Annotated in this window: 52 protein-coding genes and 2 pseudogenes (1 of these 54 cut by a window edge); 25 read left to right on the top strand and 29 right to left on the bottom strand. The window is 61.4% G+C overall.

Annotation, left to right across the window (positions count from 1 at the left end; translation table 11 throughout):
• On the bottom strand, positions 1-850 hold the 5' portion of the coding sequence (locus FHS03_RS23985; RefSeq protein ID WP_221208246.1) for an acetamidase/formamidase family protein. The gene continues 635 nt to the left of window position 1, outside the view; the window shows 850 of its 1,485 coding nt (coding positions 1-850); it begins with the start codon at positions 848-850; its stop codon lies beyond the left edge, outside the window.
• A 209-nt stretch (positions 851-1,059) separates the two neighbouring features.
• Between FHS03_RS23985 and FHS03_RS23980 the strand changes: the two genes are divergently transcribed.
• Both FHS03_RS23980 and FHS03_RS23975 read left to right on the top strand, forming a co-directional pair.
• Positions 1,060-2,511, top strand: a complete 1,452-nt coding sequence (locus FHS03_RS23980) for an ArnT family glycosyltransferase (RefSeq protein ID WP_183443425.1) — start codon at positions 1,060-1,062, stop codon at positions 2,509-2,511.
• The gene (locus FHS03_RS23975; RefSeq protein WP_183443424.1) at positions 2,508-3,524 is read left to right on the top strand and encodes a glycosyltransferase family 2 protein; all 1,017 of its coding nucleotides are present in this window, start codon (positions 2,508-2,510) and stop codon (positions 3,522-3,524) included. Before FHS03_RS23980 ends, FHS03_RS23975 begins: the two co-directional genes overlap by 4 nt.
• Positions 3,525-4,364: 840 nt before the next feature.
• Here FHS03_RS23975 and FHS03_RS23970 read toward each other — a convergent pair.
• Positions 4,365-5,408 carry a PRTRC system protein D gene (locus FHS03_RS23970; RefSeq protein WP_183443423.1) on the bottom strand — a complete coding sequence of 348 codons (1,044 nt, stop codon included), beginning with the start codon at positions 5,406-5,408 and terminating at the stop codon, positions 4,365-4,367.
• A 1,271-nt stretch (positions 5,409-6,679) separates the two neighbouring features.
• Here FHS03_RS23970 and FHS03_RS23965 point away from each other — a divergent pair.
• From FHS03_RS23965 to FHS03_RS23950, 4 genes are all read left to right on the top strand, one after another.
• Positions 6,680-7,777: an integrase domain-containing protein gene (locus FHS03_RS23965; RefSeq protein WP_183443422.1), complete on the top strand. Its 1,098-nt coding sequence runs from the start codon at positions 6,680-6,682 to the stop codon at positions 7,775-7,777.
• Complete coding sequence (locus FHS03_RS23960; protein WP_183443421.1) at positions 7,774-8,472, top strand: restriction endonuclease; 699 nt, start codon at positions 7,774-7,776, stop codon at positions 8,470-8,472. Before FHS03_RS23965 ends, FHS03_RS23960 begins: the two co-directional genes overlap by 4 nt.
• Positions 8,453-8,779 carry a hypothetical protein gene (locus FHS03_RS23955; protein WP_183443420.1) on the top strand — a complete coding sequence of 109 codons (327 nt, stop codon included), beginning with the start codon at positions 8,453-8,455 and terminating at the stop codon, positions 8,777-8,779. The genes FHS03_RS23960 and FHS03_RS23955 overlap by 20 nt, the downstream gene beginning before the upstream one ends.
• Before the next feature lie 220 nt (positions 8,780-8,999).
• A complete protein-coding gene (locus FHS03_RS23950) occupies positions 9,000-9,278 on the top strand; it encodes a hypothetical protein (protein WP_183443419.1) in 279 nt (92 codons plus the stop codon).
• Positions 9,279-9,365: 87 nt separating this feature from the next.
• Here FHS03_RS23950 and FHS03_RS23945 read toward each other — a convergent pair whose 3' ends face one another.
• The 3 genes from FHS03_RS23945 to FHS03_RS23935 form a co-directional block, all read right to left on the bottom strand.
• Complete coding sequence (locus tag FHS03_RS23945) at positions 9,366-9,995, bottom strand: GyrI-like domain-containing protein (protein ID WP_183443418.1); 630 nt, start codon at positions 9,993-9,995, stop codon at positions 9,366-9,368.
• Positions 9,977-10,522 (bottom strand): PadR family transcriptional regulator, encoded by a 546-nt coding sequence (locus FHS03_RS23940; protein ID WP_229426380.1) that lies wholly within the window; start codon positions 10,520-10,522, stop codon positions 9,977-9,979. Before FHS03_RS23940 ends, FHS03_RS23945 begins: the two co-directional genes overlap by 19 nt.
• 278 nt (positions 10,523-10,800) lie before the next feature.
• Positions 10,801-11,085, bottom strand: coding sequence for an H-NS histone family protein (locus tag FHS03_RS23935; protein ID WP_183443417.1), 285 nt, complete (start codon positions 11,083-11,085; stop codon positions 10,801-10,803).
• A 469-nt stretch (positions 11,086-11,554) separates the two neighbouring features.
• Here FHS03_RS23935 and FHS03_RS23930 point away from each other — a divergent pair, with 469 nt between their 5' ends.
• The 3 genes from FHS03_RS23930 (at position 11,555) to FHS03_RS23920 (ending at position 13,501) form a co-directional block, all read left to right on the top strand.
• On the top strand, positions 11,555-11,827 hold the full coding sequence (locus FHS03_RS23930) for a hypothetical protein (RefSeq protein ID WP_183443416.1): 273 nt from the start codon (positions 11,555-11,557) through the stop codon (positions 11,825-11,827).
• Positions 11,828-12,686: 859 nt separating this feature from the next.
• Positions 12,687-12,941, top strand: coding sequence for a hypothetical protein (locus FHS03_RS23925; protein WP_183443415.1), 255 nt, complete (start codon positions 12,687-12,689; stop codon positions 12,939-12,941).
• A gap of 98 nt (positions 12,942-13,039) precedes the next feature.
• A complete protein-coding gene (locus FHS03_RS23920; RefSeq protein WP_183443414.1) occupies positions 13,040-13,501 on the top strand; it encodes a hypothetical protein in 462 nt (153 codons plus the stop codon).
• Here FHS03_RS23920 and FHS03_RS23915 read toward each other — a convergent pair.
• On the bottom strand, positions 13,498-13,725 hold the full coding sequence (locus FHS03_RS23915) for a hypothetical protein (protein ID WP_183443413.1): 228 nt from the start codon (positions 13,723-13,725) through the stop codon (positions 13,498-13,500). The genes FHS03_RS23920 and FHS03_RS23915 overlap by 4 nt on opposite strands.
• Positions 13,726-13,932: 207 nt before the next feature.
• Between FHS03_RS23915 and FHS03_RS23910 the strand changes: the two genes are divergently transcribed.
• Entirely contained in the window at positions 13,933-14,238 is a 306-nt protein-coding gene (locus tag FHS03_RS23910) for a hypothetical protein (RefSeq protein ID WP_183443412.1), read from the top strand.
• On the top strand, positions 14,238-14,501 hold the full coding sequence (locus FHS03_RS23905) for a hypothetical protein (RefSeq protein WP_183443411.1): 264 nt from the start codon (positions 14,238-14,240) through the stop codon (positions 14,499-14,501). The genes FHS03_RS23910 and FHS03_RS23905 overlap by 1 nt, the downstream gene beginning before the upstream one ends.
• 325 nt (positions 14,502-14,826) lie before the next feature.
• On the opposite strand, the gene FHS03_RS23900 is transcribed toward FHS03_RS23905, so the two are convergent.
• On the bottom strand, positions 14,827-15,063 hold the full coding sequence (locus FHS03_RS23900) for a hypothetical protein (RefSeq protein WP_183443410.1): 237 nt from the start codon (positions 15,061-15,063) through the stop codon (positions 14,827-14,829).
• A gap of 543 nt (positions 15,064-15,606) precedes the next feature.
• On the opposite strand from FHS03_RS23900, the gene FHS03_RS23895 reads away from it, so the two are divergent.
• The 4 genes from FHS03_RS23895 to FHS03_RS23880 are packed head-to-tail and all read left to right on the top strand — an operon-like array spanning position 15,607 to position 23,417.
• The gene (locus FHS03_RS23895) at positions 15,607-16,764 is read left to right on the top strand and encodes an ABC transporter substrate-binding protein (protein WP_183443409.1); all 1,158 of its coding nucleotides are present in this window, start codon (positions 15,607-15,609) and stop codon (positions 16,762-16,764) included.
• A gap of 60 nt (positions 16,765-16,824) precedes the next feature.
• Positions 16,825-20,460 (top strand): response regulator, encoded by a 3,636-nt coding sequence (locus FHS03_RS23890; protein ID WP_183443408.1) that lies wholly within the window; start codon positions 16,825-16,827, stop codon positions 20,458-20,460.
• On the top strand, positions 20,457-23,006 hold the full coding sequence (locus tag FHS03_RS23885; protein ID WP_183443407.1) for an EAL domain-containing protein: 2,550 nt from the start codon (positions 20,457-20,459) through the stop codon (positions 23,004-23,006). Before FHS03_RS23890 ends, FHS03_RS23885 begins: the two co-directional genes overlap by 4 nt.
• A 39-nt stretch (positions 23,007-23,045) precedes the next feature.
• Complete coding sequence (locus tag FHS03_RS23880; RefSeq protein ID WP_183443406.1) at positions 23,046-23,417, top strand: oxidoreductase; 372 nt, start codon at positions 23,046-23,048, stop codon at positions 23,415-23,417.
• A gap of 287 nt (positions 23,418-23,704) precedes the next feature.
• Here the strand turns inward: FHS03_RS23880 and FHS03_RS23875 are convergent, their stop codons facing one another.
• Positions 23,705-24,268, bottom strand: a complete 564-nt coding sequence (locus FHS03_RS23875) for a hypothetical protein (protein ID WP_183443405.1) — start codon at positions 24,266-24,268, stop codon at positions 23,705-23,707.
• On the opposite strand from FHS03_RS23875, the gene FHS03_RS23870 reads away from it, so the two are divergent.
• A complete protein-coding gene (locus FHS03_RS23870; protein ID WP_183443404.1) occupies positions 24,269-24,754 on the top strand; it encodes a DUF4265 domain-containing protein in 486 nt (161 codons plus the stop codon). It begins immediately after the preceding gene.
• Between the two features lie 79 nt (positions 24,755-24,833).
• On the opposite strand, the gene FHS03_RS23865 is transcribed toward FHS03_RS23870, so the two are convergent.
• The 5 genes from FHS03_RS23865 to FHS03_RS23845 all read right to left on the bottom strand — a co-directional run bounded on the left by FHS03_RS23865 (position 24,834) and on the right by FHS03_RS23845 (position 28,300).
• On the bottom strand, positions 24,834-25,595 hold the full coding sequence (locus FHS03_RS23865; RefSeq protein ID WP_371871767.1) for a PRTRC system ThiF family protein: 762 nt from the start codon (positions 25,593-25,595) through the stop codon (positions 24,834-24,836).
• A 4-nt stretch (positions 25,596-25,599) separates the two neighbouring features.
• Positions 25,600-26,361, bottom strand: a complete 762-nt coding sequence (locus FHS03_RS23860) for a PRTRC system protein B (protein ID WP_183443402.1) — start codon at positions 26,359-26,361, stop codon at positions 25,600-25,602.
• A 23-nt stretch (positions 26,362-26,384) separates the two neighbouring features.
• Positions 26,385-27,485, bottom strand: coding sequence for a PRTRC system protein F (locus tag FHS03_RS23855; protein WP_183443401.1), 1,101 nt, complete (start codon positions 27,483-27,485; stop codon positions 26,385-26,387).
• 120 nt (positions 27,486-27,605) lie between these two features.
• Entirely contained in the window at positions 27,606-27,812 is a 207-nt protein-coding gene (locus FHS03_RS23850) for a PRTRC system protein C (RefSeq protein ID WP_183443400.1), read from the bottom strand.
• A 14-nt stretch (positions 27,813-27,826) separates the two neighbouring features.
• Complete coding sequence (locus tag FHS03_RS23845; protein ID WP_183443399.1) at positions 27,827-28,300, bottom strand: PRTRC system protein E; 474 nt, start codon at positions 28,298-28,300, stop codon at positions 27,827-27,829.
• A 327-nt stretch (positions 28,301-28,627) separates the two neighbouring features.
• Here FHS03_RS23845 and FHS03_RS23840 point away from each other — a divergent pair, with 327 nt between their 5' ends.
• On the top strand, positions 28,628-28,936 hold the full coding sequence (locus FHS03_RS23840) for a hypothetical protein (RefSeq protein ID WP_183443398.1): 309 nt from the start codon (positions 28,628-28,630) through the stop codon (positions 28,934-28,936).
• 220 nt (positions 28,937-29,156) lie between these two features.
• On the opposite strand, the gene FHS03_RS23835 is transcribed toward FHS03_RS23840, so the two are convergent.
• Both FHS03_RS23835 and FHS03_RS23830 read right to left on the bottom strand, forming a co-directional pair.
• The gene (locus FHS03_RS23835) at positions 29,157-29,588 is read right to left on the bottom strand and encodes an EamA family transporter (RefSeq protein WP_183443397.1); all 432 of its coding nucleotides are present in this window, start codon (positions 29,586-29,588) and stop codon (positions 29,157-29,159) included.
• A gap of 224 nt (positions 29,589-29,812) precedes the next feature.
• Positions 29,813-30,226 (bottom strand): MerR family transcriptional regulator, encoded by a 414-nt coding sequence (locus FHS03_RS23830; RefSeq protein ID WP_183443396.1) that lies wholly within the window; start codon positions 30,224-30,226, stop codon positions 29,813-29,815.
• Between the two features lie 129 nt (positions 30,227-30,355).
• Between FHS03_RS23830 and FHS03_RS23825 the strand changes: the two genes are divergently transcribed.
• Positions 30,356-31,147, top strand: a complete 792-nt coding sequence (locus FHS03_RS23825) for an SDR family NAD(P)-dependent oxidoreductase (protein ID WP_183443395.1) — start codon at positions 30,356-30,358, stop codon at positions 31,145-31,147.
• A 176-nt stretch (positions 31,148-31,323) separates the two neighbouring features.
• On the opposite strand, the gene FHS03_RS28295 is transcribed toward FHS03_RS23825, so the two are convergent.
• From FHS03_RS28295 to FHS03_RS23780, 9 genes are all read right to left on the bottom strand, one after another.
• Complete coding sequence (locus FHS03_RS28295) at positions 31,324-31,671, bottom strand: hypothetical protein (RefSeq protein ID WP_229426378.1); 348 nt, start codon at positions 31,669-31,671, stop codon at positions 31,324-31,326.
• Positions 31,672-31,685: 14 nt separating this feature from the next.
• Positions 31,686-34,133, bottom strand: a complete 2,448-nt coding sequence (locus FHS03_RS23815; RefSeq protein ID WP_183443394.1) for a DNA repair protein — start codon at positions 34,131-34,133, stop codon at positions 31,686-31,688.
• Between the two features lie 75 nt (positions 34,134-34,208).
• Positions 34,209-35,498, bottom strand: a complete 1,290-nt coding sequence (locus tag FHS03_RS23810) for a metallophosphoesterase family protein (protein ID WP_183443393.1) — start codon at positions 35,496-35,498, stop codon at positions 34,209-34,211.
• A 20-nt stretch (positions 35,499-35,518) separates the two neighbouring features.
• Entirely contained in the window at positions 35,519-36,853 is a 1,335-nt protein-coding gene (locus FHS03_RS23805) for a recombination directionality factor (RefSeq protein WP_183443392.1), read from the bottom strand.
• 136 nt (positions 36,854-36,989) lie between these two features.
• Positions 36,990-37,853, bottom strand: coding sequence for a hypothetical protein (locus FHS03_RS23800; RefSeq protein ID WP_183443391.1), 864 nt, complete (start codon positions 37,851-37,853; stop codon positions 36,990-36,992).
• Between the two features lie 334 nt (positions 37,854-38,187).
• The gene (locus FHS03_RS23795) at positions 38,188-38,580 is read right to left on the bottom strand and encodes a hypothetical protein (protein ID WP_183443390.1); all 393 of its coding nucleotides are present in this window, start codon (positions 38,578-38,580) and stop codon (positions 38,188-38,190) included.
• Positions 38,581-38,660: 80 nt separating this feature from the next.
• On the bottom strand, positions 38,661-43,322 hold the full coding sequence (locus tag FHS03_RS23790) for a beta strand repeat-containing protein (protein WP_183443389.1): 4,662 nt from the start codon (positions 43,320-43,322) through the stop codon (positions 38,661-38,663).
• Positions 43,323-43,679: 357 nt separating this feature from the next.
• Positions 43,680-44,297: a LuxR C-terminal-related transcriptional regulator gene (locus tag FHS03_RS23785; protein WP_183443388.1), complete on the bottom strand. Its 618-nt coding sequence runs from the start codon at positions 44,295-44,297 to the stop codon at positions 43,680-43,682.
• A 483-nt stretch (positions 44,298-44,780) separates the two neighbouring features.
• On the bottom strand, positions 44,781-45,026 hold the full coding sequence (locus FHS03_RS23780; protein WP_183443387.1) for a hypothetical protein: 246 nt from the start codon (positions 45,024-45,026) through the stop codon (positions 44,781-44,783).
• 46 nt (positions 45,027-45,072) lie between these two features.
• On the opposite strand from FHS03_RS23780, the gene FHS03_RS23775 reads away from it, so the two are divergent.
• On the top strand, positions 45,073-46,950 hold the full coding sequence (locus FHS03_RS23775) for an MG2 domain-containing protein (protein ID WP_183443386.1): 1,878 nt from the start codon (positions 45,073-45,075) through the stop codon (positions 46,948-46,950).
• Between the two features lie 151 nt (positions 46,951-47,101).
• On the opposite strand, the gene FHS03_RS23770 is transcribed toward FHS03_RS23775, so the two are convergent.
• Positions 47,102-48,352, bottom strand: a complete 1,251-nt coding sequence (locus FHS03_RS23770) for a hypothetical protein (protein WP_183443385.1) — start codon at positions 48,350-48,352, stop codon at positions 47,102-47,104.
• 509 nt (positions 48,353-48,861) lie between these two features.
• Here FHS03_RS23770 and FHS03_RS28685 point away from each other — a divergent pair.
• Both FHS03_RS28685 and FHS03_RS23760 read left to right on the top strand, forming a co-directional pair.
• On the top strand, positions 48,862-49,041 hold the full coding sequence (locus FHS03_RS28685; RefSeq protein ID WP_371871769.1) for a hypothetical protein: 180 nt from the start codon (positions 48,862-48,864) through the stop codon (positions 49,039-49,041).
• Between the two features lie 55 nt (positions 49,042-49,096).
• Positions 49,097-49,351 carry a transcriptional regulator gene (locus FHS03_RS23760; RefSeq protein WP_371871768.1) on the top strand — a complete coding sequence of 85 codons (255 nt, stop codon included), beginning with the start codon at positions 49,097-49,099 and terminating at the stop codon, positions 49,349-49,351.
• Positions 49,352-49,383: 32 nt separating this feature from the next.
• On the opposite strand, the pseudogene FHS03_RS23755 reads toward FHS03_RS23760, so the two are convergent.
• Both FHS03_RS23755 and FHS03_RS23750 read right to left on the bottom strand, forming a co-directional pair.
• A pseudogene (locus FHS03_RS23755) lies at positions 49,384-49,512 on the bottom strand (helix-turn-helix domain-containing protein); the annotation flags it as partial.
• A 31-nt stretch (positions 49,513-49,543) separates the two neighbouring features.
• Positions 49,544-49,852, bottom strand: coding sequence for a helix-turn-helix domain-containing protein (locus FHS03_RS23750; protein WP_183443384.1), 309 nt, complete (start codon positions 49,850-49,852; stop codon positions 49,544-49,546).
• 172 nt (positions 49,853-50,024) lie between these two features.
• Between FHS03_RS23750 and FHS03_RS23745 the strand changes: the two genes are divergently transcribed.
• Positions 50,025-50,870: a PhzF family phenazine biosynthesis protein gene (locus FHS03_RS23745; RefSeq protein ID WP_183443383.1), complete on the top strand. Its 846-nt coding sequence runs from the start codon at positions 50,025-50,027 to the stop codon at positions 50,868-50,870.
• 28 nt (positions 50,871-50,898) lie between these two features.
• On the opposite strand, the pseudogene FHS03_RS28285 reads toward FHS03_RS23745, so the two are convergent.
• Positions 50,899-51,427 (bottom strand): annotated as a pseudogene (locus tag FHS03_RS28285) (TolC family protein); the annotation flags it as partial.
• A gap of 726 nt (positions 51,428-52,153) precedes the next feature.
• On the opposite strand from FHS03_RS28285, the gene hxsB reads away from it, so the two are divergent.
• Genes hxsB through hxsA form a run of 3 tightly spaced genes read left to right on the top strand, consistent with a single transcriptional unit; the run spans position 52,154 to position 55,466 of the window.
• Positions 52,154-53,629, top strand: coding sequence for a His-Xaa-Ser system radical SAM maturase HxsB (gene hxsB / locus FHS03_RS23740; protein WP_371871766.1), 1,476 nt, complete (start codon positions 52,154-52,156; stop codon positions 53,627-53,629).
• Complete coding sequence (gene hxsC / locus FHS03_RS23735; RefSeq protein ID WP_183443382.1) at positions 53,617-54,744, top strand: His-Xaa-Ser system radical SAM maturase HxsC; 1,128 nt, start codon at positions 53,617-53,619, stop codon at positions 54,742-54,744. Before hxsB ends, hxsC begins: the two co-directional genes overlap by 13 nt.
• Positions 54,741-55,466: a His-Xaa-Ser repeat protein HxsA gene (hxsA, locus tag FHS03_RS23730; RefSeq protein ID WP_183443381.1), complete on the top strand. Its 726-nt coding sequence runs from the start codon at positions 54,741-54,743 to the stop codon at positions 55,464-55,466. The genes hxsC and hxsA overlap by 4 nt, the downstream gene beginning before the upstream one ends.
• Positions 55,467-55,584: 118 nt before the next feature.
• Here the strand turns inward: hxsA and FHS03_RS23725 are convergent, their stop codons facing one another.
• Positions 55,585-56,118 carry an AraC family transcriptional regulator gene (locus FHS03_RS23725; protein WP_371871765.1) on the bottom strand — a complete coding sequence of 178 codons (534 nt, stop codon included), beginning with the start codon at positions 56,116-56,118 and terminating at the stop codon, positions 55,585-55,587.
• Positions 56,119-56,224 lie beyond the last annotated feature (106 nt).

Here is a 56,224-nt window from a genome sequence, read left to right as displayed (position 1 = left end):
AGGCGCCCGCCTTGTCCGCCATACTGGTGGCGCGCGCTCGCCCAACGATATCGTCCAGGCTGTCGGCATAGTCTCGGTTCAGGCGTAGACGGCGCAGATGCACCACTAGGGTATCGCCGGGTTCGGCGCCCACAACGAAGAACGGCCCGGTCTGCGGATTGCCATATAGAGCGCGCGTGACGCCTTGTTCGTCCACGCCGCCGGAGTCGATCGTGCTCGTGCGCACGCTGTCGCCCGGCCAGATCGTGAGCACGGGATCGCGTTCGGCGCTAAACACATTGCTGTAATTGGTGGGAAGGAAAACATGCCGTTGCGGTGCGGTCGATACGCGTTGCGGCAGGCGGCGTGCGCTGAAGGCATGTTGCGCGCGCCGGTGTGGGACATTGGTGTCGGGATGATCGGAGCTGCCGCGCAGCACGGCGCCATCGAGGGTGCCACGGTAGACGTAGCGATTACTACTGCTGTCGGTGACGGTGAAAGCAATCTGATCCCCGTCGCGCCGGCCTACCAATGGATCGCCTCCCAGCGTGCCCGCCAGGTCCATGCCATTTTGTTCGAGGTGCATGCTCTGGTAAGTGGGATTCCCCCAGCGCTCAATTTTGACGACCCAGGCATCCGTCGCAGTGGCGTTGGCCAGACTGGTGATGAAAAAACACAGCAGAGTGATCGGAAAGCGCATGGTGTGGCGGGCGGAAAGGTGGGCGCCCAGTATAACGTGGCTGGGCGGCAGCGCATCGGGCGGCACAACGTGGCGGAAGATTGCATCGGGTTGGTTGCACTCGGTCCGATGATAGCGGCGTGGGCAATGCCTTTCAGGCCGGCGTCGCGCGCAACTGCCGGCCGCTGTCATGCCTGGTGTCGTACTGACAGGTTATGTGACTTTCCCATGGCAAGCGAACTTGCGCATTACAGACTTTCATGGCATTGTCTTTATTGCATTATTTGTAGGCGTCGCTTCCGTCTGGCGCCTCTAGCGGCTCGCCGCCATGTATGCCAGGTATCACACTGCAGGGATGGCTTTGTTTGATGTTCCCCTTGACTAGCCAGGAGACCCCTATTTTGACGGATCCGTTTATTGGCAATATTCCACTGGAACAACGCAATGACGCTGCGCCGCCCGTCAGGCGGCAAGGCTCAGTCCCCGGTATTTGGCGCACCTGGTTCGTACTGGCGGTGCTGCTGCTTCTGCTGTGCCGGATCGGCCTGATGTGGTGGGGGCCGCTCGCGGATACGACGGAAGCGCGGTATGGCGAGCTGGCGCGCCAGACGGCCACCAACGGCTACTGGCTGATGCCGCACATGAACGCGGCAACCCCATTTTTTGCCAAGCCACCGCTATCGACCTGGGCCAGCGCCGCAACCGCCATACTGTTCGGTATCAATGAGTTTGCCCTGCGCTTGCCGGCGTTGCTGGCGGCATTGCTGACGCTATGGACGGCTCATTGCTTTGCCCGCGCGCTGGGATTGCGCGAGCCGGGGTTGGTGGTGCCGGTGCTGGCCTCCATGCCGCTGTTCTTCGTGGCGGCCGGAGCTGTGATGACTGACGCCATCCAAATGGCCATCGTCTGGGGTGGGCAGTACGCGGCTTGGCGGGCATTCACGGCTGAGGAAAAAGCGTCGCGGCGGCGCTGGGCGCGCATTTTCTGGGCGCTGGTGGGCCTGGGAGGGCTGGCGAAAGGGTTGGCCACCTGGGCCTTGCTGGGCTTGCCGATTATTGCTTTTGCTCTGCTGCAGCGCGAGGCGCGCCAGGTTGCGCGCTGCCTGCTGGATGCCCCCGGCATACTGTTGGCGACGGCCATCTGCTTGCCCTGGTATGTGGCGGCGGAGTTGGCCTATCCAGGGTTCCTGCAATACTTCATCGTAGGCGAGCATTTCGCGCGGTTCCTGGTGCCCGGTTGGCAGGGGGACCGCTATGGCCTTGCCCACCGCCAGCCGTTGGGGGCGATCTGGTTGTTCTGGATCGGCGCCATCCTACCGTGGCTCCCTGTTTTTATGTTGCGCCTGCTTTCGGTATGGTCAACGCGACGCCTGGGATCATCCCCGGCGGAGCGCTTCTTGTGGTGCGCGACCCTGGTGCCGCTGCTGTTCTTTACCGGCAGCCGCAATATCATTTGGACGTACGCGTTGACCGCGGTGCCGCCATTTGCCGTCCTCGTGGCGCAATGGCTTGAGCAGCGTCCTGCGGTGCGGTGGCCGCGCATTGGCAAGGCACTGATGGCCTATGCCCTGTTGGTGGTGCTCCTGTCGCCGCTGCTGCTCCAACAGCAAAATGCCAACTCCGACCGCGCCCTGGTGCTAGCACATGCCTCGCTGTCAACGCCCGGCAGCGTGCTGGCGTACGCCACGCAGCCCACGTTTTCCTCTGCCTTCTATACTGCCGGTGCGTTCACTCAGCAGGCCACAGGCGAGCCGATGATCGTGATGGACAATGATGCCATCGCCCGCGAGGCGCTGGCCCCCGAGCGTATCCTATTTCGCGGGCGTAGTCGTTCGCTGGTGGCTATGCCATGAGGGCGCGTCATCCATCCCCCGCAGTGCCGCCGCCCGCGACACCTCGTACTTTGTCGGTGGTCTTGCCAGTGTTTAATGAGGCGGCATCGCTGCGCCTGCTGTTACCGGCATTGGCGCTGGTACTGTCTGAGGTCGGTATGAAATGGGAGGTCGTTATTGTCGATGACGGCGGGAGCGACAACCTGAAGGAGGTCGTGGCGGAGTTCGAGAGTATTGTGCCGGTGAACCTGCAGTTGCTGACGCTGTCGCGCAACTTCGGCAAGGAAGCGGCACTGACCGCCGGACTGACGGCGGCGCGCGGTGATGCCGTGGCGATCATGGACGGCGACGGCCGACATCCTGCGAGCCTGATTCCCAGGATGGTGGCGCGTTGGCAGGCGGGGTGCCCGGTGGTGATAGCCGTGCAAACAGGCCAGGCGCGAGAACCGCGTCCCTTGGCATGGACCAAGCGCGCCTTCTATCGTTTCCTGCAGAAGGGAGAGCGTTTCGCCATCCCACCCGATGCGGGTGATTTTCGGCTGTTGGATCGGTGCGTGGTCGATGCTTTGCTCCAGTTGCCTGAACGTGCCCGTTTCATGAAAGGTTTGTACGCCTGGCTGGGGTTTCGTAGCGAGACGATCGCGTTCGAGGCGCCTACACGTATCGCCGGCGACACCCATTTCCGTCTTCCTCAACTCCTGGAACTCGCTTCCCTGGGCATCACGTCCTTCTCCATGAAGCCTTTGCGCATGGTCTCCTTGCTGGGGGTGTTGATTTCCACGGGCGCCTTGCTCTATGGGTTGTTCATTCTGATGGACACGCTCATTGTTGGCAATGCTGTGTCTGGCTGGGCGACGCTGGCATCCGGCATGATGCTGTTGGCCGGGATTCAATTGATGTGCTTGGGAGTGATCGCGGAATATTTAGGCCGGGTTTTTGAGGAAACCAAGCGGCGCCCACTATATATTGTGGAGCGGTGCTTGGATCACAGCACCTTGCGCACGCAGACCGCGCGTGTGGCGCGCCGCCGGTAGCCTGTGAGCACCCAAGCATCGTTATCGAACGGGAGCGGGGGGCTTTCTAGCGCTGACTTGCATGGCCTGTATTTGTCGCCGTGGAACATAGCCTTGTTCTAGTTCCTGCTTATTGTTGCGGTATTGGATCACCGTATAACGATAGGTGAAAAATAATCCACAGCGAACCTGAACCTGCCCAACGACGACGACTGGAGTGCTGTCTGGAAGAGATTGACGGCCTGGACTTTTATTGCAAAACAAACCGCTACGTGGAGACCCATAAACACGCGCACCTGGGTCGAGCGTTGCCGTTTGGCCCAGCGCGTCGAGGCTCCAAATCGCAATCATGACCAGGGCTATATATTTGGACATCAGCAGGTCAGGTGGTGAGAAATGTGAGAGATAACTTGAGAAATGGAAGTTGTCTTTATTGAATTTTCATTTCCATCATAGTACAGCCTGCGGTTAAAGAGAAGTGAGCGTTGGCGTGAGGGCACATCGGTGTTGGATTCGGCTGTTATTCAGCCAACAGCCACGCAGCATATTCCCCCGTTGTATTGATCCTGACAGTCAAATGACACTGGGTGCGTCGGAACATACGGAATAAGGATTCAACCGACCACCGACGGCCCAAATAGTTCAACGGACGCGACCGATACGGCTGCGGTTTCCGCTGAGACTGCGCTGGCAGGTGCCGCAGGTAAAGTCGATATGGCAGGGGGCGCCTGCGCCAATAGTCCCGCATGGGCCAATGTCCGCAGGCGATTGACCCTGCGCCCCCCTTTGGGAAATCCGGCCAACTCATCGTACAGTGGTGGATTGTCGGCCCGCGCCAGCTCGAAGTTGATGCGCAGTGGCTTATTCATGATCGCCGCCCTGGACTCCGGATGACTTTGCCGCGCACAGGGTTTTAGCCAGCTCGCTGCCTGCATATTGGAAGCCCTTAACGTTGGCAAAGATGGGATCCTTCAATTCATGGATGGCATGGTGCGGAAAGGCCGATTTCAGCGCCGCCTTATAGAAAAAGGCGCCACCACCGACCAGGATGATGTTTTTGATGTCGCCGGCGTCGCCCACGTAGTGCAGCATTTCGGCCACGGCTTGCTCCGGAATCTTCCTGGCTAATGGCAGGTGGCGGGCGAGGTCATACTCCTTTTGGAACACCACCGGCTTTTTGCCGGTGCGCAGCGCCAGGTCGATTAGCTCGTATTCGCAGTAATGTGAATCGGTGGCGCGGCTGATGCCTTCGACGATGGTGTGCAGCACGTCGTGCATGCCGCGCGGGACGGAGTGGCTGCGCTTGTCGATCTGCTGCATGCCTTGCGTGACCAGCCAGTCAAAGGTGCGGCGGCCAGGATCGACAATCAGGCTGCGCTCCTTGCGCAACTGGGCCACCCGGTGTTGCATCAGGCCGTAGTACATCAGGGCACCGGCCGGTTGCGCGATGGCCTTGGCGCGCCGCACTGTGACTTTGCGGCCCTTACCGAGCGCGTGTTCGCCGGTGAGGCGCCGCTCCAGCGCGGCGACCTGGCGCTTGAGCTTGTAGGTGGCCACCGGCAGGCCGATCACGAGCAGGTCGATCCGCTCGAGTTGCATGGCGTGCAGGGCGCCCAGCAGCAGCGCCAGATACTCCGGGGCATCGCTATAGCGGTCGTGCTGCAGGACATGCGCGTTGAAGACGTCAGCCGCCAACTGGACGTCCGGCCCCACTTCGTAGATTAAACCGTCGACGGGAATGCCGACCGTGCGGCGCTTCATGCCCCAGCCTTCGTACTCACCGATCGCTTCGGTGGGGTGGGCCTGAGAAGGAAACATCTCGCACAGTAGCTCCCCATTTTTCATGCCGGCGATGAATTTGGTGTTGCCGCGGCCGACGTCCACGGCCCGCACGATGGGTTCCATCCCGATCTCCTTCGTCGAAATACCGATAACGGTAGGCTTGGCTGACTGGTGCAGCCAGTCAAAAGCGCGATGGTTTGCCGGAGCTTTCGGGGGCAGACCTGCTGCAATGCGACTCCATGACAGTTCCAGGCGTCGGCCAGCGCGGTTGCTGTGGCGCACGGCCGCTGGGCGGGGAAATAAGATGTCGCCGGGGCGGACTGGTGGCCGGATCGCGGCTTGTTTTGAGGTTGAAGGTGGGGTGGTGGTTGGGGGCCGTGCCGCTCGATTTTACAATCAGAGGTATCCTACTTTGTCGCCGTTCATAGGGGCCGCCGCCGCATACGAAGCCTTACCAAATAAACCGGCTTTATTTACACTTTTTTCCGTCCCCCATTTCACCTTGACATCCCCCCTTCGCTTTCCTATCCTGCACACACTGTCTGGACCCGCTTCCATGAACATCGCGTTCTGAATGCGGCGCTGGCCCGCGATACCACCCGTCGCAGTCGTTACCTGCCTCCCGAGTGCCGATGTTTGGCTATGACCGCCCCGGCGGTTTGATCGCTCCAGCAGCCCCTGCGTCCCATGAGGCGCATGCCGCTGGCGCTGCAGTTCCCTTCCGACGTCGTTCGTCGATGGCCTCACGGCTCGCTTGCCTGGAGCGTGTTCCTTCCGCTCTCGCGCACTGGACGCGCTACGCGTCACGCTTTCCCCCTGACAGGTTCAGCGGGGAGGGGACCGCATGCCGGTCCACGCTTTAATCAATCCTTCTGCCATAGGGCCACCGTTCGCGGTGCCTTGTTGCGACGTGGCCGTAGAAGCCACGGCCAACCTGGTACGTATGGCAATCACGAAGCGGCCCGGTGGAAGGGCTGGTGGATAACCGTGAGGAAGGAGGGTTCTTGTGCTGTGCGCCGAGATGGCCGGCACGCCCATGACCTTGCCCCGCAATGCGCGGCACTGTCCGTTCAAGAAACGGAGATAGCGAGAGACGGTGAAACCCACTCCGCTATCGCATCAGCATTTTTAAGACACCACGCTTCACCGCAAACATCGTTATCCGAGCACGGCGCCGCAATGGGGGCGGCACCGTGGTGGGTGGTTTCCCCAGGACCGTCGGCGCAAGGGCCGGCGCGGCGGTCCGCATGACACTGGCCGCAATGAGGCGTGCGCTGGCAGTGGTGTGCGTCGTTCGCTGCAAAGACCTTGTTCGTCGTCCCGGTTCCGGCCGGGCGCTCGGCTGCCGCATGCGCGCGCTGATCGTATGGGCGCGGGAGAGGTCAGGACAAGGCATGACAACGTGGGAGAACGCAATGGGGGAGCAGTACTGGAAGAAGGAACTGGCACAGATCATCGATCAGCACAATGAGCGGCATGCGGTGCGTAGCAAGGTCATCGCATATGCGACGCGCGACGCGCGCAGGCAGGGGCTTTTCCGCATCTTCGTGCTCTTGCAGCAGCTGGGATTTCGGACCCGGCCGCGTAATCTGTCGTCGCGCCATATCGACGCGCTCATGGCCTACTGGACGGCGCAGCCGCTGCCGGCGGGCGGGCAGGGGACGCACCGCATCGCGCCGCAACTGGCTAAGCCCTTCAGCGCGGCCTATATCCAGCAACAGTTGAGTTTCCTGCGCGTCTACGCGCAGTGGATCGGCAAGGCCGGCCTGGTGCAGGGCACGGCGCACTATGCGAAAGACCCCAAGCTGGTGGCGCGCAGCTATAGCGCCACGCGCGACCGCAGCTGGGAAGCGAACGGTGTGGACGTGGACGCGATGATCGCACGCGTAAGCGCCATCGACCGGCATGTGGGCACGCAACTGCGTCTGATGATGGCCTTCGGCTTGCGGCGCAAAGAAGCGGTGATGTTCTGCCCGGACGCAGCCGAGGTGCCGGCCTACGCGCTGCCGGCCGGCCATCGGGTGGGGGAACGCTATGTCAGCTTCCTGACCATTGAACGCGGCACCAAGGGCGGCCGCTTGCGCTATGCGGCGGTGCGTACCCCGGTGCAACAGTACGCGCTGGACGAGGCCCGGGCGCTGGTGCGCAGCAAGCACGGCCACATCGGCCGTCCCGGCCTGACCCTCAAGCAGTCGCTCGACCTGTTCTCCAACGTGGTGCGCCAGGTGGGTCTGACGAGAAAGCAGTTGGGCGTCACCCCGCACGGGCTGCGCCACCAGTTCGCCGGTGATCTGTTCTTCGATATCGCGCAGGTGAAAGCGCCGGTGCAGGGCGGCGAACCTCAGGTCGACGCCGACGCGCTCAAGGAAGCCTACCGGCAGGTGGCCGAGCAGCTGGGCCACCATCGTCCGCAGATCAGCAATGCCTATCTCGGCTCGCCCCGTGGCGTGTCGCAGCAACCGCTCGATCAAGCGCATCAGGAGGCGCCATGATACCGAAGCCTTCTCGGCGGCCGGAACCGCCTGTCGCACCCGCTGCAGCATTGGCGCCGGCACAACCGGTGACGGCGCCATCGGCGCGGCGCCCGCCCCGCGCTACGCGCCAGATCGTCGGTGCACCGCAACCTGGTCCGATGGCCATGCTGGCCCGGTGGGTGATCCGCCTCGCTTCGCGCCTGTGTAACGCCTGGCGTCTGGCGCAACGGCCCTTGCATCGCCACCATGTGCGGGTCGCCAGGCGCATCTTGCGCAAGGTGCGCGGCTTTACCGGGGCGGGTAGGGTGCCGCGCTGCCTGTGCTACTTGCGCCAGGTCGACCCCTTGGTGTTTGAGGAGGTGGTGCTCTCGGCGCTGGAGGATGCGGGCCTGTTCGTGTTGCGCAACCGGCGCTATAGCGGCGATGGCGGGATCGATGGCGTGGTCTGGCTGCCGAAGCTGGGCTGGTATGCGCTGCAGGTCAAGCGCTACCGTGCCCATGTGCGGGAACAGCATGTTGGGCAGTTTGCGCTGGTGATCCGGCAGCAGGGCTATGACGGCGGTCTGTTCGTGCATACGGGCAAGAGCGGTGCGGCCGTGTATGGTCATCTCGGCGCGGGCGGGATAAGATTACTGAGCGGAGAATCCTTGGTGCGTCTGGTGCTGCGCGCCCCATCTAACACGCAGGGGGAGCATGATGGTGTTTTTGAATGATCCGATCGTGTCGGGCTGCCACGGTGCGACCTATACGGTCATCGCCCGTAGTGGCCAGCGTGGCACCGAGTTTGCCGATCCACGGCAGGCCGCCGATGCGTTTTACAAGGCATGTGCGCAGGACCGGCCGTTCGTGCTGCGCAACCAGGCCAATACGTCCTCCATTGTTGCGGCCACGCGCGCTGGAAGGAAATCCCTTCTTCCCTACGGCAAAGAGCGCGGTGACTTTCAGGTCGCCTATGAACAGTTGCTGGGCCAGGCGCAGGATCTACCGCCAGAGCGCGGGGTCGCCAACCAGGTGCCCTGAACCGTTGTGTCGCGAGAACGCCACATCCAGGAATGTTCTACCACCCTCGCTCTCCAGCTTTCCGGGCATGTTCAGGTTGTACTGGTGGCCTGCCTGGCTTGTTGCCCATGTTCAGTGGTGTTGTGGTTAACGGTGAGAATGTCGATGCCAATCTCGCATACCATGGTTCAAACCGGCATCCACCAGCGGCGTGTGGTGTCTAACGCTCAAGGGGGCTGATATGCACAATTCGCTGAAACGATGGATGATCTCCTACAGACAGTCTGATGGCCAGGTGATTCGCTTTGAGAGTGTGCAAAGGAAGTGCCCGTCTAAAGTCGATTTGGCGAAGTTGATTTTGCTCCGCAATGAAGAGGAGTATTGCGCCGCAGAGGGGTGGCCCGGAGCCCGACCGGAAGACCTGGCGGAGCAGTTCTTCATCTTGAACCAGATCATTGAGCTGCAGGTGGTGGCAAGCGGCAACGATGCTACGCTATCTCAGCCGCGTCGGCCCGATTGACGGCGGCCCGATGGCCGCGCTGCCCAAGCCATTACGCCAGCGCGCCGGTCGCGATGCGGGTGGCCGCCGCGATGATGTCCTGATGGCTTATCCAGACTGGCCGACGGGTTGCCGCAGAATGATCTTGCGCTGCGCGGGAGCGACGCGGCGCCAATCGTTGAGATAGATTTCGTGATAGGGCCCCGCTGGCGCCAGCCCCTCCTGCGGCAGATACGCGCCGTAGAGTTGCGCCAGGAGCGCCGGGAGGTCGGCTGTTGGGCCGACATGCAGGATCTGCACGCACGTCCCCTCGGCGATGGCTTCCCAGCGCGGGGCCGCTGCCTCGCCCAGCTCGCCGCGCATGTCGCTGACGGATGCCGCCAGACGCTGCCTGTCGGCCCACACCGGCAGGGTGATTTGCGCGCGCCAGTGCCACTTTTCCCGATGGCCGGCGGCAAAGTCGCGCATGTCGTCGGCCCAGTAGAGCAGTTCTACCGGCGGCTCGACAAACGACTTTCCCATACGCTTGCGCGCTTCACGCCGTATGGGATAGATGGCCGTGTAAAGCGTTTTTACGACCGCCGCGACGGATGGCTGTTCAGGTGGCCCTTCGCCATCGAGAACCGCGAACGGGAGTGTGGGCACATCAACGACGCTGAAATGGCCTGTCGGGGGCGCATACAGCGCGCCGAGCATGGCGCGGTTTTCTGTCAGGTCAATCATTGCTGTGTCGGCCATGGCTTGTTCCTCATATAGTCCAAAGTGGTGGTGATCCAAGTGTGCTCCGCGGCCAGTTGGGTGGCTGAAAAATCAAACAGGAGTTCGATATGGTCGGGCATCGGCTGGCGCTGCCGGCGCAGACCTTCGAGCCGTTCAACCTCCGCGCTGACCGAAGACAGGCGCGCGGCCAACGCATCGAGCGCCGCCTTGCGCGACAAGATGGGCCAGTGGACCATGCCCAGCAGGAGCGAAGAAAAGGTGGGGCGATAGGCGCCAAGGGCGGCGAGGGTCTGTTCAAGCAGCACCTCGCGGCCTGCCGCCGTGATCGAGAATGTCTTTCGCGCTTTCGCGTTGATAGGCGCTTCGGCCAGAACCAGTCCGCCTTTCTCCAGTTTCCCCAGCACGAAATAGATCGAGGAGAAGGCGACCTGTGTCCACTCGCGCATGCCCCGTGTGTCGATGTTCTGTTCCAGCTCATAGCCGTGGCGAGGCATCTCGGCGACGAGACCCAGTAGCAGGAGTTCGGAATCGGTGATGTGCATCATGCCCATATTCTGGCACTAGAATATATATCCAGACGCGTCCAATTCAGTTGCCTTCCTGAATCGTTGCACTGCTTGGGATGTGTCGGATCGCTGGCTGTTTCGGGAAAGCCATTCCTGCCCGCAGCCGTCAATGGTGAGACAGGCGGCACGCGCGAAGGGGCGGCTGGCGTGTTGGACGGCGTCCGCACCGTGCCATGGCGGTAGCAGGACGGGGTATCCGAACGAATGCCGATAATCGCGTCGTTTCCTGAGCGGGGTCGTCGCGATGGCTGCCCGGCCTATCGCACGAGGTAGTCTGCCTTGTTCTTGCCGGCAAGCCATTTGGGCATGCGACCGAGGCCATGCCAGATTTCACCCGCCGCATTCCGGTACTGGACGGTTGGACGCCTGCGGCGTGTGCCAGAGGATGGCATGCCAACGTCCAGATCGGCGGCTTGCAAACCGTGCGCGCGCATGATGTCCAGAATCTGCTCCCGTGCGCGGGCAATGTCCACCTGCCTGGCGGCGTCGGCCAGGCGCCGCAGGCGTGCGATTTCCTCTTGATATTGCTGATAGGTCGTCATACTGTTTGCTCCTCTGATGGGTGAGCATGGCTTCTGCATGATAGATCGGGTTGCAGTGCATGCAACATGAAGACGTCTACTTGTCACGTCGCTGCCCGGTGTCGTATTCATGGGGCATTGCCTTCCAGTTGTGTGCGGGTGGTCTTCTTCAGGTCAAGCGGTGCCGGCAGACAGCGCCCGTCAGCGCTTTTCCCAGCATGTCGCGATTCCCCCGCCCACCGGTCACAATGCAGACTGTGTCACGGTGCGGTTGCGCCTGTCCAGCGCGCTCTGGCCTTGACCCTGGCTGCGCAAACGGTGCCACGGCCAGGCCATGGTGCGGACCCGACATCGCAGATGGGGCCGCCCAGAGAGCGCCAGGAGGATAAGCACCGCTGCCGGGATGGTGGCCTGTTATAAATTTCAACTTGAAAGTGATCGAATCATTACGCATCATGGGTAAGACAGCAAGGCGAGGGGAAGGAGGTCGATGATGGCGAACGGTACATGGCGGCAATTAGGTAGTGCGGTGGTCAATACGTCGAAAATATCCGCCATTCGACATGCTAGCCGCGAGGGCGCGGGTTACCGGTTTTCTCTGCTATTTGATGCGATGGAACTGGATGTCCCCTTTGTCTCGGAAAGCGAAGCGATGGCGCTGCTCGATGGTTTTGGGGTCAGCTGGAGTGCATTCCTGCAACGCAATGAAGCCAATGCCAGGGTGGCACCTTTTCGGCTGGATGCGCCGGCGGAGCAGTTGTGATGCCCACCGGTGTGTCGTGCCGCTGGGCGGCAAGGTCAGCGGCAGACGCGAACCATGGATTGTCAGTGACCAGACCCGAGCCAACCCTGCTGGCGGCAATACGATTCCCGTGAACGCGAAGGGGAGGCGATCTTGTATTGGTGTGCGGCTGATGCAAGAATGAAGACGCTGACTGTGAGAATCGCTCTCACATTGCTCCTGTGCCTTGCCATCGCGGCATGTGCGCAGGATCCTTCGGTGACATCACCGTAGGCGTTGCGGTCGTTACCCGTCCTTGAGAAGACCGGCGCTGCATGCCGGTCATGTCGCCCCTGGCGACTGTAGCAAGTCTGACGCCGGTCAGACGTGATCGGGATAGGCGTGTTCGATGGCCTGTTTCGTGGGAAGCCCTCGCTTTTTTCGCTTCTACAGATTGCGGCCCAGGTTCTGATGAACCTCGCGGCCGCCCTTGCGCAGCTCGCTACGCATCCACCCTATGGCGCCGCCACCTGGCGCCGTATTCGCGGGGACATCGGCTTCCCCGCAATGGGGAAGAGGTGTCTCCATTTTTATTAAGGAGAACCACCATGTCGCAAGCGATCAACGTAGCAACAGTACCCACGGCACCGTGCATGCTGGTCGGTGGACGGAAAAGGCGCCCTGGCCTGCGCCGTCGCGTGTCGGCCCTGGTGCGGTCCTGGTCGGACAGTGTCGGCAGGCACTGCCGGTCAATCCGCCGTGCCAGCGCTGTGGCGCGCCACCCCATGGCGATGGGCCAACTGCCGCGCCAGCGCGCTGCCTTGTTGGCCGCGCCCCGTCGTCAGCCTTGCAAGGCGGCCAGCCTCTGGGGCTGGACGGTACAAGCGGAAGGAGCATCATCATGAACGCTGTGGAAGGACAAACGAACCGTGCTGCGCCGGAGGAACCCGAGGGCGAGGTGTGTTATCGGGACGTCTGCCCGAAATGCCCCAGCACCGACGCGCACTACCGCTGCTGGGAGGAGCGGGACGAGCAGTACATGTACCTGCATTGGCGGGTGTTCTGCCGCGACTGCGGGCATATGAATAGTGGTCTGCATACCACCGAGCGTGATGATGTTAAGTCCCATCCGATGCGCAAGGGGCAGGTTTCCTGAGCGGGAAAGGATGGCTGTGCAATGAATGGCAATGCGGCGGGAACAGACGGTTCCCGCTTCGGGGACGGATGCTCCCGCGTTTCTTTTGGGAGAACATCATGGACAGAGAAAATAGTGCCCGTGGCACGAAACGGGAACGGCATACCGACCGCGACGAAGCACGGGTGTGGGGTGAATTCTACCGGCGGGTGGCTGATCCGGCCACGGCGGCCGAGTTGATCACCTACCTGGATCAGGATGAAGCGGCGAAAGCCCGGCACCCGGGCCTGTACCTGCGCTGCCGCCAGACGCTGCGGCGGGAGAAGGCCCGTATTGCACGGGCGCGCAGGATGGGGTTTCTGGTGCGCGCGTTGCTGCATGGCGTGTTTGTCGTGCCGTGTGCATGGCTACGCAAGGCGGTCCGCTTTTGCGGTGTGGCCGGGGAAGCCTGCGTTGCACCGGACGCGGAACCGGCCGTCGGCCAGTTGAGCAAGATCCGGCGCAGCGGCAGCGCTGACCGGAATGGCGCCGCCATGCCGGCGCAAGAGAAGGGCGCCGCGCGACGCAGCAAGGCCGGTTAAGCGCTGGCCTGGATGGATGCCATGCAGCTCGCCAGGGCTTCGTCGATCAGACGATGCAACTGGCGGGTCTGCGGCGAGTGGCCCCAGTAATGGCGCTTGCAGCGCCGGATGTAGGCATCGAGGTCGTCCAGCGTCTTGATCCCCACCGGTTCGATATCGGTGAGGTAGGTGAAGTAGGCGATCTCCCGCGATGTCAGTCGAATGTGTTGTCCCAATCTCAGCATAGTCCTGTGCCGTGCTGGCACCCTCCCAGGTCGTGTGCGCCGCCTACGCCAGTGCCTGCGGCAGCGCAAACGGTTGGCAATCATGATAGGCATGAAATTGGGCCTGTTCAACTGCCGGTACGGCGCTGCGGCACGCATCAGTGGTGAGGGAGGCGGGCAATGGCAAGTGTGGGGAACGGGATACTGCTTGTGCTGTTGGAGGATGAAATGAAACGAAATCTGATGGACGTGGCCGGTGCAGTCGCTGCCGGTGGCGCTCACGAGTGTGGCGCCGACCCCCAGGTCGTGCGCCTGGAAGCGATGCGCCCTGGTCAATGCCTGCGTGCACGCGACGGTACGCCGTTTATCCGCACGGACCGTACCTGTATCTGCTTTTGCAATCTGGTCACGGGGCGCATGTGTTCGGCCAAGGATATCTGCTACCGCTATGGCGGTGTCGATGAAACCGGGCCAGGGCCAACCGCGCTGGCGCACCTTCGGTGCGTTGTGGATGAAGTGATCGGGAGGGCGTGATGGAGGAGATAGAGATGGCCGAGGGGCAGGCGGATGTGGTGGGATTGGAGCGGGCGCGGTTGGCGTATCACCCGCTTTGCCTGGACACCGTGGCGGCGCTCGAACAGGCATTTGACCGTCTGTACCGCAGTGGCTACGCGGCGTTTGTTGCCGGCAGGCAGACAATGCCGGCGCCGCTGGCGGCCAACAGGATGGCGGCCAGCATGTGGGAGACAGGCTATCAGTGCGCGCGCTGCGATGCGGCGAGGACGGTATACCGCTAAGGGACGGCGCCGAAGGCGTCTAGAGAAAACCCAGGCGCACGCTGTGTGTCCGATATTGCCGCGTCATCGGGGGAATGCCGGGCCGCAATCAGAAAAGCGCAAGCGGGCAGGTAAGTGTCGGAAACGCGCCAAGACGCAGTCGATATGGCGCGCGCGGGATGTTTGGTGTACGTGGAGACGACTCTGTGGAGTCGTCTCATTTTTTGGCCGCGGCCTGCGTGGCGCGTTGCAGGGCAATGCCATGGTATGGCGTAGCTTCACCTCATGACATCCTTACTCCCGCTCATTTTGTGGCATGGGAAGGTCGGGTACACAGTACCCAGTGCTAGGAACGCAGTTCTTGCAGGATGATGGTTGCGGCGCGTTCGGCTTCCGCTTCAGCGGCGTGCTGATCCATAAGGACAAGGTCTGCCGACACGCGCCGCTTAGGATAGATATGCGTCATATGCATCGGATTGACGGAAGGCGCGAAGATGGAAACGTACGCCCCCCATTGCTCGCTGCCTTCCAGTAATTCGCCAGTGAACTCGACCTCATAGCCATCAATATTTCTGGACGGCATCGTTATCCTCCAAATGGGGTAAGTGCGCCATCTTGCGCAGCAAATGACATAGGACGACAGAAACATTGTCCTGCATATGCCTCGCCGTCGCCGGCCACATCGTTCCTCCATTATGCCCCTGGAAAACGGGTGGACGCTAAACCAAGGGGAAGGCGGCTAGCGTTCCCACGGTGTAGGAACAGGACTGGAGCCGGCTATCAGCTTGTCTGATGCCACACGCTCGATGTCGCAAGACGGGGTCGTGGTGCCTAGGCCACACCGTCGTACAGCGGTAGCCAACGATAAAGCGGGCCATCTGCTCCGCGTGCGGCAGTAGATGTCCTGCGCTATGGCACAAAAAAACTTGACGCCAACCCTTTTTTGGAAGGGGAAATCGGTGATCCGTGGCCTTGTAGCGGCTTGACGTTCATGGCCACAAAACGGGCGGCCACGGGGTGATGACCACGCATGTGACGATGTGTGAGTTTTTGAGAAACAATTTTTGCCATACTCGGCATTGTTCTCACGCATGTTGACATGAAGCGAAAGTAACGGAGGCTACTCATGGGATCGTGGCTGGGCTGTTGCTTGCTGGCTGGCATACTGGTGGCCACCGCCAGTCACGCGGGCGAACCCGGTGTCAGCGACACGCAGATCCGCCTGGGCATGGTCAATGCGCAGAGCGGTGCGGCCTCAGGCCTGGGGCGATCCATGCTGGAGGGGGCCACCGCGGTCTTTGAGGACGTCAATCACCGTGGTGGTGTCCATGGCCGGCGCATCGAGTTGGTCGTCGCCGACGATGGCTACGACCCCGACCGGGCCGTCGACCAAACCCTCAAGATGATCGAGCAGGAGCAGGTGTTTTCCTTGTTTGGCTATGTGGGGACGCCCACCACTAACGCCGTCATTCCCATCGTCCAGGAAATGAAGGTGCCCCTGGTTGGGGCGTTTACGGGTGCGATGGCCTTGCGCCAGCCAGTGGTTCGAGAAATCATCAACTTCCGCGCCAGTTATGACGACGAGACGGACGCGCTGGTGCACTATTTCGTCAGCCGCGGCGTCAAGCGCTTTGGCGTCATGTACCAGGATGACGGCTTCGGTCAGGCCGTGCTGGGCGGCACCGAACGGGCGTTACAGCGGCGTTCCCTTGCACTGGTGGCCAAGGGATCCTTCCAGCGTGGCACGACGGCGGTCAAAGCCGCGCTGGCGGCCTTGATTGGCAAACAGCTGGAGGTGGTGGTGATGGTCGGACCGTACACGCCGGTGGCGGCGTTTGTGCGCGAGGCGAACCAAGCGGGATTGAACGCCCGCCTGGCGACGGTTTCCTTCGTCGGTACCGACAGCTTGCTCCAACTGCTGGGAACCGAAGGCAACGGCATACTGATCTCCCAAGTAGTCCCGCTGCCCGATGATCGCACCCTTCCCATCGCTGACGACTGCGCCGCCGTATTGGCCAAGCAGGTGCCAGATGCCCGGCTCTCCTTTGTCAATTTTGAGGGGTGTATTGCCGCCAGGGCGATGGTGGCGGCGCTGCTGCAGGCCGGGGCCGGGTTGACGCGCGAGCGCTTGCTCCAGAGCTTTGAAGCGTTCGACCGGTTCGATATCGGCGGCCTGCAACTGACGCTGCGCCCGGACAATCACCAGGCGTCGACGGCCGTGTTCCTGACCCGCATTGTCGATGGCAAGATTGTTCCCGTCGGGGTGGCACCTCGTGACAAGTAGTCTTTTGCATACAGGGCCGGCGCTGGCCTGCGGGCCACTGCTCTTGCGTTGGAGTGTCTGGTGAAAATCAAGACCAAGCTGGTCACCAGTACCGCCATCCTGTTGGCAGGGGTGGCGGTGATGGCGGCGGCCAGCTTGTTGGTGGTCAAGAGCATCGAGGCCCACGTCTACCGTCTGACCGGGCAGACCGTGCCCTTGCATACGGATGCGCTACGCCTGCGCTACGCGGTGCAGGAGATGGCATCGGATTTTTTTGAACTCGGCAAGGCCGAGAACATGGAGCAATTGGCGCAGGTGTCAGGGCAGATTGCGACCAATCTGAACATCGCCGAAACCATCAGCAACCGCTTGCAGCAGCGGGGCGAACGCGATACGCCGCGCTACCACATCGCTTTCGCGCAGGAATACCGCACCATGCGCCAAGTGGTCCAGCGACGCCTGGCCAATGTGGCCGACTATAAGGAGCAGGCCGCCGCCATTCGCCAGGTACTCGGGCGGATCGAACGATCTGCCCAATCGGCACGCCGCCAAATACGCCAGGTCGACGCCCAGGCCCAGGCCGCCGCCGCCGAAGTGCAGCAGGAGAGCCAGCGCTTGAACCAGCGCGCCCTGTACCTGGCCGAGCTGCGCAAGAGCATCCAGGACATGCGCATTGCCATGGCCGAGAGCGATGCGGTGAAAAACCGCTACCGGATCGCGCCCTTGCGCGAACGCCTGGCTGCGGCGGTGGCGCATCTGTCCGACGAGAAGCCGAGCAATGTCGGCGACGTTGAGCAAGCGCTGCGGGTGTCGTTGCGCGATACGGCGCGCACGCTGCTGGCCCCCCATACCGGTCTGTTGGCGCTACGGGCTGATCTGTTTGCCAACAATGCGTTGGAGCCGGCCTATCTCGCGCTCCGCCAGCAGCTTGCCGGTGCACTGGCAGCGGCCAATCGGCGCTTGGCCGAGGAGCGCGATCCCATCGAATTGCAGCTGGCGGTCGGGCGCGACAGGCTGGCGGCGGCCAGCCGCTACATGCAAATATCGGCCCGTATCGAAGACGCCAGCGGGGAAATCAACCTCGCTGTCAATACCATCAACATTGATGTCGGCGAAGTCATGCTCAGTGATGCCGCCCCCGCGGTCGCAGCGCTGCAGCGGGACATGGCGTACCGGCTTGATGCCGTGCACCGCGACGTGGCGGCAATGCAGACGCTGTTGCGTAGTCTCGGGCAAAACGGCTTGCTGACCGAGACGGCGGCCATCGAGCGATTCCTGGACACGGCGCAGCACGCGGTCGCACAGTTTGTCCGCGCCAAGAGCGCGGTGTTGGCAAGCCAGAGCGCGCTGGACAAGGCCATTGAACACGTGCGCGCTTTCGAGCGGCAACAGGTCGCCTATACGGAGCAGCAGGTCGCGGGTATCAGCCAGGAGCAAAACAATGCGGTGGCTGACGTCCTGGAGCGGGTTCGGCACTCCTTCGTGCTGATCCTCGGGATCGCGTTGGCGCTTCTCTTGGCCGGTGTCGTGGCGACGGGCTTGATCGGACTCTCGATTGCCAGGCCGCTGGCACGCCTGTCCGAGGCCATCGCGCACATTCGCGGTGGCCAGGATTTGTCGGTGCGCGTCCGACAACACGGCCACGATGAGCTGGGCGTGCTGATCAATGGCTTCAATGGCATGCTGGACAACGTTGAGCAGCGCGATATCGCGCTCCAGCAAGCCAAGGCCGAGGCCGATGCGGCCAACCGTGCCAAGTCGGACTTTCTGGCCAAGATGAGCCACGAAATACGCACACCCATGAACGGTGTGCTGGGCATGACGGAGCTGTTGCAGCGTACCGAGCTCAACCCCAGGCAGCAGCGCTTCGTCCAGACCGTGCACCGTTCGGGGGAAAGCCTGCTGAGCATCATCGACGATATCCTGGACTTCTCCAAGATTGAAGCGGGGAAACTGGTGCTGGAACAGATTGCCTTTGACTTACGCCAGCTCGTTGACGACGTCGTGGCGCTGTTTGCCGATGGCATTCAGCGCAAGGGCATCGAATTCACCTGCCGCATGGCCGCCGATGTGCCGCAGCATGTGCGCGGTGACCCGGTGCGCCTGCGCCAGATCCTGACCAACCTGCTCAATAACGCCACCAAATTCACCGAACGCGGCGAGATTGCCGTGGCAGTCGATTGCGCCGGCACGGGGCGCATCTGCCTGCAAGTGTCCGACACCGGCATCGGCATGACGGCGCAAGCGGCGGCGGCGGTTTTCGAGCCTTTCCGCCAGGCCGACAGTACCACCTCCCGCAAGTACGGCGGCACGGGGTTGGGTCTGGCCATCATCAAGCAATTGGCGGAGATGATGGGCGGCGCCATCGCCCTCACATCGGAGCCGGGGCGTGGCTCGACCTTTGCGGTGACGGTCGCCCTGGAGGCGGAGCCGCCGCCGGCGGTCCCGGTAGGGGAGATGCGCACCGCCTTCGGTGGCGTGAATGTGCTGATCGTGGACGATAACGCGACGAACCGGGAGATCCTGCTGCAGCATGCGATCGGCTGGCAGATGGCGGCCAGCAGCGCTGCCGACGGGGCGCAGGCTCTGGCCCTGCTGCGCATGGCGCAGCTAAGCGGACGATCCTTTGACCTGGCGATCGTCGATATGCGGATGCCGGTCATGGATGGCACGGAGCTGGTGCGGGTGATGAAGGCTGATGCCAGCTTGGCCGCGCTGAAAATCATCATGCTCAGTTCACTCGACGCCTCGGCCGATCTGCGCCAGGTGCTGGCCTTGGGGGCGGATTGTTGCCTGACCAAACCGGTGCGGCTGCACGAACTGCAACACTGTATTGAGATGGTCATGGGCATTGCAGCGCCATTGCCGCAACCGGCGCCTACGCCCGCGCCCGAGCGGGAGCACCAGCAGGACGTACGTTTGCTGTTGGTGGAGGACAATGCCATCAACCAGGAGATTGCCTTGGCCATGCTGGAGGAAACGGGGTATTGCGTGACGCTGGCCGACAACGGGCGGCACGCGCTGGCGCTCTGGCAGCATCAGGAATTTGACGTGATCCTGATGGATTGCCAGATGCCCGAGATGGATGGTTTTGAGGCGACTGGCCGCTTGCGCCAGCGGGAAGCCGAGCTTGGCCGGCCCCGCACGCCAGTCATCGCGTTGACGGCCAATGCTATCCTGGGCGACCGTGAACAATGCCTGAACGCAGGCATGGACGATTACATCGCCAAGCCCTATACCCGCGCGGCCCTGCTGGCATGCTTGTCGCGCTGGTCCCTTGCGCCTGCCGCTGCGGCGCCCGAGGCTGGTGCGCCGGCGGTGCCTACCGGTGTGCCGGCGCATCCCGCCGTCGCGGCCGAGTCGGCCCCCATTCTCGACCAGGCGGCGCTGCAAAAACTGCGCGCGATGCGCCGCCCCGGCCGTCCCGATGTGCTCGCCCGCATCATCGATCTGTTTTACAGTGACGCGCCGCGCCTGGTCGGGCAATTGCAGGTGGCGGCCGAGGCCAGCGACACGGAGGCGTTGCGGCTGGCCGCGCATACGCTCAAATCGAGCTGCGCCAACGTGGGCGCGCTGGGCTTGTCGGGAACCTGCCGGGACATCGAACAGTACGCGCGTGGCAATGACGTGGACAGCGCGCTGGCGCGCCTGCGAGGCGTCCAGGAAGAACTCGACCGGGTACTTGCCGCCCTGGCGATTGAAAGGGAAACGCTATGACATCACAAGCCTTGCCGCAGCCCCTGGTACTGGTGGTCGATGACGACGCCATGACCCGCATCTTGGTGACTGAAGCGTTGGAGCCGGAGGGGTTCCGACTGGCGGAGGCGGTCAGCGGAGAGGAGGCCATCACCAGCTTCCAATACGGAGCGCCTGATCTGATTTTGCTCGACGTCACCATGCCCGGCATGAGTGGTTTTGAATGTTGTGAGCAGTTGCGGAGGCTGCCGGGTGGGGCGCACGTTCCCATTGTGGTTCTGACCAGCAACGATGATGACGCGTCCATCGGGCAGGCATTGGCGGCGGGCGCCAGCGACTTCATTGCCAAACCCATGCAGTGGCGCTTGCTGGCGCACCGGATGCGCTATTTGCTGCGCGCGAGCAGGGCATTGGCGGAACTGACCCGCGTCCAGGAGAGCCTCAGCCACGCGCAAGCACTGGCCCGCCTGGGCAATTGGGAATACCGTATCGATACCGGTGCGGGCTATTGGTCGCCCCAATTGCTGCGCATCCTGGGCGTGGCGCCCGATACCAGCCCCGCCAGTTTCGACCGTCTGCTGGCGTGCTTGCCGGAAGACCAGCGGCCGCAGCTGCTCGATGCCTTCATGGGCTTGCACGCCGGCGCCGGCAGCTATGGCTTGGAGCACCGGGTGCTGCAGCCCGACGGGGAAACACGCATCGTCTTCCATCAGGCCGAGGCGGTATATGAAAGCGGGCGTCTCGCGCTGATCCGGGGAACGGTGCAGGACATTACCGAGCGCAAGCAGCAGGAATTGCGCATCGAGTACCTGGCCAACCATGACGCCTTGACCGGTCTGCCCAATCGCAACCTGCTGCATGACCGTATCAGCCAGGCCATTGCCCGTACCCGGCGCACGGGACTGCACCTGGCCACGCTGGTATTGGACCTGGACCGTTTTAAGTTCGTCAACGACAGCTATGGCCATCCCGTCGGCGATGCGCTATTGCAGGCTGTGTCCAGCCGGCTCAAGATGGCCGTGCGCGAAGGCGATACGGTGGCCCGCCTGGGGGGCGATGAATTTGTGGTCCTGCTGGCCGACCTGGTCGATACGCGCACAGCCGAGGACGTGGTGCAAAAGGTGCTGTCCATGTTCATCGAGCCCTTCCTGTTGGGTGAACACTCCCTGCATATCAGCACCAGCATCGGCGTCAGCGAGTTTCCCGCCGATGGGGATACCGGTGAAATACTGCTCAAGACGGCCGATGCGGCGCTGTACAGCGCCAAGGACAAGGGCCGCAACTGCTATCAGTTCTATCATCCCAAGATGGGGGTGCTGATGGAGGAGCGCGCCGATATCGAGCATGCCTTGCACCAGGCGCTGGCGCGTGGCGAACTGGAACTGCATTACCAGCCCAAGGTCGATCTCAATGGCGGACAAATCTACGGGATGGAGGCGCTGCTGCGCTGGCGCCGGCCGGACATTGGCCAAGTGCCGCCGGACCGCTTCATTCCCTTGGCCGAGGAGACGGGCCTGATTATTCCGATTGGCGAGTGGGTGTTGCGCACGGCGTGTGCGCAACTGCACGCCTGGCATGGCGGTGGCTTTCCGCATTTGACCATGGCTGTCAACGTCTCGGCGCGGCAATTTCGCCAGATGAACATGCCGGACCTGGTGCGCGCGGTGCTGGCCGATAGCGGCGTGCCGGCCCAATGCCTGGAGCTGGAGCTGACCGAGAGCCTGCTGATGCAAAACCAGGAGCTGGTGGTGCGGGATTTGAAGCAATTGAAGGAAATCGGGGTGACGCTGTCGCTGGATGATTTTGGGACGGGCTACTCCAGCCTATCGTATCTGAAGCAATTTCCAATCGATGTGGTCAAAATCGACCAGTCCTTCATCCGGGACGTGACCGATAGCGTCGATGGGGCTTCGCTGACCAAGTCGATCATCGCGATGGCCAAGTCCCTGAACATGACCACGATTGCCGAGGGGGTGGAAACGCAGGGCCAGTTGGGCTTTCTCAACACCCACCGCTGCGATGCGATTCAGGGGTACTACTTTAGCCGCCCATTGGCCGGCAGCGAGATGGGGATGCTGCTGCAGGCCGGCACGCAGTTGCCGCCTGATAGCTGCCATGCCGAGCCACGGCAGCGGGTATTGCTGCTGGTCGACGACGAGCAGAACGTGCTGTCGGCATTGCAGCGGGCGCTGCGCGGCGAAGGCTATCGGATACTTTGCGCCGGTACGGGACAGGAAGCGCTGGAATTGCTGGCCATTCATCCTGTGGGGGTAATCGTGTCGGATGCGCGGATGCCGGAAATGGCCGGCACCGAGCTGCTGCGCCGTGTCAAAGGGCTGCATCCGGAAATCGTCCGTATCATGCTCTCCGGGTATACCGAGTTGTCTTCGGTGACCGAGGCCATCAATGAAGGGGCGGTCTACAAGTTCATCACCAAACCCTGGGATGACAGCCTGCTGCGCGAACACATCCGCGAGTCGTTCCGGCTGCACGAAGCGGGACCACAGCGATTGGACGCAGGGCATGACGGAGCGCCGCGCGTGGCGATGGCCGATGGTGCCGCGTAACTGTGCCGTTCGCTGGTGTGCTCGTGAGGAGAAGGCGTGATGCAGCAGCAGCTTTTCTTTGAAGGTTTGCAGGCGTTGGCCGCCTCGGCCTTTCCCAAGCATTGCAAGACCTGCGGGCGCGTGTTCGCCACGGCGGACGAGTTTATGCTGCAGACGCAGTCGATACGCAAAAGCATGACGGGCTTGAAGGAAGGCTTTGATGACAACAATGTGGCCATCGTCGAGGCCTATCGCAATTGTGTATGCGGCTCCACGCTGATGGACTTTTTTTCGGACCGGCGCGATATCTCTGATGCCGGCTTGCACCGGCGCCAGTTGTTTAACAAGCTGTTGCCGCATTTGCAGCAAAAGGGCATGGAGCGCATTGCGGCGCGGGACTACCTGTTACGGATATTGCGCGGCGGACCTTAATGTGCAAGTCATGGCTTGGGAATGGCGAGAAATGGGGGAACTGCCCGTCCGCATGCCTAGGCGGTGTGCGGGGCGCTTCCAACGACATGCCATCTCCTGGCGCAGGAGATGGCCGGTGCGGCGTCGACGCGCTGACGGCAACAGGGATGCTGCGATGGGGCGCATGCAAACGGGTGAATGCTCACCTCACCGTCAGCGCGCCGTATGATGCGTGCGCGGTGGCGGCAATGCGGTTGCGCGAAACTGACATGTCAATTGATAGCCTTTGGGGAGGGCAGCATCCTGTACTAAAGTACAGCCAATACGTCACCCAGCCACGCGGTGGCCAGTCGGATGTGGGGAGGTTGCGCGCCGATGCGTGACCTGCCGCGCTTTTGGTGTTGGATGCCGGTACGTAGAAAGGTGTGGTGTGCTGTCGCTGACACATACCATGTGCCCGCGCAAATGCGGGCGTTGTTCTCCTCGCACGGATGGGTGTTGCAGCCATGACCCCGATAACGATTCAAACGAGTAAGAAAGTACGAGAGTATCTGGAGCAGCGCATGCCTGCTGAAGAACCTGCGCCAACGAAAGATGATGTGCGGCGTGAGATGGGCTGGGATTTGATTCCGGAGAATTGCCAACCGAGCCTGCAGGATGATGAGTAGTGTCCCAGCGTGGCGGGTGAGCGCTCCTGCTGCGGCAGAGTGCGTCGCGACGAGTTTGCGCGGCGAAACGCGGTGCAGCGCGGCATTGTGTGTTGCAATGGCGTGAGGCAGGATGTTCTTTTCGGCTTGAAAACTTGCACTGCTCAGCGGCGGCTCGCTACTGGGATACGCTGCCCGCTGCATCATCCACCAGAGTGCGATCATATGAACGACGACATGTATCCAGATGCAAAGGTACTCTTTCGCCACCGCAATGGCGACGGTAGCATTGGCGGCGAGATGCTGTGGGCCACCTCGCTTGGCGCTGACCAGTATCGGCTGGAGAGTTTTCCCTATTTCGTGCGCGGCATATCTTGGGGTGACGTCGTGTTGGCGCCATTCGTTGCGCATGACGGCGCGCCCGCTTTCCAGCGCGTGCTGTTGAAGTCCGGGCATGGCACGATCAGTGTGTTTTTCGAGCTGCCCATCATCGATGGCAATCGTTCCGATCAGATCCTGGCGCATTTGGTGCGTCTTGGCTGCCACTACCGCTACGATGGGATGAAGCGAAGGCATGCCGCGATCAGCATTCCGCCGGGCATGGCGGTCAATGCCGTCTGCGGCTACCTGCTCCGGGAAGGGGTAGCGTGGGTCCCGGCCGACCTGGGAAATCGCCATCTCTCGCTTGGCGACAGTGGTCCTGTTGTGTGAAACACGTGCGCCTGCAGCACTTTTTTTGCTGCGGGGCGGCGATCGGCCGGGCACCAAACGCTGTTTCCATGGCCGGACGCTAGCGGGCCACCGGCATGGCGGCGCTGCGCCCTGTCGCCAGATTGCACACGGTGCCATGGCTGCTAAGGCCGCCCGTTGAAAACAGCTCGTAGAGTAGTTGTGCGCCGTAGCGTACCACGAGGTCGTTGATGAACAACCCCTGGCTGGCCAGCGACAGGCGCACGGAACACGATGGGCGGGTATCCTCGACCATGGTGGCGTCGAGCAGTTCCGGATAGCGCTCGGTCACGCAGGGCAACCGCGTGGCATCGGTCTTGCCATGGGACGGTGGTTGGCCCAGTACCACCTGGCCATCGGCCTCGCGGTTGCCGAGATCGAGCCAGTAGCGGTAGTGCTCACCGGAAAAGGCGAAGGCATGCATGGCCCGGCGCGCCGCGCGGCTGTCCACGCAGCTGATCAGAAAGTCGGCGCACCGGTTGCCGTAAGGAGCGGTTCGTTCCCAGGTCGATTCGATGGTGTCGGGCACGGCCTCCCAGTCCAGGCCATAGAAATGGTTCAGGCGCGTGATGGTGAGGACGGCCTTGTGCTGGCCGATATCGGCCGGGCCATACAGCTGCCTGCCCACATTGGCCTCGCTCACGGTGTCCGGGTCGAAGGCTGTCAGGTGCAGTCCATCGGGGTGGCCCAGCGCGCGCATGGCGATATCGAGCCTGGCCAGGCAGCCGGCCATCTGTGCGCCGTTGCCGCCGACACCGGCCAGGTGCACGGTGACGCGCCGTGTCAGCAGAGCCGCGTCGATCCGGTGGGGGCGTTGGTCCACGGCATTATCCTTCACGTCCATCGCCTCGCGCCTGCGCATGGCGTAGGCGCGCTGCCAGCACGCCAAGCGTAGCGTCCAGCGATACCAGCACCCGCTGCGGGAAACGCTGGAAACGGCCATCGAGCTGGGCGCGCCAGAAAGCATGGCTGCCGCCCCGGTAGCGCACCAGTTGCAGCGAGGCGCTGGGGTGGGTGAAGAAGGACGAGAAGAAGGCGCGCTCCCAGGCGGCGATGCGTTCCGTGGTGGTGCCGTTGGGCAGGGCGACATTGCCCCGGCAGATCACACCGTCGCCGTTGACGTTGAAGTAGGGCGCCTGGTAAAGCGTGCTCTCCGGTGTCGGACGGCCTCGGCCTTTGAGTGCCCACACCTGCCAGGCGCTGCTGGACGCGAGGAAGACCAGGCCCGGATGCGGCACCACGGCCCCGGCTTCGCCGATGGTCGCCTCGTCGCTGCGAAAGGCGATGTGGCGCCGCGCGGGCGCGCACCACCAGAGCAAGGCTTCGCCATCGCTATAGAGCACATTGCCCGGCAAAAAACCGTCATGCGCCACGGGCTGCGCCAAGGCGCGCGCCAGCAGCAGGCCGGCGCGCGGCGTCATGGGTTTGCCCGCCAGCAGATGCGCCCGGCCGCCGCGAACGTCGACCGGGTGGATGCTGGCATAGGCCTGGCGCGCGCCGCCTTGCGTGGCGCGGTAAATGAGTACGGCGCAGGACAGCTGCATGCTGCCGGTGTCGCCGGGACGGATGAAGAACGATGCGTCTGGCATGATGACCTCCTATTTGCGAAGTCCTATTCTCGTTCCGCCAGATGCCAGAGCAACTGGTCGAGCAGGCCGATGGCGCGCAGTTGTGGACGCATCCTGCGCAGCCAGGCGCGCATCGCCTCGGGGGCGGCAAGGTCGAACTGGACCTGGCCGATCTGGTCGCAGTAGGTATCCTGCCAGGCCAGCTGGGCATGGTCGTTGGCGATGCGCACGGTGACGTCGTCGTCCCGCCAGCACAGCACGGCTCCATAGCCGGTAAAAGGGGCGTCCGCTTCGGCGCGGTAGTCGGTGGTGGTCGGTGTGGCGTGCAGGGTACGGGCCAGCATGGCGGCGCGCCGCACATAGGGGCAGGGATGCTGCCGGGCGATGTGGGTGAGCTGCCGTAGGGCCAGGCGCTGGCGCCGGTAGCAGAGCGCCCATGGCGGAAAGGCGGCGTCGATGTCCGCGCGCGTCGGGATCTCGCCGCGCAGCGCCGCGCGCGCCGCCTCGTCCTCCTCTTCCGCCAGCAGGGTGGCTTCGTCATCTTCGCCCAGCCAGTAGAGATAAGATGCCTCGTCCAACGCCAGGGCGGGTGTGAAGAGGGGATACACTTGGCCGCCCTTGCATTCCATGATGTCGAGCACCGTCGCGCCCAGCAGGGGGACGCGCGCCTCCAGATAATCGAGTCCCGGCCCGACGGTCCAATGGCAGACATCGTGCGTCGTCCAGCCGATAGCGATGCCCTTGATCGCGCCGGTGTCGGTACAGGTGCTGCCCGCCTGTGCTGCGGGTAGCGTGTGCGGCACAAGCGGCTCGAGCACAAAGCAGGGCGAAAAACACGTCAGCGCACCGGTGTGCTGACGCAGCCAGGCGGTCAGGGCGCGCGCGCAGCCGGTGAGGGCATCGTCGCAGAGCGCAGGCCAGGTGCGCGCCGTGACCGCGCCCGCGTCGAGAAGGAACCGGGCAATGGCCGCCACACGCGCGCGGCCCTGGGCGGGCGCGACCTGTAAGGGGATGGTCGCCGCGAGCAGCGGCAGGGCCAAGGGTGTCAGGCCACGGGCGGTAGGCTTGCCGGTGGCGCGCGATGGCGCGTTGGCCGTTCCCCGTGCCGGGCGGCGTTCAGGCAGGTGGCGCAACATTGGTTCCATTGCTGGGCGCATCGGACACACTCCCTGTGATGTAATGCCCGCTCGGTGGCCGCCGTCGCGCTGTCCACGGTGCCGGCGGCCAGCGCGGCGCTCTGCCGCTGGAATTGTGCGAAACGCACGTCAGCCCTTGGTGCCGACGGCACGCTGGAAGGTGATTTCCTGCACACCGTCCACCACCTCGCCGGCGACGATGTCGGCGCTGACCAGGTCCGGGTACAAGAGGCTATGCAGGTCGCGCACTTCCAGGTCGGACAGGCCGGCGGGCGCGGGCAGGGCGATGCCGTTGTAGCGGTAGCGTTTGGTGATGCTGTTAATGGTGATGCTCATGTGCTCTCTCCTTGTCAGAATAATTCAGGCTGGCGGTTCTTCATCCAGTCGCGGTCGGGGTCGTCGTTGGGGTTCTCCAGCGGCGTCTCGGTCGCCGGTGTTGCTTGCGCCGGGACGGCGCTGCCGACAGTGCTGCTGGTGCTGGCATGGGGACTGGCCGGTGTGCTGCACGCTTTGGCACGGGGTGCAGGTGCTGCCCGCTGGGGCGTCTGCTTCGCCTCTTCCAGCGCTTTGGACGCTGCAGCGGCCTGTTCCAGCAACGGAACCAGTTGGCGGCTGTAACCGGTGAGCGCCGCCACAAAGTCCGCGTCGAATTCGGCCGGTGTCGCCGTCAGGGTCAGGTCGGTGGATAGGGGCGTTTGCGCCCCCGGTTGCGCGCGTGGCATGACGCAGATCGTCATGCGTCCGGTGTCGTGGTCTGCCGTGACCAGCATGGCCAGCCGGGTATGGCGTGTGAGCGCATAGAGTTCGGTAAACAGGCCCATCATTTCCTCCTTCACGCGATCATCGCGGTAAGACCAAGATACCCCCGGGGGAGGCGCCGTCTAGTCGCTGGTGTCAGCCTGCGGCCGCCGCCAGTCCGGACTACGCGATGGCGGCAGGCACACTTAGTCGCTTAAAACAAGGAGGTCGATGTTGACGCATAAAGGTGGTACGCTCTACAAGGCGTCCTGCGACGTGGGATCGGAAAGTGTCAGGCCGCTCTACCTAGGCGCAGGATAGGCTGGCTGCCTGAGAGCAGCGGTGCCTGGCAGGTGGACGCCTTGTTGAACACGATAGAATAGGCCGCGCGGGTAATGATATGAGGAGTTGGTATGAACGATTACATCCTTTTCATGCACAATGATGTTGTGGATTACGCCGTTGCCGATGATGCCAACCGGTGGGAGCAATACATCCTCACGCTTGAGTCATCCGGCCAGTTTGACGGTGGCAGTGCGATCGGGCCTGGGGTGCTGTGCAAGCAGCATGGACGTGACCAGCCGGCGCCTACCGACATCCGGGGCTACATCCGTGTCCGGGCGGACGATGTCGACCAGGCACGGCAATACCTGATCGGCAACCCGACCTACGAGGCTGGCGGTACGGTCGAAATACGCGAACTGCCGCGCACATCGGCCTGATGGGGATGGCGGCTAAACGTGCCAGCGTGTGCTGGGTGGCCGGTGTTGCGTTGATCGTGCTTGGAATGATCGTCGTGCAAATGAACAGTACGCCAGCGGCATTGATGACGCGTTCCGCGCCGTCGGCTGAACCCTCATGATCGTTCGTCTGAATACAGCCGAGAAATGGCGACGAGCCGGCGTGCCTGCCTTGCTGCGCTTACGCCGCGCCGCTGGGTGATCAGCGTTTCCATGCGAGCAGCAGAACGCCGCCTCCCACCATGGCAATGCCGAGCCACTCGCGCAGCGATGGACGTTCCCCGAGAAATAGCGCCGCGAATACGGCCACGAGAACGAGGCTGAACTTGTCCACGGGGGCGACCTGGGTGGCATTGCCGACGCTGAGGGCGCGGAAATAGCATACCCATGAGGCGCCGGTGGCCAGGGCGGACAGGGTGAGAAACAGCCAGGTGCGGGCGGGAAGGTGGAGGGGATTATTCCACTTGCCCGTATAGGCGACGAAGGCGGATAGCAAGAGCATGATCAGGACAGTGCGGATCAAGGTGGCCAGGTCCGAGTCGACGCCTTGGATGCCGATCTTGGCGAAAATGGCGGTCAATGCCGCAAACACGGCCGACAGCATGGCCCAGTAAAACCAGCCGGTTGATAGCATCGCTTTCTCCTTGTCGGATGGGATGCTGCATATCATACCGACGTCGAAACAAGAGAGCTTGTCGCGGGGCGGTTGGCTTCGTAGACCGGTATGTGCAACGCGCAGCAATGCGGTCAAGTTAACGAGGGGCGATGCCAGGCAGGACAGGCGAGCTCAGCGATGACCGGCCGCCAGCGGGTAGTCACGGGCCTCTGATCTCGTCACGACAAACCAATGTCACGCGGTCATGAGCGTGATCGGCACGCGGTCGTGGCGTATTGTCCGTGTTCTGACGCTTCGTCGTTACAGCCGCTTTCCACCTTGATCAGCGCGTCGTTCAGCCCTGCCCTGAGCAATTCCAGGGATCGCGCTTTCTGGTCAACCTGCTCGATCTTCTCCTGGATTAGCCGGACCTTGTTCTCTGTTGCCAGATCGTCTTGCTCCCATGCTTGGATCACTTCGGCGATTTCTTTTAATGTAAAGCCGAGTGCCTTGCCGTGCCCAATCAGTTCGATACGCCGCAACGCCGTTGCCGAATAGACCTTGTAGTTGTTGGTGGTGTTGGGCCGGGTCGCTTCATCCAGCAGGCCCATGCGCTCGTAGAAGCGCACGGTGTCCCGCGATACGCCCGCGCGGCGGGCGATGTCGCCTATTTGCATAACTGCTCCTCTGAAAACTTGACATTCGCATTGAAAAAGGCCGGTGGGCCGACCATGAAATAACCCTTGACCATGGACTATGGTCAACACTATACGCTTGTGAACTCTTGCCATTCGTTCACATAGACAATGAAACCTTTTAAATTTTGCAATAAAACAGTATTGATCACCGGCGCATCTTCCGGCATCGGACGTGCCTTTGCGCAGGCGTTAGCTGCACGCGGCGTCAATCTGGTCCTGGTGGCGCGCTCTGCTGGAATTCTGGCTGGGCTTGCCAGGGAACTGGCGCAGAAACACGGCATTCGCGCTGAGGCGATGCCGGTTGACCTGACGGTGCCCGGCGCCGCGACCGATGCCTATGCGCGAGCTTGCGCTCTCGGCCTAGTGCCGGACCTCCTGATCAACAACGCCGGATTTGCAACGCATGGCCGCTTTGAAGACATTCCGCTACAGCGCCAAGTTCTGGAGATCTCCCTCAACTGCAATGCAGTCGTGGAGCTTACCCATGCCGCGCTGCCCGCCATGCTGGCCTCTGGCGAAGGAGCGATCATCAACGTGGCGTCGACTGCCGCTTTGCAGCCTGATCCGTATATGGCCATTTATGGCGCGACCAAGGCATTCGTACTGTCATTTTCGGAGGCGCTATGGGCTGAGAACCGGACACGCGGTGTTCGCATTCTGGCTTTGTGTCCGGGTGCGACCGACACTGCCTTTTTTGATGTGGTTGGTGCTGCCGAGGCAGCGGTCGGCAAACGGATGCCAGTTGATGCTGTCGTTACCGAGGGTTTGCGCGCGCTTGACCGGGGTGTGAGCCACCATGTCGCCGGACGTGCGAATCGCGCCCTCAGCATATTGCCGCGCATCTTGCGCCGCCAGGCCATTCTTGGGATTGTTGAAAAGATGCTGAAACCCCGCACCTGATGCGTCGGGTAGGTAGCACACCGTGCTCGCCAAACGTGTGTGTCCATGGCTTTTCCCTCCTCGTATGCTGGCTTGCGTGAACCGCGTAGCCTCAGATACTGTCCGGACTTTCAGATGGAAATGGGCAAGGGCACCAATCTGACAAGCAGGGTCGAACCCTAAGGTCAAGTTATGTGTCACCTTGCCCAGCCGCGCCATCTGGAGAGCACGTTCCCACTGGTTCCGCTTTTTTCAATTTGAAAGGTTTTAGACGCCACGCTCGTCAAAAACAAGACGAGCGATACCCAATGCTGTGGAGGCGGTTGGCCACCGGCATCTGCGGTCCTGGCTTGGGAACCACCGTCCAAGGCCGGCATGGCATCGGCGTCACGGATATTATTTTCCCAGCGGTTGCGGAACATGGAACCGATGTTGACGGCGCTTACGGTACCCTCGGCCTTGATTCGACGGTCGTTGATGGCCGCGTTGGCGGTATATCCGGCACCAGCGCAGATGCCCATTGCGCCGATCTTGTTCAGAACCACGTATGGCAAGCTGCTCAGGTAGTCGACAACGGCACGAACTGATCGAGATCGATCACGGCGTCCGCCATGGCGGCCAACTCGGGCGTATGCGAGATGAAATATTCCTGCGCATAGCCACCGATACGCAGTACCTCGCGTTTCATCGCCATAAACTGCCGTTTGTGCTGCTCGTCAAAGGCGCCGTCCGCCTCGTCCGAGAACAGCGTCTGCGGCCGGCGCGTGGCGGTGCTGTTCAAATACAGGGCCATGGCCCGCGTCAGGCACTCGTTGATCCAGATGCGCTCGCCGCCGCTCATCTTGGCCACGCTCTTGGCCGAACCGTTCTCGGCGTCGTGCACCGTGATCTCAAAACCTTCCTTGACATCCCCCTTGCTGTTTTCCAACTGCGTCCGGATGGCAACCGAAAAGCGCGGGCCGTAGCAGGCAGCGAGCAGATCGTTGGTCAGTGCCGACAGGTCCGGGCCGGCGTCTTCAATGACCAGCGCGACAATGCCCTCATTGCCCATGCTCTTGGCAAACATCAGCCAGATCGCCAGTTGTGATTCGATGTGAGCGGCGTGCGTTGCCAATATGGCTTCTTTGCGTACGTTGGAGGCGTGGCGCCGCGCCAGCTCCTCGCGCTGTTGCTGGGCGCGCAGGGTGGCCAGGAAGGCCGCTTCGGCGCCATCGCAGGCAGTCTGCGCCTGGGTCAGGGCACGCGTCGCATGGTCCATGGCGGCGGGATCCGGCGGCTGCGGCAAGGTGGCCAGCAGGGCATCGATGCAGGCTAGCGCGTCGCGCTCGCGCAGCGCCGTGCCCGCTTCTTGGGCAGCGAGGGTCGCGAGCCGTGCCGCGACGGCGTCCTGCTCGCCCCCATCCCCATCCCCGGTCTCGCCGGTGGGCGCCTGGGCCAACAGGGTGCCGATACGCGCCTCGGCATAGCTGAGGTTTGCGCTGGCGCGCCGGATGTCCGCTTCCCGGGCGGCCAGTTGCTGCGCGTTGGCGAGGGCGGCCTGGGTGCGCCGCAACCGGGCGGCTGCCTGGCCGAACGCGTCTGGCGCGCCGGCCAGTTGCGCGAGCTGCGCCTTGAGTTGGGCCGCCTCCAGCAGCAATGCCTGGTGCGTGGTGTTCAGGCGCTGGACGGTGGCGCTGGCGTCGGGCAGCAAGGGCTGTGCCGCCCGGGCGTCGGCCAGGAGCTGGCAACGTTCCTGCAGCGCGCTGCCATGGCAGGGCACCTGGGTGGTCAGCGCAAAGCGCTGCCGCAGCTCCTGCGCCTTGAGCACGGCCAGCCCCGCTTCGTGCTCGACCGTCTTCAGCTGGGCCTGGAGCACGGTGATGCAGGTTTGCAGCTGCTCGCATCGCCTGACCTGCGCTTGCCGCGCCTCGGCCACGGCGCTGCGCCGGGCATGCAGACGCTGGAGCAATGGTAGGCGCGAGGCGGCACGCGCCACGCGCGGGCCTGTCTGCAGGACGTCCTGCAGCTCGGTACGCTGCGCGCGCAGCGCCGCCAGATCGGTTTCCCAGGCCGCCATCCGCTGGGCGTAGCGCTGCCGCGCCTGGAGCAGCCTTGCTTGTTCCGCCTGTATTTGCTGCCCGATATCGGCCAGTGTCGCGCGGCCGCGTGCCAGGCACTGCTGCCGCTCCGCCAGTAGTTGGCTGCGGCGCGCGTCGTGGTCGGCGGCCAGTACCTGTTCGGTGTGCAGGGCGGCCAATGCCGCCTTGCGCGTATCCAGCCTTGCCAGGGCGATGTGGCGGTTTTGCCGGGCCAGGTCGGCGCCGCGGACGGTGGCGTCCAGACGAACGTCTTCTTCCTGCAACTGCGCTTGCTCGGTCCGTAGCGCGGTCAATTGCTCGCGTAGGCCGGACAAGCCCGTACGCAAGAGGCGTGCCGTGTCGCCGGCCTGGGCGCTCAGCGCCTTGAGCTGTTCCAGACCCAGCAGGTCGGCCAGCAGCCCCTTGATTTCCGCATGGCGGTAGGCGGAGAGCTGGCGCCGGTGCTGGGCCGAAAACGCGGTGGTGAAGAAGGTGGCCGCGGGACCGGCGATGGCCTCGACACAGCGCTGGTAGCTCTCCATGCGGCCATCGGAGAGCGTGCCGTCGGCCAGGCGCGCAGGTTCCCAATCCTGCCCGTTGTGCTGGTGCAGGTAGGCTTCGGTGCGGCGCTTGCCGCCCAGGCGGATGACCAGATGCGAGCGGTACAGCACACCGTGCATCTCCCACTCCAGGATTTTCTCGTTCTCGGGTAGATAGACCTCGTCGTAGTAGGAAAAGGCGCCCAGGCCATCCTGGCCGGCTTTCGAGGGCATGACGGGGTAGGGTGTCATATTGTCGAGGATGGTAGTCTTGCCGCGGCCGTTGCGGCCGGTGATGGCGACCAGGGCCGCGCCGGCGGTGTCGCGGGCGAAGTCCAGGGTGATGCTGGCATGGCCAAGGCCGTCACGGATGCCGATAAAGCCGGTTAAGGTAAGGTGTCGAGCAAGCATGGCAATCTCCTGTGAAGGACACCAGTGTCGCGCCGGTGCCCAGTAGTGCAAGCGATGATGGAAGGCGCCGGACCATCAGGCGGCCAGCGCGCGTGCCGCTGGCGCCATTGCTTCCGGCGCTGCGCGATCGGTCGGCGTTGGGCTGTGCGTCGCGTGCAACAGGATCTGGCTGGCAATATCCTCTGGACGATGTCGCGTCAACTGGTCCAGGCAGTCGCACAGCGCACCGGCCTGCGCACCCGTCACCTCGGCCCAGTGCGCAAGCTGGTGGCGTAGCGACGCGTCGCGTCCGATGCCGGCGGCCCTGGCGCGCACGGTCGGCACGACCCGGCCCTCGAGCTTGAGGCCTGCCGCGCCTTGAAACAGCTGGGCGATGGCATCGCGGTCGGCAAGGTGGCGCGCGGTGTCGGCCACCGTCCAGCGCACCCGGACCCAGGCCCCCTCGGTTTGCTGGCTACTAGCCCACTGGCGCAGCGCCGCCATGTCGGGCGGCCCGTCGAAGGCGAATTCCACCATGCGCCGCGCCGGGGTGGGGATGAGCGTGGCGCTGGCCGCATGGGCGCCGACCTGCCACAGCAAAAAACCTTTCTCGCCTTGCTCGCCGTGGTGCAGGCGGCCGATGGAGCCGGGATAGGCAATCACCTGGCCCGCCTGCTGCCAGGCTTGGTGGCGGTGGATATGCCCCAGCATGAAGGCGCTGGCGCCGGCGCGAAACAGGGCGCCGGCGGTGAATTCATGGTCCAGTCCCGCCATCGGCACGCCATGTTCGGTCAGGCAGCCGATCACGGTGCCATGCGACAGGCCGACGGTGGGAATACCGCGTGCCCGGCACGCCTCGTGCGTGGGCGCAAACCCGTGCAGTACCTGGGCCAGTTCCTCGCCCATGGCCAGCGCCGCATGGCTCGCGCCGACGGCCGCCGCCAGCATGCCCTTGTTCAGGGTGGGCAGGCAGGAACACAGCAGCGCGCAGCCCTCGGGTACCGTGTCGAAACGCCAGCCGGGCGAAGCGTGCCATTGTCCGCGGCTGCTCAACGCCACTTGCCCGATGCGCTCGGCCACATGGATGGGGTGCCGCCCGCCCAGGAGGGGAAACACCCCCAGCGTACCGAGCGGTTCATGGCTGTAGGTGCCCTGCAGCATCAGCACCGGGCAATGCTCGGCCAGGCGCCGGATCTGGCGTGCCAGCGCGGCAAAGGCGGGGGCATGCACCGGCAGGGCATGGTCGGTGGTGTCGCCGGTGATGATGGCCACCTCGGCGTGCTGGGCGATGGCCGCGTCGATGGCATGGCCAAAGCAAGCATCGACTTCGGCCAGGGTGTCGTTGGCATAGTGCAGGTCGGAGAAATGGGCAATGCGTCGTGTCATGATGGACTCCTTGCAGGTTCTTATTGGTCGCCGAGTTCGTCGTGGATGCGCGCGATAAAACGCGCCGGTTCGTCGCGGTAGCGTTGCAGCTCGGCCAGCGCACGCGCACGGCCCTGGCGGTTGCGTCGCCAGCCGGCGCCCCAGCACCAGTCGGCGAAGGCGTCGAAGCGTTCCGGTGCGACGCCATAGCTGGCGGCCAAGGCGTGGATGGCATCGATGTCGGTGGCATCGGCTTCTCCTGTTCCCGTTTCCGCGCCCGCTGGCGCGGGTGGGGCGGCCGACGCGCGCGGGGCAACGCTGGACTCGCGCACCGGCGCTGGCGTCTCGGTCAAGTCCGCCTGGGGCGGCGTGTCGGTGCCGAACCCGGCATGGCCCTGCAGCGCCTGCACCGACTGGGCCGCTTGCCGCAGCACGCTCTCGTCATCGGGTGGACTGAGCAAGGCCGCGACGTCGACCGGCGCCTCCAGTTCGATGATCCAGTGTGCGCTGCGCACCGGTTGGCCCGTTTTCGGATCGATGTGGGACACCTCGCGTAAGTGTTTGGTCAGGTATAGCGGCGTGCGCTCGTGGTCGAGGAATCCCGCCAGGCGTCCGCCGCGCATGAAGGCGATGGCCTCGAAGCGCTCGATGGCGCGGCTCATGGCGTAGAAGCTGTTGGTGTGCAGCTCGAACGCGTCGAGTGAGCGGATGCCGGGGATGTAGAAGATAAAGCGCCCGGACAGATTGCACTGGCGGCTCTGGAATTCCGGACAGACCTCCGGATCGCAGCGCCCGCCGTTCTCGGGGCGTAGCTGGGTGGCGCGCCCGCCGAAGAGGCGCACGGCGCGTTGCCGATTGGGATCCATCTTGGCCGGCGCGAACATGGTGCAGTGGCGGGTGTGGCCGTCCTCGGCATAGGTGCTCCAGTAGCGCTTTTCATTGCGCCCCCAGCAGGCGAGCTCATGCGGCATCACCGCCTGCCAGGTATCGGCGGGAAAGACCACCGGGAAGCGGTAGAGCCGGGCCACGCCGTCGCCGCGATCTTCGCCATAGGCTGCTAGGATCTGGGCGGCCAGCGCCGGATTGGGAAAGTCGTTGGGCCGCACCGTGAACCAGGCCACGTTTTTCGGTACCAGCGGGCTTTTCACCTCCGGGAACGCGGCCGCAATGCGTTGCTCGATCTGCTCAAACGTCGCGTGCTGGGCCAGACCCTGTTCGTACAAGGTGCGGATGCGCGGATCGCTGGCGGCCGCCTTGGTCAGCACCTTGATGCCGGCCCGGATCTTGCCAGCGGTGGGAATGCGGACCTGGCGCTGGCCCAGGAGGGTGGGGGCGGTGGCGCGCGGCGGCAGCGTGCTCAGGGAGTGGGCGTTCATTGCGTTCTCCTGTCATGGGGATCAGTGCATCCATGCTCCCATGGCATGCTGCCTGTGCAAGCGGGGCGCTGGTTGCGCGCTGTACGGTGTGGTCATCCCACCGTGCTGCGGCGGAACGGAACGCGCCACCCGCGCATCAGCTATGGCGGGCTGGCGCCGCGTTGCGCAGCAGCTTGTGCACGGCGAGCTTTTTCAGGCCCAGCACCGCGCCGATCTCCTGCGTGGCGGCGCCGCGCGCCTTGAGCTGGCGGGCCGCCATCTGGCGGGCGCACGCGGTGCGGATGCCGGGCATGCCACCATAGCCGAAAATGCGGCGGTAGATTTCATGGATTTCCTTGCACAGATACTGCTGGCTGGTGCCGCCGCCCGGCCGGATGCGCATGCTCTGGCCGTCGCGGGAGAGAAAGAGTCGGCTGGCCGGGTCCAGGCCGCGGTAGCTGGTGTGCGGATGGGTTCCCCAGCCTTTGCGCACGCGCTCGGCCAGGTAGGCGTCAATCGCCGCGCAGGTGCGGGGACAGCTAAAGTGCAAGAGGCGCGCGGTGCGGCCGGTGGCGATTTCGGGGCGCAGCGTCGACGTGGTGCGCGATTGGCCGGCGGCGTCAAGGTAGTCGCTGACCGCGAGTTGCGCGATCTCGATGGGTTTGGCAGCGGTGAGAAAGAGTGTCAGCAGCAACGCCGTATCGCGCCGTACGCAGCGGCTGTGCCGCGCGATCTTGGCCACGTACTGATCGATCTGGCGCGGCGTGACCATGCCGGACAAGGTGTCGGGCGCAATGGCTGCGGCTGGCACGAAATGCTCCACTGCTTCCAGGTAGTCGGTGCCATAACGGCGGATCAGATGGGCCGTCGGCGAGGTTTCCTCATCCACGCCGAGCACGCCCACTACGCGCTGCAGCTCGCCGGCCAGCTGGCGAATGTGCTGCGACACGGTCGATTTGGTGACGCCGTGCAGCTTGGCGATATGCTCGCAAGACGCACCGGCGACCAGTGCACGTAGCATGGCTTGTGCGGTATCTAAATTTGCCTGATTCATCGTGGGCTCCTTCCGTGATACAAATGCCTACGATGGTCTGGCTTCGCTGCTTGTCAATCCAATTGAAACAGGTGGGTTTGCGGGCGTTTTTCGGTGCACGCAAGAGCGCGAGGATAAGGATGATGAGCAAGGGAGCGGGGTGGCCCCTTGTTCGGCGTATAGGCTGCTCCGACAATGGAGGCCGCTATGTTGGGATGCGCTGCAGTAAGATCGCTTCTCACGAGTCCATGATTTCCTTTTGTATCGCCCTGGCGTGGTGCTGGCCAGGCTACCTTCTTGCCTGGCCAGCGCTGTTCGCGTGCTAATGGAGACTGGGTTCCTTGGCTGCCGTTTCGAGCCGCTCCTGGTGGGGTTGATTCACTTGTTCAGGACGGTGTGGCTGCACGAGCTGGTTCAACTGCCTGACAAGGCTTGCCACGGTGTCGCCTGTGAGTGCCACGCGGCATACCAGCCTTCCACGAAACGATGTGGGCCCGGTCGTATTGTCATTGGCAAGGCGCGCAATGGAATTGATTGCCTGGAAATCAAGAAAACCAAAATCCAGAAAGACCAATCCGGGGCTCGCTTGCAATGCGACGAAGTTGGCCAGGATTGGTTGGTCGGAATGGTCTACTGGCCGCAGTTCGATGTCTGCCTGTGCGGTACGCGACGGTTGGGCGGCGCTCTCCTTGGCAATGCCGGTTTGTTTGTTCATGGTGCGATTCCTTATGTCAATCAACGGTTTGGCGTGACTGGAGCCTGCTTCCACCAAGGTGGAAGCAGGTGGTCCATTCATCAGGTGAGGATCAAGTGACTGAGCACTTGGGCTTCGGTATAGCTTCCTACCAGTTGGACTACCGGTGCGCTGTCCACAAAAACGATGCCGCTGCCGATGTCGTACGAAGTGGTATGGGTGCCCGTTGCGGCCACGTTATCCAGTGACTGCAGCCATACTTTCAGTTGGTCGCCGCCGCCGGCGGTCACGTCAAAGTCGAGGATCGTGTCGAAGTCGCCTTTGCGCAAGATGAAGGTATCGTTGCCGGCGCCGCCAGTGAGCGAGTCGGCCCCGTAGCCGCCAAACAGGATGTCGTTGCCGTCGCCACCATTTAGCGCGTCGCTCGACAGGGAGCCGAACAGGTAGTCGTTGCCGGCGCCACCATTGACCGTATCGCCGCCGTCGCGCGCCTCGATCATGTCGTTGCCGGCGCCGCCGCTGAGCACCTCGGTCGTCGCGGGGCCATTGTTGCGGCCGTAAATCGCGTCGTTACCAGCGCTGCCGTCGATGCCGACAACCGGCGCTGGGGTTTCATTGGTCCCGGTTCCGGTGACGTCGGTGCTGCTCCAGATACGGTCGGCATTTGGCGTAATGACCGGCGTATTGCCGATCGTAAAGCCGTTGCCAGCCTTACCGATCGCGTTCTCGATATTACTGAAGTTGTTGAAGTTGCCGATCAGCGGATCGGAATTGATCAAGTCCACCAGGCCCTTGTTGGTCGACAAGGCGACGATATCGTACTCGACGATGTTGTGGCTGTTATCGAGCGCGATCGACGCCGCGCTCTCGTTGGCGACATAGATGCGATAGATGGCGTCCGCTCCCGACGTGGTTTTATCGCCGATGGCCACGCTGTTCCAGATTTCCTGAATCGACACGGTCAAACCGGTGTACCGCGACAGGAAGTTGGCGGCGGTATCGATGTTCGCCAGCTTATTGTCGGACGTAAACAGATCCCATGAGATGTAGCCAAGTGGATTGATAATGAATGCATCGTTACCCTGTAGCTTGGGTTGGATTTTTTCCAGGTCGTTCGGGAAATTGAACTGTGGGTGGCCGCTGACTGTGATCGGCGAAAAACCGAAGTAATTGGCGTCGTCTGAATCATGTACCGTCTCGCCGAGAACCGTGGTGCCCTCGACCGATGCGGTATCGGTGTGCTGTCCTGCGTGGAAGGTAGCGCCGTCATACACCAATGTGTATTTTTGGCCCGGGGCCAGGGTGCCGATCAAGAGGCCGGTGCCGGGATCTGTCCCGTTCAGATCGAATGTCGGGTCGGAGTCGCTGAGGATCACGTTGTTCAGTGTCACGAACGGATCGCCGGTAACCTCAAACTTGAACAGTGGATTTGTTCCCGCCAACAGCACCGGGCCTGTCGGCAAGTTGGCATCCTGCCAGGTTTGGCCACCGTCCACTGAAACGAATTTGACGACATCAATCGACACTGCTCCGAAGTCAAACAATCCCACGGCTGCACTGGCGCTCACGGGTGCGGTCTGGTCGCTATCGGCCGTGGCGGTGTTGTCGATGTCGTGGTCGTTGTCGAAGTTGCCATTGGCGTCGACGCCATTATGGTCGATCACGGCCTGCGTGACAGTGTAGGTGCCCGTATAAGTCCAGGTTTCGCCGACATCGAGTTTGCCATTGCTGTTACCGTCACCACTGGCATAGGCTTCGTTCGACAGCAGTGGGTCGTTCAGGGTCACCCCGGTCAGGGTAACATTCCCGGTGTTGGCCACCAGCATGGTGTAATTGATCACATCGTTCAGATTGGCGGTCGACCGGTCGGCAGTCTTGGTGATGCTCATCGCCGGATTGTAGGTCAACGGTACCGCCACAGAATCCTGCGCCGGTGGCGTGCTGTCCGCGGTGGCGGTGGCGGTATTGTCGATATCACCGTCGCCGCCGCCATTGCCGTCCAGGTCGGCCTGGGTCACGGTGTAGCTGCCCGTGTAGGCCCAGGTTTCTCCCACATCCAGTCGGCCGTCGTTGTCCGTGTCGCCGCCAAAGAATGTTTCGTTGGTCAGCAATGGGTCGCTCACCTGCACGTTCTCAAGGGCGGTGGTGCCGGTGTTGGTGACCAGCATCTGGTAGTGGATGATGTCCCCTGCGGCATCTGCGACAGTATTGCCATTGCCGTCGGTAACGTTGACAAATTGCTTGTCGATGGCCAGTGCCCGCGTGACCGACAGCGGCACTTCGACCGAATCCTGCACCGGTGGGGTGTTGTTGGCGGTGGCGGTGGCGGTGTTGTCGATATCAAAGTCGTTACCGGCATTGCCCTGGCCGTCCAGGTCGGCTTGCGTTACGGTGTAGCTGCCCGTGTAGGCCCAGGTTTCGCCCACATCGAGCCGGCCGTCGTTGTCCGTGTCGCCGCCAAAGAATGTTTCGTCGGTCAGCAATGGGTCGCTCACCTGCACATTGTCGAGTGCCGTGTTGCCGGTGTTGGTGACCAGCATCTGGTAGTGGATCACGTCGCCCACGGCATCGGCTACGGTATTGTTATTGCCACCGGTGACGTTGACAAATTGCTTGTCGATAGCCAGCCCCCGTGTGACCGACAGCGGTACTTCGACCGAGTCCTGCGCCGGCGGGGTGTTGTTGGCGGTGGCCGTGGCGGTGTTGTCGATGTCTCGGTCGCTACCGGCATTGCCCAGGCCGTCCAGGTCGGCTTGCGTTACGGTGTAGCTGCCCGTGTAGGCCCAGGTCTCGCCCACATCGAGCCGGCCGTCGTTGTCCGTATCGCCGCCGAAGAATGTTTCATTGGTCAGTAGCGGGTCGCTCACCTGCACATTGTCGAGTGCCGTGTTGCCGGTGTTGGTGACCAGCATCTGATAGTGGATCACGTCACCGACGGCGTCGGCCGCGGCATTGTTGTTGCCGCCGGTGACGTTGATAAATTGCTTGTCGATGGCCAGTGCCCGCGTGAGGTCCAGCGGGACCGATGCGGAAGAATCCTTCAGCTGGGTCTGCGCCGTGGTCACGGTTGCCGTGTTGTCGATATCGCCGTCCCCACCGCCATTGCCATCGAGGTCGCTTTGCTGGACTGTGTAGCTCGCGCTGTAGGTCCAGCTCTCGTTGGTGTCGAGCTGGTTGTTGTTGTTACTATCGCCGCTGACGTAGGTGGCGTTGGTGGCGCCCAGCCCCTCCACCTTGTCCGTCACGTTCACTCCGGTTAGCGGCACATTCCCGGTATTGCCAATGACGATGGCATAGCGGATCACGTCGCCGGCCGCGTTGGCGTGCGCCGCGCCGCCGCCGCCGTCCACATCGGCCACCGATTTCAGGATCGAGACACTTGGCGCCGCCACAAACGCGTCGTTGAAGGTCAGTTTCCAGCTGTCGGCCTCGGCAAGCGTGATCGTCGTCTGGTCACCGGCCGGATTGGCGATCGTTCCCGTGGTGGTGACATTGTTGATGTTCGTGACCGACGTCCCGATGCTGGTCAGGTCCCAGTCTGTGGGAATGTTGACTTCTTTCACGGTGTAGGGGCCGAATTCGGGCAAGTTGTTGAACGTGCGCGATTCGCCATCCTTGAGCGAAAACACAGCCACGCCGACCCCGGCCAAGTTGGTGAACTTATCGTCGGCGGTCAGCGTTCCCGAGGCATTGATGTCCAGGCCCGCGCCCACGATCGCATACGTGCCGACCAGTCCGTCGCCACCTGCCACGTCGCTCACATTGCCGTCGGTAACATTAAAGGATTCTCCACCGGCATCGGTGAAGCGTCCGTCATCCTTACCATCGATCACCCCATCGCCACTGATGTCGAGTTTGCCGCCAATGACGTCGACGGCGTTCGCTGGCCGGGTCAGCTCGAAGTTGAAGGATTGAGTTGTGTTGCCATCCGGGCTGGTTTCCTTGGCCACGACGATGGTGCCAGGGAACGTGACGGCGGCGCTCGACAGCGAGCGGTCCTGCTGGCCCACGCTCTCGGACGTACTCGGGTCATTGTCCGCAAAAGCGGTCAGGCTGGTGTGGTAGGGCGAGCCAGCAATCGCGGCGGCCGAGTTGCCGGCCCCCCAATCGGCACGCGTGGCGATGTGTCCGCCCCATGCCAGGACTGCGGAACCGATCTCGCCGGCGGTACTGTCGTTGTTGCCGTTGTAGACAAACTTGAGGGTGATCTGGGTCGAACTGTCGCCCCCGTAACTGCCGAGCAGGGTGTAGGGGTTGACGGAGCTGGGTAGGTCAATGTCGTCATTGGTGCCGAATTTACCATCCGGGCCGGCCAGGACGTAGTTCAGGAAGGTGGCGCCGCCAAACAGGGTGAATTGCCCGGCCTGCTGGCTGGCAGGGGCGTTCGGATCGTGTGGAATGGCGGCGCTCGAAACGAGATTCAAGGTGTTCAGCGGATCGGCCACACCTTGTGTGGGTACCGGAACGGTCTCATTTCGACTGCCGGGAAAGCTGGCGTTCCAGGTGTTGATGTAATCGAGTGCATGGACGCCGGACTTGGTGGTATCCCACTGTACCGTCACCCAATAGGTATTGCCTTCCTTGAGGCCCGAAAAAACGGCACGATAGGGAACGGACTCGCCCTCAGAATAGTGCGCCTGCGAGGAGCCGAGATTGCCGTTTTGCCACTGATCGGCCTGTGATCCGCTCAATACCGGCAAGTCGGGTGCTGCACCGTCGGCCCATTGATCCAGATTCACGGACGGTTTGATTGCCTTGGCCATTGTTATTCTCCTTACCTAGCTTTTTGATGTCGTGGGAGTGGTGGTGACGTTCCCCTGATTTCTCCGGCAGCACAAATGCGCTGGACGCCGCAGTGGGCGTAAGCCAATTCGCGGTGGATGCGCCTCTTTCGGGTGAGCTTCACCCAGCCCCCGGCCGGTTATGGATGAAGCTTAGTGACCGTTATGCAGTATGACTATCATCCGAATAGCGTATGTGCATCACGCTTTGGGAAGTGTCGTGGACGCACGCAAATAGGCGTAGTCCGTGCCGTTCACGGGAGGGCGATGCGTGAGGTAGTACGTCATGCAGGGGGAGTGTGATGCGCGCGACAGCGCACCGCTGGGCAGGTGCGTTGGCTAGGCGAGGGGCAGCAACTGGCGTCGACGAATCTCCAGCTTCTTGAAGACATGCTGCAGGTGGGTTTTGACGGTCGTGTCGCTGATATCGAGTTGCCGGGCGACTTCTTTGTTGGTCATGCCTTGACTGACCCAATGGAGCACTTCCCACTCCCGCGGCGTAATCCGTTTTGGCTTGGGCTCGGGCAGAAACTGCCGGTCATGGTGGTGTAGCAGCCAATCAAGCGACTCCTCCAGCAGCTGGCGCGTCAGCCAGATATGGCCCTGATACACCAGGCGAATGGCTTTCTCCCATCCGGCTGGATCGGACGTCTTTTGGAGACATCCTTTGGCGCCGTAGGTGATCGCTTCGATGACCTCGCGGTGGCCGCAAAAATCATAAAAAATAATCGGCCTGGCCGCTGGACTGACCAGGCGCATGGCCGCCAAGAGCGCGATGTAGTCGCGGTCTCCGTCCAGCAGTAACAGGTCGGGCTGCTGCGTATGGGCAAACGCCAGTAGCTGCTGTTCGGGCTGCAACACCCCATCCATCAATTCGATTTCATCGCATGGACTCAAGGTGTACTGCAGGGCGGTGTGGACGGCGGCGTCAGCGCAAAGCACGGTAATTTTGGACATTGCGGTTCCTCTTTGGATGCGCAGGTCCAGCCGCATCCCTTGTCTGCGCGGGAGCTTGGTGGACAAAACTGCATACTGCTACGGATTTCACCTCCATTCAAAGAACCAATTTATATCTTTTGATATTCGCGATATAAGAATTTTTTTAAAAAATTCCTGACGGAATGGCATCTATTTGGTGCAATTTTTGAATTAAATATAATATTGAGTGGATATCAGTTAAAAATAGAGGGTGGTAGCGGTTCTTTATGGCCTAGAAGGCGATTTGCCAGGGTTGGCGTTGCGCTTAAGTAATGAATTAATGGTATGTGAATTTATCAAATTTCACATGAATATTTATATTCAGCAAGGGTATTTTAAATATCGACATTAAAAGAAATAGCATGTTTCCTTCATTCATGTTGCGTAAATACGATATTGAAACTAACTCGCCATAAAACAATTGATCGGTGTGGCGATCCATGGGAAACTTCTCGCCGAAAATTATTTTCCATGCGGAAATTGTTTTCCGTGTTTTACCCGCATCCCTGAAATATTGTTTTTAGGTATTTTCTCTTGTTTTTTGAAGGAGCACATGTTGACTCGCATCGTACATCTGGCAATTTTTTCATTGCTCACGGCGGTAGCCGGCTGCGGCGGCAACCACGCCACCAGCGAATCGGCTCCCCCTGCCAAGGCTTCCGCCTTGGCTGCATCTGCGCCCGCACCCACGCTCACCTTGGCGACCATGGTGAGGCAATCTGCGAGCGCTCCCATGCAAGGCGGAGGCGCTGGTATGGCCGCAGCCGCGGCCGAGACCGTTGGCGACTTGCTTGTGTTCCAGGAAGATGATTTCAAGACAAATAGCGGTCGTAGCCGGCATTTTCTGAAGACGCCGGAAGGCCGTGTCGAGCTGAACTTTGCTGGTAAGGCGCCGGATCTACGCTCGGGAATGAAACTGCGTGTCCGGGGGCAAAAGAGTGGCGATATGCTGACGCCTGACTTTGTGGCAGTGGACGATCAGGGCGGTGGTGGCGCGGCCGCATTGCCGAACACCTTGGGCGAACATAAAACCCTGGTTCTGCTGGTCAATTTCCAGGATAACACGAGCCAACCATACACCCTGTCTGAAGCCAGCAACCTCGTATTCACGCAGGCAAGCAACTTTTATAAAGAAAACTCGCAGCAACAGACTTGGTTGAGCGGTGCCGCCTATGGCTGGTATACATTGCCCTTAAGCCAAGCATCGTGTGATGTTTTTAAGATCGAAGCGGCAGCCAAACAGGCTGCAACGAATGCCGGCGTCAACGTGGCCGGATATAGCCATTACATCTATCTGTTTCCGAATACAGCGGCATGCCCTTGGAAGGGGATGGGGGCGGTGGGCGGTAATCCTGGAAGCGTTTTCATGAATGGCGGCCTGGATGTTGCGGCGGTCAGCCACGAGCTGGGGCACAATTTCGGCTTGCAACACTCGCATGGACTCGAGTGTGGCGCTGCCTCCATGGGTACCAGCTGCACGAGCGTGAATTATGGTGACCCACTGGACGTGATGGGAAGCACCAATCCCGGTCACTTCAATGCCTTCCAGAAGGAACAACTGGGCTGGCTGAGTGGTGGTAGTCTCCCGTCGATCACGACAGTACAGGCCAGCGGTACGTTTACGCTGTCAGCCTATGAGGCGGCTGGCACTGGCGTCAAGGCGTTGAAAATCCTGAAGAGTACCGACCCGACAACTGGTGTCAAAACCTGGTACTACGTGGAGTATCGCACGGCGTCCGGTAGCGACAGCTTTATTGCGACACTTCTCTACACCAACGTCACGAATGGCGTGGTCGTTCACACTGGCGCCGATGGCAACAGCAGCAGCCTGCTCGACATGACCCCGGCCAGTTCAACTTCTTACACCTATGATTGGAATGACCCGGCCTTGCCGGTTGGCCGGGCCTACACGGATGCGGCGGCGGGGGTGACCATCACCACCAACGCGGTCAATGGCAGCAGTGCCATCGTCACCGTCAACATCGGCACGCCATCGACCGATTGCGGACGGGCCAGCCCGGTTCTCACGCCTTCGCCCCAGACGCAGTCTGCCAGTGCGGGTACGGTTCTCACCTATACGATAACCGTGACGAATATGGATAACGCCGCATGTGGCAGCTCGGACTTCACCTTACAGGCAACACCCGTTGCAGGTTGGAGTGAGAGCTTGGGAGCCGGGACGCTTTCCATCGCTCCAGGCGCCAGCGCCACCACGACCCTGGCGGTTGGTTCTCCGGCGACGGCATCCGGCAACACCCTTATCGTGGTGACGGCCACCAATGGCGCGGCACAGTCGAATATCGGTTCCGCTGGCGTGACCTACCAAGCTCAAAGCGGGCTGCAGGTGAGTGTGGCGACCGATAAGCCGAGCTACTCGGCCGGGCAGACCGTTAGCATGTCGGCGAGCGTGAAAACCGGTTCGATTACGGTGGGTGGCGCGAAGGTGACCTTGACGATCAATCAACCGAATGGCACGGTGGTAACGCAAAGTGCCACCACCGGCAGCAACGGCGTTGCAAGCTTCAGTTATCGGCTTGGCCGCAAGAACGTTGGAGGTACGTATCGTGTCAGCGCCACAGCCAGTGGCGGGACGCTAAGTGCCACTGGCGCGACCGATTTCTCGGTTCAGTGATTGGCTGCCGTTCGGCGTGCTGCCCTGGCGGCATCACGCTGCTGGGGTGGCGGGACACCCGCGAAAATAGGGTGATCGGTGTACCGGTACCCCGGCATTTGACCGGGCGAGGCGGGTTGATGCGGTGGCCTCGCCTGTATCGGGCGATGCTTCATCGTCCGCCGGGATACTCCATCGTCCCCTTGATCGTGACCGGCAGCGGCTGATCGATGCCGGAATCGAAGGCCCGTTGAAGTAGCTTCATTTCTTCAGGGGCAATTTTCCCCGGACCGGCTTTGGCCGCTTGCGAGCGCAGCAGGTTCTGTATGCCCATTGACACCTGCAGCGAATAGTCGGTGGGAAGAGAGCCAGGATCAAAAGCCTGGCTGCCCGGGTAGTTTGTGAACCAGCGCGGGGCGTCGGCTGCCGATGGCGGAATCATCGGCGAGTTCATGGGAGTTTGCGCTGTGGCGTGGCAAGAGATGCAGGACGAGCGCGGGTTGTCCACGGGACCATTGAGGCGGCCCTCGGCGCCCAGATGCTGGGGTGTGCCAATGGCGGTATTGATCCATTGCTGGGGCTGCGCCAGATCGTTGCCCCACATGGCGCCGACCAGCTTCATGCGCTCCCACGGTGTGGCGCCTGGGGCGTCGCCATTGTAGGCGAGGGTGGCGAAGAGCCAGCCGGTGACCGGCACACGGCTGTCTTTGACGGCCATATCCAGCTGCAATAGGCGCACCTTCTGGGGTTTGCGTGGCAACGCGCCGGAAGGGCAGGTCTTTCCACCAAAGACGTGGATATTGCCGTCCCACTCGAAGGTGTTCTTCAAGTAAGGAACCTCGCTATCCGGCGCAGTGGTAAACAACAGCTTGGCCACCACGGTACCCTCGGGGAACTGGGCCAGGGTGGCATTCGGTTGCGTTGCCTTTTTCCAGATTCTACCGACTTGGTAGCCACCGGCGGGGTTGTAGAAGCCCACCGCCCAATTCTGGAAGCAGCGCGTTTGCTGCGGCCCCAGTTCACCCTTGCCGGGTGTGGCCGGCGCCGGGGCGGTGCGCTCGCGTGTCATGCCATGGATAAACTCCCTACCGCTGTCGCCATAATGCATCCAGGGCACGTGATACCACTTGCGCACCTTGTTGTTCTGCACTTTCCAACCAGCTTCCACATTGCCCTCCAGGACGTAGGCGTACACGGCCTGGGCGTATTGTTTGGGCTGCTGTACGGGATCAATTGCCGCCCAGGGCAGCGGTTCTGGCTGCGGCAGTTTGCTGGGATAGGTTTGGCTGAGGCGAAACACCGGTCCCTTCCAGCCTGGCGGGACTTTATCCTGGCTGGAGGGAAAATTCGCTGCAGTGCCGCCACCACTCAGGCTCAGCAATATTAATAAGCCCGGCAACGTGACATATGACGATTGAGCCATAAAACCTCGCACCGGAGAATGTTGGTGTAACCACGCTGAGGGAGCGCGGCGGGAAAGTTTTATGTGCTTCTGCTAGCAGGATTCAGGCCGTGTTCTTTGAATATAGCTGCTCAGTCGAATGGAAGAGTCACACATTGCCACCATCTGGTCTAGCAGGAAAACCGTCCAGCCTTACTGCACGTCGGACGTACCGCCCTTGACCGCGCACAGGGCGTGGCACCGGCCCGCGCTCATCGAAATGCGTAAGGATGGTGCCTACGGCACTCCGTGGGCAACGGGCATTTCGCCACCAGGCATTGGCGCGGCGGTGGCCAAGCGCGCGACGCATCATCCGTTGGAACGGCGTACACTGAATTCATTGCAAAAGAGGAGTTTCCATGAAAGAAATTGATCCGGAAAGCGCCTTTCGGTGGCTGCGGTTGAGTCCCGAGCAGCAATTGGAGATTCGGCACTACATAAAGCAAAGGGAGCAGCTTGGTCTGCCATGAGATATGCCGGAGTTGCAGGCCATGCTGGCAGATATGCTAGATTCACCCGAAGACGACAGTCATGGGACGGACACCGGCGCGGAAAGCGCGCAGGAAAACCATGAGCGCGCTGCTGCAATCGTGGGCGAGGGGATGGATACAGCGTCAGCAGACGAGGAACGCCATGCCGCCAGGGAAGCTGAAGCGATGAAGCGCCCGTAGCATTGATGGACGAGGTCGCAGTTTTTGGCTTTTGCAAGGAGCGCGAGGAGAAGACGTGGAATTGATTGAATCCGAGGAAATGGCCGAGTTCAGGCATCTCCTGACGAGCCGGGGACTGGATCTTGCCGATTTTACATTAGAAGAGGTCGATGCGACCGATCCAAAAAGTGATGAGGTCGCGCCTTTATTGGGATATCTGACGGTGCGGCGCAGATCGACCAACCAAACCCGCCAATACGTGATTGGCGATGGATCGGTCTGGCTGCGGTTGCTGAGCGAGGATCTGGGAGCGGGTGCTTTTACCGCCTGAGTTGTGTGATTCAATTCATACTCCTGCCGAAATTGATACCGCGCCCACCATTTGCGCAGCGTTGGCCGCGAGATGCCGCAACGCAGGCACACAACGCCTGCGTTGCCGAGTCCCTCGTACAGCTGAACCCATCGTAACCGCTTCCGGATATCGTCGTCCATGACACTATTTTGTTGAAATGATGTCTATGAATCACACAAGCTGGCGCGGTGTGACCATGCCGGACAAGGCGTCGGGCGCCATGGCCGTCGTCGGCACAAAATGCTCCAGCGCCTCCAGGTAGTCGGCACCATAGCGGCGGATCAGATGGGCGGTCGGCGAGGTCTCCTCATCCACACCGAGCACACCCACGACGCGCTGCAGCTCGCCGGCTAGTTGGCGAACGCGCTGCGAAACGGTCGATTCGGTAACACCATGCTGCGCGGCGATACGTTCGCAAGACGCGCCGGCGACCAGTGCGCGCAGCATGGCCTGCGCGGTATCTAAGCTTGTCTGCTTCATCGTGGGCTCCTTCCATGACCAAACGCCTACGATGGTCTGGCTTCGCTGGTTGTCAATCCAATCGAAACAGGTGGGTTTGCTGGTGGTTTTTCGGTGCATGCAAGGATGCAAGGAGGGGGAAGAGCAGGGGGGAGCGCTATACTCCTACCGCGCTAACCAACAAGAGGCATACATGGCTCGTGATTTCAAGCAAGTAGACGTCTTCTCCGCGATCCCCTTTCAAGGCAACCCGCTGGCGGTTATCCTGGATGCCGAGGGACTCAGTGGCGATCAAATGCAATCGATAGCCCGCTGGTCCAACCTGCCAGAAACCACTTTCGTGCTGCCGCCGACCGACCCCGCAAACGACTATCGGGTGCGTATTTTCTCCCCGCAGGAAGAATTTCCATTCGCCGGCCATCCCACTCTGGGCACGGCCTACGCGCTGCTGCAGGAAGGCTTGCAACCGAAAAGCCATGGCGTACTGGTTCAGGAGTGCGGCGTAGGGCTGGTAACGGTACGCATTGCTGCGGATGGGGCACTGGGATTCCGCGCGCCGGCGGCACAGTTTGAGCAGATGAACGTCCAGCACCTGCCGCTGCTGCACCGTGCCCTGGGCGTTGACGCCATAGCGCCGGGACACGCGCCAGTAGCGGCCAATATGGGGATCTGTTGGCTAATCGTTCGACTGGAAACGGTGGCCGATTGTTTATCGGTGTCGCCCGATGTGTCGGCGTTGGCAGAATTGATGCAGCTCACCGCTTGCAATGGCATGGCCATCTACGCCCCGTATGGCCCCGGCGGCCCGGCCGATTACGAGGTGCGTGCCTTTTTGCTGGAAAACGGCCTCTTGGTGGAAGACCCTGTGACTGGCAGCGCCAACGCCTGCATCGCCCGTTTGCAGCCTGGTGAAAACTACCGCGTGCGCCAAGGCACCGCACTGAGTCGCGACGGTCGGGTGGCGGTGATCTTTGAGGACGGCGAACCGTGGATTTACGGTCAGGCAGTTACTATCATTGATGGCGAAATTAACTGCTGAAGTTATTTTCGCGATTTTAGGAGGTGGCTATGCTGGTCAGCCCGTCCTCGACTTCGCGAAAAGCGTCTAACACCGCGTGGCGATACCTGGCGGCTTATTCCTCGTATTGCGCGAAGCTGTAGTCGACCTGGGCCCGGCGCGCGCCGCCATCGAAGATCGGCAGCGAGAGCGCGCTGCCTACCTGCGGCCTGAGAAGAAATGTGCTGCTCGACCATTTGAATAACTGGCCCAAACCTGCCGACTCGGCCCCGCCCCGTAGCGGTGATCGACAGGCTGGGAAAGCAGGCTGACCGCGCAATGCCGATGCGCGCATTGGCCGCCGCCATGGCCCGGTCGGCTGCGGCGACATCGGGGCGCCGCTCCAGGAGGCCCGAGGGCAGACCGGGCGGAATATAGAAGTCGAAGCTTTCCGTAAAGCTGGGCTGCACGGAGAAGTCGACGGGCAGTTGCCCCGTCAATACGGCCAGGGCATTCTCCGCTATGGCCCTTTGGCGTTCGACAGCCAGCGCTTCGCTGCGGGCACTCTCCAGTTCGGTTCGTGCATGCGAAACGTCAAGCGTCGGGGGAGGTGGGTGTACAATAAGGACACGTTGCTGTTACCTGTTATTGCCTTATCTTGCAGCAAGAAAATTTGATGGTACTTCTGCTGGTATCCCGATGCGTTTCTGCGGAAAAGAGGTTTCATATCAAAGGCTTACGAAGCTCGTTGATAATCGAGTGGGAGTGAGCTTTCCGTTTGGAAGGTTTAATTTCCTAAGATGACTGAAAATAAAGCCCTGTTTTTACAGGGCTTTATTTTTCTGGCTTTCAATTGGTAATGATGGCAATGGCCTGTCACATTCACGCCAATCGTGTATCGGAAAGCTTTCCTAGCTTCGTCGCTCCGGACCTATATAAACGGTTTTGGACATATCGACTGGCGCTTTAGTTGGCTGCCCACGACGTATGGACTTAATGCTGATTCTATGACCTGATTCGCAACCAGGCTAGTTCCTAGTTAACGTCGCTTATCGAGCGCCCGTCGCGGTGCCGGAATCCACTTGGAGCGAATGCGGTTCTTTTTGCGGCTCAACTGAACTCGCCGGTTCGAAAGTCGATTTGCAACGGTACGGACTTTTGATCTTTGGTTTTCGAGTGATTCAGTTTATTATGGAATTAATTGCAAATTGTCCACTTTTATTGATATCTGAATAATCGTCAGTCATTGTGTTGACTCCAAGGATGGCGCCTAACTAAACCATATGCTCACTCGACCGATTAGCTTTGTTAGACCACCAGTATCAGTGAAAACGAAGGGCGTAAAGAACGTAACCACTGAGGGCAACGACCTTGTGATCGGGACGATGCGAATTCGCCGTCTCCCTTCTGGTAAGCTCGTTGCAGTTTCAGAGGAGGGTGACTGGGAGTTTCTCGACGAAGGCACGCTGGCATTCCTTGAACGAGGCGTTGATGCACTTCCGATCGACACTGCTGCGCGCCTCCTTTCGAAGTTCTTGATTGATTCGCCATTCCAATCTGTAGGGATGCAACTACTAAAGAGGTCGCGACTGGAAGCGAAACGTTCCACGGTCCAAGGCGGCACCTCACTCCACATCATCGTTCCGACCCTCCAGTGTGCTCATTCATGTAAGTACTGCCAGGTTAGCCGGGCGCTTGAAAGCCAAGGCCATACGATGAGCATCGAAGACCTTGATGCCGCGTGTGACTCGATTTTCGAGTCACCCTCGCCGGTACTAACCGTTGAATTCCAGGGGGGCGACCCGTTATTGAGGTTTGACTTGGTTCAGCGCGCCATCCTGCGTATTGAGGCGAAGAACGCGTCCGAAGGGCGTAGTCTCAGATTTGTCGTGGCCTCGACTTTGCATCAGTTGACGCCAGAGATGTGTGGGTTCTTTAAGCAGCACGGAATATTTCTGTCGACGAGCATCGACGGTCCTGCTGCACTCCATAACCAGAATCGGCCGACCCGGGAGCGCGACGCATACGAACGCACGCTGGCCGGCATTGAGCTTGCTCGAGCCATTATTGGTCCCACTAGTGTTTCAGCGCTGATGACGACAACCCGTGCATCCCTCGGGTACCCACACGAGATTGTAGACGAATACGTGCGCCTAGGCCTACCTGAGATATTCCTGCGCCCATTGAGTAGCTACGGCTTTGCCAAGCGTAATCAGTCGAAGCTCGGATATTCGGTCGAAGAGTTCCATGCTTTCTACGAAGCCGCGCTTGAGCGAGTCCTCTGGTGGAACTCCCAGGGAGTCCAGATTCGCGAGGTCTATGCCTCAATCATCTGCAATAAGATTCTGTCGACATTTGATGCCGGGTATGTAGACCTGCAAAGCCCAACTGGTGCCGGAGCTAGCGTTCTTGTCTACAACTACGACGGTTACGTTTATCCAAGTGACGAAGCTAGGATGTTGGCTGAAACCGGTGACGTCAGCCTGAGAATGATGTCGATCGGTGGCGGGAGTATGGGAGCTGATATCTTGGGTCAATTGCGCTCGGCGAGTGAACCAAACAAAATTGATGGTTGTTGGACCTGCGCGTACCACGCGTACTGTGGTCCAAACCCTGTCGACGCCCAGGCTCAACACGGGAGCATGCTGGCTCCAGTTCGGGAAACGGAGCATTGCGCGAGGCATTTGGCATTGTTTGACGGTATGTTTGAACGCATTGCGGTGGCGCCCGAGGACCAATTGGATTTGTTCCATCTGTGGGCGCGGCCTGCGGGTTCTCCGGAGGCTGTATGCGAAGGGTAGCCGCCATTGTCAGTCCGTGGTCAAAACGGCGCGCACACCGCGTGGTAGCGCTGGAGAACGTCATTTCCTCTTGGACGCCAGAGGTCAATTACCTTGTCTTGATCCAGGAAGCGGCGGACGTTGAGCGAATCGTGGACCTGGTTGTTCGAGGTGTTGAGAACCTAGGATGGATTGAGGGGCCTGAAATCGAGCTCGGGGACGTTGTCATGCCGATTTTGGGGAAAGGTAGTGTCGACGTCTCTTACCGGCGCTCTGACGTGCACCACACCTTGTTCCTGACGAATCGGTGCAACAGCAACTGTTTGATGTGCTCCCAGCCACCCACCAAAGATGAAGATGGCTGGTTGGTGGATGAGGCCATCGACATCGTTCGGCACATTGAAAATTCACCGGAGAGCATTGGTCTCACTGGCGGTGAACCTTTATTGACAGGGAACAGGCTGCGAGAGGTCTTGGACGAAATCCACCTTCGGCACCCGATGATGAGAATCGACCTTCTGACTAACGGCCGCCTCTTAAGCAATCGAGGGACTGCGGCGGCTCTTCTCGATGGATTGGAAGCGCGAGTCGCGTGGCTCGTTCCCTTGTATGGGCATGCGCACATGCTGCACGACTTCGTCGTTCAATCGCCAGGTGCCTTTGAACAGACGCTTGAAGGTATTCTGCGACTGCAAGAGCATGGGCAGCCGATTCAAGTCAGGATTGTGCTTATCGAGCCAGTGCTGGAACGACTGATCGACCTTTGCGAATTCATCGGAAAGAGTCTGCCATTTATTCATGAAGTAGCACTGATGGCCTGCGAACCAATAGGATTCGCGCTTGCGAACAAAGAAGTCTGCGACCTGGATTTGCAGGATTGGTGGCCGACGCTAATGAGAGCGTCGCGAACATTGCGTCGTTACGGTGTTCGCCACATGTTCATGAATACGCCTCTTTGCGCTCTGCCAAAGGATCTTTGGCCATTGGCTGTTCGAAGCATCTCGGACTGGAAGCAAGTCTATTCAGACGAATGTGCAGGATGCTCAGTGATGGATTCCTGCAGTGGCCTGTTCGCATGGCATGAGCGTGGATGGAAGCCTACAAAGATTAGAAAAATTGAGGAGATGGTGGAATGAGTCGATTCATAAAGAGCCTGGCGCTTTTTGTTGCGGGTCTGCAGTTACTTCCTACAAAGGCAAGCGAGCAGCATACTGGTCCATTGATGGCTGGGGATGATGACTCCAAAGGAATTACGTTGCAGCCGTTAAACGGGAAGTTCGACAACTTGTTTGCTGCACACCGCTCACACTCAAGCCATCGTTCGCATTCGAGTCACAGCTCGCATTACTCAGGGTCTTCCGGTTACACTCCATCGTATACGCCACCTCCGGCTCCAGCGCCGTACATCCCGCCGATTCCAGCTGCGGCGCCGAGCCGTAGTGCGACCGCATCTACCTCGTCCTCTGGAACCGGCTCGGCGAGCCAGTCAGGGCAAGGTAGTCTGCCGGGAAACTCGTTCATGGACCCCAATCAGGGCGGCGGCACGAATGGCAGCCAGGGTGCTGGTGCCATCAAACCACAAACGCATTCTCCCGAAGCGACGGCCAATGGACACGCAATGCCCGTGCAAGCTGGGGGCGAAGTGCCTCTTTCCCGGTCAGAGAAGCTGCATTTGCAGGTCTTTAGGGTTCAACTTAGGTTGAACAGCCTAGGCCTCTTTAATGGCTACATTAGCGGGAAGCTCGATGATGAGACCAAGCAGGCGCTCAAGATGTTCCAAAGCGTGAAGGGCTTCCCGGAAACGGGCTTGATGACGACGGAGACGCTAAATGCTTTGGGTGTCAGTGCTGTTAAGTAGATATGTCTTGTGCGATTCCGTGAAGTGAAGCAGCCCAGGCCTGCGTCGACCAGGGTTGCCGCCGTGACCAAGCTGCGCGCGCGCATTTTAAACTGGCCGCTAAAGGACTGGCCTGTTTCTATTTCAGTGATCCAGATGTCCACTTGTCCCTGTATTCACGGGGCGAGCATTGCATAATGCGTTTAAAGGCGTGGCTAAACGCGCTGTCGGAGTCGTAGCCCAGCTTTTGGCCTATCGAAGAAATGGTGGAAGTCTCCGTTTTCAGGGCGCGCGCCGCCAGTTGCATACGCCAGCGCGACACGTAGTCCAACGGCGCAACCCCTGCCTTTTGCTTGAAGCGTAAAGCGAGCGTGGAACGAGATACCCCGGCCGCTTTGGCCAGGTCCGCGACCGTCCATGGGCGCGCTGGATTGGCATGAATAGCCTGGATGGCGGCACCGACACGCGGATCGGCCAAGGCGATTAGCCAGCTTGGCGTACTGTTTTCCTCTTGGGCCAGATACAGCCGCAGCACCTGTACCAGCATGATCTGGCCCAGATTCTGGACCACGATGGAGCTGCCCGGCGAGGGTGCCGCCAATTCGTGGGCAAGACGTTGCAAGGCCCAGCTCAATACAGCCGCCTGGTCCGACCCGCTCTTGACCACGGCCACCGGCGGTAAGCTGTAAGCGTCTCGCCAGCGCCGTCTTCCATTGAGTGCAGCGCGTCGCCATGATTGAATTTGGGATGCAAATTGATTGTGTCCACAAATTTATTTA

This window comes from Pseudoduganella violacea, from assembly GCF_014191875.1.
GTDB classification, from domain to species: Bacteria; Pseudomonadota; Gammaproteobacteria; order Burkholderiales; family Burkholderiaceae_D; genus Rugamonas; species Rugamonas violacea_A.
Note: the sequence above shows the minus strand (reverse complement) of the source record. Positions and strands in the feature narration are given on the sequence as shown.

What these genes read in the sequence shown, in the direction of transcription:
- FHS03_RS23815 (WP_183443394.1), bottom strand. Translation starts at nt 34,133, where the DNA reads ATGCTTGCTCGACACCTTACCTTAACCGGCTTTATCGGCATCCGTGAC.
- FHS03_RS23850 (WP_183443400.1), bottom strand. Translation starts at nt 27,812, where the DNA reads ATGAGCATCACCATTAACAGCATCACCAAACGCTACCGCTACAACGGC.
- FHS03_RS23960 (WP_183443421.1), top strand. Translation starts at nt 7,774, where the DNA reads ATGATACCGAAGCCTTCTCGGCGGCCGGAACCGCCTGTCGCACCCGCT.
- FHS03_RS23805 (WP_183443392.1), bottom strand. Translation starts at nt 36,853, where the DNA reads ATGAACGCCCACTCCCTGAGCACGCTGCCGCCGCGCGCCACCGCCCCC.
- FHS03_RS23795 (WP_183443390.1), bottom strand. Translation starts at nt 38,580, where the DNA reads ATGAACAAACAAACCGGCATTGCCAAGGAGAGCGCCGCCCAACCGTCG.
- FHS03_RS23770 (WP_183443385.1), bottom strand. Translation starts at nt 48,352, where the DNA reads ATGGCTCAATCGTCATATGTCACGTTGCCGGGCTTATTAATATTGCTG.
- FHS03_RS23840 (WP_183443398.1), top strand. Translation starts at nt 28,628, where the DNA reads ATGAACGATTACATCCTTTTCATGCACAATGATGTTGTGGATTACGCC.
- FHS03_RS23925 (WP_183443415.1), top strand. Translation starts at nt 12,687, where the DNA reads ATGAACGCTGTGGAAGGACAAACGAACCGTGCTGCGCCGGAGGAACCC.
- FHS03_RS23970 (WP_183443423.1), bottom strand. Translation starts at nt 5,408, where the DNA reads ATGGAACCCATCGTGCGGGCCGTGGACGTCGGCCGCGGCAACACCAAA.
- FHS03_RS23825 (WP_183443395.1), top strand. Translation starts at nt 30,356, where the DNA reads ATGAAACCTTTTAAATTTTGCAATAAAACAGTATTGATCACCGGCGCA.
- hxsA (WP_183443381.1), top strand. Translation starts at nt 54,741, where the DNA reads ATGAGTCGATTCATAAAGAGCCTGGCGCTTTTTGTTGCGGGTCTGCAG.
- FHS03_RS23975 (WP_183443424.1), top strand. Translation starts at nt 2,508, where the DNA reads ATGAGGGCGCGTCATCCATCCCCCGCAGTGCCGCCGCCCGCGACACCT.
- FHS03_RS23885 (WP_183443407.1), top strand. Translation starts at nt 20,457, where the DNA reads ATGACATCACAAGCCTTGCCGCAGCCCCTGGTACTGGTGGTCGATGAC.
- FHS03_RS23935 (WP_183443417.1), bottom strand. Translation starts at nt 11,085, where the DNA reads ATGACGACCTATCAGCAATATCAAGAGGAAATCGCACGCCTGCGGCGC.
- FHS03_RS23920 (WP_183443414.1), top strand. Translation starts at nt 13,040, where the DNA reads ATGGACAGAGAAAATAGTGCCCGTGGCACGAAACGGGAACGGCATACC.
- FHS03_RS23835 (WP_183443397.1), bottom strand. Translation starts at nt 29,588, where the DNA reads ATGCTATCAACCGGCTGGTTTTACTGGGCCATGCTGTCGGCCGTGTTT.
- FHS03_RS23895 (WP_183443409.1), top strand. Translation starts at nt 15,607, where the DNA reads ATGGGATCGTGGCTGGGCTGTTGCTTGCTGGCTGGCATACTGGTGGCC.
- FHS03_RS23785 (WP_183443388.1), bottom strand. Translation starts at nt 44,297, where the DNA reads ATGTCCAAAATTACCGTGCTTTGCGCTGACGCCGCCGTCCACACCGCC.
- FHS03_RS23950 (WP_183443419.1), top strand. Translation starts at nt 9,000, where the DNA reads ATGCACAATTCGCTGAAACGATGGATGATCTCCTACAGACAGTCTGAT.
- FHS03_RS23880 (WP_183443406.1), top strand. Translation starts at nt 23,046, where the DNA reads ATGCAGCAGCAGCTTTTCTTTGAAGGTTTGCAGGCGTTGGCCGCCTCG.
- FHS03_RS23775 (WP_183443386.1), top strand. Translation starts at nt 45,073, where the DNA reads ATGGCCGCAGCCGCGGCCGAGACCGTTGGCGACTTGCTTGTGTTCCAG.
- FHS03_RS23780 (WP_183443387.1), bottom strand. Translation starts at nt 45,026, where the DNA reads ATGGTCGCCAAGGTGAGCGTGGGTGCGGGCGCAGATGCAGCCAAGGCG.
- FHS03_RS23910 (WP_183443412.1), top strand. Translation starts at nt 13,933, where the DNA reads ATGAAACGAAATCTGATGGACGTGGCCGGTGCAGTCGCTGCCGGTGGC.
- FHS03_RS23830 (WP_183443396.1), bottom strand. Translation starts at nt 30,226, where the DNA reads ATGCAAATAGGCGACATCGCCCGCCGCGCGGGCGTATCGCGGGACACC.
- FHS03_RS23965 (WP_183443422.1), top strand. Translation starts at nt 6,680, where the DNA reads ATGACAACGTGGGAGAACGCAATGGGGGAGCAGTACTGGAAGAAGGAA.
- FHS03_RS23790 (WP_183443389.1), bottom strand. Translation starts at nt 43,322, where the DNA reads ATGGCCAAGGCAATCAAACCGTCCGTGAATCTGGATCAATGGGCCGAC.
- FHS03_RS23750 (WP_183443384.1), bottom strand. Translation starts at nt 49,852, where the DNA reads ATGAAGCAGACAAGCTTAGATACCGCGCAGGCCATGCTGCGCGCACTG.
- FHS03_RS23900 (WP_183443410.1), bottom strand. Translation starts at nt 15,063, where the DNA reads ATGCCGTCCAGAAATATTGATGGCTATGAGGTCGAGTTCACTGGCGAA.
- FHS03_RS23955 (WP_183443420.1), top strand. Translation starts at nt 8,453, where the DNA reads ATGATGGTGTTTTTGAATGATCCGATCGTGTCGGGCTGCCACGGTGCG.
- FHS03_RS23870 (WP_183443404.1), top strand. Translation starts at nt 24,269, where the DNA reads ATGAACGACGACATGTATCCAGATGCAAAGGTACTCTTTCGCCACCGC.
- FHS03_RS23845 (WP_183443399.1), bottom strand. Translation starts at nt 28,300, where the DNA reads ATGATGGGCCTGTTTACCGAACTCTATGCGCTCACACGCCATACCCGG.
- FHS03_RS23945 (WP_183443418.1), bottom strand. Translation starts at nt 9,995, where the DNA reads ATGGCCGACACAGCAATGATTGACCTGACAGAAAACCGCGCCATGCTC.
- FHS03_RS23810 (WP_183443393.1), bottom strand. Translation starts at nt 35,498, where the DNA reads ATGACACGACGCATTGCCCATTTCTCCGACCTGCACTATGCCAACGAC.
- FHS03_RS23940 (WP_229426380.1), bottom strand. Translation starts at nt 10,522, where the DNA reads ATGATGCACATCACCGATTCCGAACTCCTGCTACTGGGTCTCGTCGCC.
- FHS03_RS23915 (WP_183443413.1), bottom strand. Translation starts at nt 13,725, where the DNA reads ATGCTGAGATTGGGACAACACATTCGACTGACATCGCGGGAGATCGCC.
- FHS03_RS23905 (WP_183443411.1), top strand. Translation starts at nt 14,238, where the DNA reads ATGGAGGAGATAGAGATGGCCGAGGGGCAGGCGGATGTGGTGGGATTG.
- FHS03_RS28685 (WP_371871769.1), top strand. Translation starts at nt 48,862, where the DNA reads ATGCTGGCAGATATGCTAGATTCACCCGAAGACGACAGTCATGGGACG.
- FHS03_RS23745 (WP_183443383.1), top strand. Translation starts at nt 50,025, where the DNA reads ATGGCTCGTGATTTCAAGCAAGTAGACGTCTTCTCCGCGATCCCCTTT.
- FHS03_RS23875 (WP_183443405.1), bottom strand. Translation starts at nt 24,268, where the DNA reads ATGATCGCACTCTGGTGGATGATGCAGCGGGCAGCGTATCCCAGTAGC.
- hxsC (WP_183443382.1), top strand. Translation starts at nt 53,617, where the DNA reads ATGCGAAGGGTAGCCGCCATTGTCAGTCCGTGGTCAAAACGGCGCGCA.
- FHS03_RS23930 (WP_183443416.1), top strand. Translation starts at nt 11,555, where the DNA reads ATGATGGCGAACGGTACATGGCGGCAATTAGGTAGTGCGGTGGTCAAT.
- FHS03_RS23860 (WP_183443402.1), bottom strand. Translation starts at nt 26,361, where the DNA reads ATGCCAGACGCATCGTTCTTCATCCGTCCCGGCGACACCGGCAGCATG.
- FHS03_RS23800 (WP_183443391.1), bottom strand. Translation starts at nt 37,853, where the DNA reads ATGCTACGTGCACTGGTCGCCGGTGCGTCTTGCGAGCATATCGCCAAG.
- FHS03_RS23855 (WP_183443401.1), bottom strand. Translation starts at nt 27,485, where the DNA reads ATGGAACCAATGTTGCGCCACCTGCCTGAACGCCGCCCGGCACGGGGA.